General features: G+C 70.0%; 54 protein-coding genes, 1 tRNA gene and 2 pseudogenes (1 of these 57 only partly in view). 35 read left to right on the forward strand and 22 right to left on the reverse strand.

The features are described from left to right. The 4 genes and pseudogenes from Q8W71_RS16070 to Q8W71_RS16085 form a co-directional block, all read right to left on the reverse strand. Positions 1–138, reverse strand: the 5' end (the start) of a protein-coding gene (locus Q8W71_RS16070) for a sigma-70 family RNA polymerase sigma factor (RefSeq protein WP_305526396.1). 480 nt of this gene lie to the left of the window's left edge; 138 of the gene's 618 nt are visible here — the first part of the coding sequence; it begins with the start codon at positions 136–138; its stop codon lies beyond the left edge, outside the window. Beyond that, positions 135–365: a NepR family anti-sigma factor gene (locus Q8W71_RS16075; RefSeq protein ID WP_305526397.1), complete on the reverse strand. Its 231-nt coding sequence runs from the start codon at positions 363–365 to the stop codon at positions 135–137. Before Q8W71_RS16075 ends, Q8W71_RS16070 begins: the two co-directional genes overlap by 4 nt. Before the next feature lie 395 nt (positions 366–760). Then, positions 761–937 (reverse strand): annotated as a pseudogene (locus Q8W71_RS16080) (SOS response-associated peptidase); the annotation flags it as partial. Between the two features lie 4 nt (positions 938–941). After that, on the reverse strand, positions 942–1,187 hold the full coding sequence (locus Q8W71_RS16085) for a hypothetical protein (protein ID WP_305526398.1): 246 nt from the start codon (positions 1,185–1,187) through the stop codon (positions 942–944). Between the two features lie 103 nt (positions 1,188–1,290). On the opposite strand from Q8W71_RS16085, the gene Q8W71_RS16090 reads away from it, so the two are divergent. After that, the gene (locus tag Q8W71_RS16090) at positions 1,291–1,644 is read left to right on the forward strand and encodes a BRO-N domain-containing protein (protein ID WP_305526399.1); all 354 of its coding nucleotides are present in this window, start codon (positions 1,291–1,293) and stop codon (positions 1,642–1,644) included. 487 nt (positions 1,645–2,131) lie between these two features. Further along, entirely contained in the window at positions 2,132–2,839 is a 708-nt protein-coding gene (locus tag Q8W71_RS16095; RefSeq protein WP_305526400.1) for a hypothetical protein, read from the forward strand. Between the two features lie 292 nt (positions 2,840–3,131). Here the strand turns inward: Q8W71_RS16095 and Q8W71_RS16100 are convergent, their stop codons facing one another. Further along, the gene (locus Q8W71_RS16100) at positions 3,132–3,698 is read right to left on the reverse strand and encodes a hypothetical protein (RefSeq protein WP_305526401.1); all 567 of its coding nucleotides are present in this window, start codon (positions 3,696–3,698) and stop codon (positions 3,132–3,134) included. Positions 3,699–3,843: 145 nt separating this feature from the next. Between Q8W71_RS16100 and Q8W71_RS16105 the strand changes: the two genes are divergently transcribed. After that, positions 3,844–4,485 carry a recombinase family protein gene (locus Q8W71_RS16105; protein ID WP_305526402.1) on the forward strand — a complete coding sequence of 214 codons (642 nt, stop codon included), beginning with the start codon at positions 3,844–3,846 and terminating at the stop codon, positions 4,483–4,485. 24 nt (positions 4,486–4,509) lie between these two features. Here Q8W71_RS16105 and Q8W71_RS16110 read toward each other — a convergent pair whose 3' ends face one another. Further along, the gene (locus Q8W71_RS16110; RefSeq protein ID WP_305526403.1) at positions 4,510–5,121 is read right to left on the reverse strand and encodes a plasmid pRiA4b ORF-3 family protein; all 612 of its coding nucleotides are present in this window, start codon (positions 5,119–5,121) and stop codon (positions 4,510–4,512) included. Between the two features lie 230 nt (positions 5,122–5,351). Here Q8W71_RS16110 and Q8W71_RS16115 point away from each other — a divergent pair, with 230 nt between their 5' ends. The 4 genes from Q8W71_RS16115 (at position 5,352) to Q8W71_RS16130 (ending at position 9,957) form a co-directional block, all read left to right on the forward strand. After that, positions 5,352–6,692, forward strand: coding sequence for a hypothetical protein (locus Q8W71_RS16115; RefSeq protein ID WP_305526404.1), 1,341 nt, complete (start codon positions 5,352–5,354; stop codon positions 6,690–6,692). A 437-nt stretch (positions 6,693–7,129) separates the two neighbouring features. Continuing rightward, positions 7,130–7,336, forward strand: a complete 207-nt coding sequence (locus Q8W71_RS16120) for a hypothetical protein (protein WP_305526405.1) — start codon at positions 7,130–7,132, stop codon at positions 7,334–7,336. 198 nt (positions 7,337–7,534) lie between these two features. Further along, positions 7,535–8,878 carry a hypothetical protein gene (locus Q8W71_RS16125; RefSeq protein ID WP_305526406.1) on the forward strand — a complete coding sequence of 448 codons (1,344 nt, stop codon included), beginning with the start codon at positions 7,535–7,537 and terminating at the stop codon, positions 8,876–8,878. Positions 8,879–9,084: 206 nt separating this feature from the next. Next, complete coding sequence (locus Q8W71_RS16130) at positions 9,085–9,957, forward strand: IS1 family transposase (RefSeq protein WP_305526407.1); 873 nt, start codon at positions 9,085–9,087, stop codon at positions 9,955–9,957. A 4-nt stretch (positions 9,958–9,961) separates the two neighbouring features. On the opposite strand, the gene Q8W71_RS16135 is transcribed toward Q8W71_RS16130, so the two are convergent. The 5 genes from Q8W71_RS16135 to Q8W71_RS16155 all read right to left on the reverse strand — a co-directional run bounded on the left by Q8W71_RS16135 (position 9,962) and on the right by Q8W71_RS16155 (position 14,758). Beyond that, positions 9,962–10,894 (reverse strand): FRG domain-containing protein, encoded by a 933-nt coding sequence (locus tag Q8W71_RS16135; protein ID WP_305526408.1) that lies wholly within the window; start codon positions 10,892–10,894, stop codon positions 9,962–9,964. Between the two features lie 261 nt (positions 10,895–11,155). After that, on the reverse strand, positions 11,156–12,100 hold the full coding sequence (tcmP, locus tag Q8W71_RS16140) for a three-Cys-motif partner protein TcmP (protein ID WP_305526409.1): 945 nt from the start codon (positions 12,098–12,100) through the stop codon (positions 11,156–11,158). Continuing rightward, the gene (locus Q8W71_RS16145) at positions 12,097–12,849 is read right to left on the reverse strand and encodes a DUF5131 family protein (protein WP_305526410.1); all 753 of its coding nucleotides are present in this window, start codon (positions 12,847–12,849) and stop codon (positions 12,097–12,099) included. The genes tcmP and Q8W71_RS16145 overlap by 4 nt, the downstream gene beginning before the upstream one ends. 113 nt (positions 12,850–12,962) lie before the next feature. Next, positions 12,963–14,606 (reverse strand): site-specific integrase, encoded by a 1,644-nt coding sequence (locus Q8W71_RS16150; protein WP_305526411.1) that lies wholly within the window; start codon positions 14,604–14,606, stop codon positions 12,963–12,965. A 77-nt stretch (positions 14,607–14,683) separates the two neighbouring features. After that, positions 14,684–14,758, reverse strand: a tRNA-Thr gene (locus tag Q8W71_RS16155). Positions 14,759–15,001: 243 nt separating this feature from the next. Between Q8W71_RS16155 and Q8W71_RS16160 the strand changes: the two genes are divergently transcribed. From Q8W71_RS16160 to Q8W71_RS16205, 10 genes are all read left to right on the forward strand, one after another. Beyond that, positions 15,002–15,694 (forward strand): GntR family transcriptional regulator, encoded by a 693-nt coding sequence (locus Q8W71_RS16160; RefSeq protein WP_305526412.1) that lies wholly within the window; start codon positions 15,002–15,004, stop codon positions 15,692–15,694. A gap of 85 nt (positions 15,695–15,779) precedes the next feature. Beyond that, positions 15,780–16,532: an ABC transporter ATP-binding protein gene (locus Q8W71_RS16165; protein WP_305526413.1), complete on the forward strand. Its 753-nt coding sequence runs from the start codon at positions 15,780–15,782 to the stop codon at positions 16,530–16,532. Continuing rightward, positions 16,525–17,280 (forward strand): ABC transporter ATP-binding protein, encoded by a 756-nt coding sequence (locus Q8W71_RS16170; protein ID WP_305526414.1) that lies wholly within the window; start codon positions 16,525–16,527, stop codon positions 17,278–17,280. Before Q8W71_RS16165 ends, Q8W71_RS16170 begins: the two co-directional genes overlap by 8 nt. Before the next feature lie 93 nt (positions 17,281–17,373). Then, positions 17,374–18,594 (forward strand): ABC transporter substrate-binding protein, encoded by a 1,221-nt coding sequence (locus Q8W71_RS16175; protein WP_305526415.1) that lies wholly within the window; start codon positions 17,374–17,376, stop codon positions 18,592–18,594. Between the two features lie 198 nt (positions 18,595–18,792). Next, entirely contained in the window at positions 18,793–19,695 is a 903-nt protein-coding gene (locus Q8W71_RS16180; protein ID WP_305526416.1) for a branched-chain amino acid ABC transporter permease, read from the forward strand. A gap of 9 nt (positions 19,696–19,704) precedes the next feature. Then, positions 19,705–20,706, forward strand: a complete 1,002-nt coding sequence (locus Q8W71_RS16185) for a branched-chain amino acid ABC transporter permease (protein ID WP_305526417.1) — start codon at positions 19,705–19,707, stop codon at positions 20,704–20,706. Positions 20,707–20,840: 134 nt separating this feature from the next. Next, a complete protein-coding gene (locus tag Q8W71_RS16190) occupies positions 20,841–21,737 on the forward strand; it encodes a dihydrodipicolinate synthase family protein (protein ID WP_305526418.1) in 897 nt (298 codons plus the stop codon). A 786-nt stretch (positions 21,738–22,523) separates the two neighbouring features. Next, positions 22,524–22,700, forward strand: a complete 177-nt coding sequence (locus Q8W71_RS16195) for a hypothetical protein (protein WP_305526419.1) — start codon at positions 22,524–22,526, stop codon at positions 22,698–22,700. Beyond that, positions 22,697–23,653, forward strand: a complete 957-nt coding sequence (locus Q8W71_RS16200; RefSeq protein WP_305526420.1) for an antibiotic biosynthesis monooxygenase — start codon at positions 22,697–22,699, stop codon at positions 23,651–23,653. The genes Q8W71_RS16195 and Q8W71_RS16200 overlap by 4 nt, the downstream gene beginning before the upstream one ends. Before the next feature lie 128 nt (positions 23,654–23,781). After that, complete coding sequence (locus tag Q8W71_RS16205) at positions 23,782–24,930, forward strand: hypothetical protein (protein ID WP_305526421.1); 1,149 nt, start codon at positions 23,782–23,784, stop codon at positions 24,928–24,930. Between the two features lie 121 nt (positions 24,931–25,051). On the opposite strand, the gene Q8W71_RS16210 is transcribed toward Q8W71_RS16205, so the two are convergent. Together Q8W71_RS16210 and Q8W71_RS16215 are read right to left on the reverse strand one after the other, a co-directional pair. Continuing rightward, positions 25,052–26,008, reverse strand: coding sequence for a helix-turn-helix domain-containing protein (locus Q8W71_RS16210; RefSeq protein ID WP_305526422.1), 957 nt, complete (start codon positions 26,006–26,008; stop codon positions 25,052–25,054). Between the two features lie 214 nt (positions 26,009–26,222). Next, positions 26,223–27,668 carry an MFS transporter gene (locus Q8W71_RS16215; RefSeq protein WP_305526423.1) on the reverse strand — a complete coding sequence of 482 codons (1,446 nt, stop codon included), beginning with the start codon at positions 27,666–27,668 and terminating at the stop codon, positions 26,223–26,225. A 444-nt stretch (positions 27,669–28,112) separates the two neighbouring features. Between Q8W71_RS16215 and Q8W71_RS16220 the strand changes: the two genes are divergently transcribed. Both Q8W71_RS16220 and Q8W71_RS16225 read left to right on the forward strand, forming a co-directional pair. Further along, positions 28,113–29,330 (forward strand): ABC transporter substrate-binding protein, encoded by a 1,218-nt coding sequence (locus Q8W71_RS16220; protein ID WP_305526424.1) that lies wholly within the window; start codon positions 28,113–28,115, stop codon positions 29,328–29,330. Positions 29,331–29,483: 153 nt separating this feature from the next. Next, positions 29,484–30,998 (forward strand): serine hydrolase, encoded by a 1,515-nt coding sequence (locus Q8W71_RS16225; RefSeq protein WP_305526425.1) that lies wholly within the window; start codon positions 29,484–29,486, stop codon positions 30,996–30,998. Between the two features lie 39 nt (positions 30,999–31,037). Here Q8W71_RS16225 and Q8W71_RS16230 read toward each other — a convergent pair whose 3' ends face one another. Both Q8W71_RS16230 and Q8W71_RS16235 read right to left on the reverse strand, forming a co-directional pair. Next, positions 31,038–31,913, reverse strand: coding sequence for an SDR family oxidoreductase (locus Q8W71_RS16230; RefSeq protein WP_305526426.1), 876 nt, complete (start codon positions 31,911–31,913; stop codon positions 31,038–31,040). 71 nt (positions 31,914–31,984) lie between these two features. Beyond that, positions 31,985–32,794, reverse strand: a complete 810-nt coding sequence (locus tag Q8W71_RS16235; protein WP_305526427.1) for a glutathione S-transferase family protein — start codon at positions 32,792–32,794, stop codon at positions 31,985–31,987. Between the two features lie 146 nt (positions 32,795–32,940). Here Q8W71_RS16235 and Q8W71_RS16240 point away from each other — a divergent pair, with 146 nt between their 5' ends. Further along, complete coding sequence (locus Q8W71_RS16240) at positions 32,941–34,077, forward strand: epoxide hydrolase family protein (protein WP_305526428.1); 1,137 nt, start codon at positions 32,941–32,943, stop codon at positions 34,075–34,077. 12 nt (positions 34,078–34,089) lie between these two features. Here Q8W71_RS16240 and Q8W71_RS16245 read toward each other — a convergent pair whose 3' ends face one another. Beyond that, the gene (locus Q8W71_RS16245; protein ID WP_305526429.1) at positions 34,090–34,344 is read right to left on the reverse strand and encodes a hypothetical protein; all 255 of its coding nucleotides are present in this window, start codon (positions 34,342–34,344) and stop codon (positions 34,090–34,092) included. 179 nt (positions 34,345–34,523) lie between these two features. Then, positions 34,524–34,958 carry a GlcG/HbpS family heme-binding protein gene (locus Q8W71_RS16250; RefSeq protein WP_305526430.1) on the reverse strand — a complete coding sequence of 145 codons (435 nt, stop codon included), beginning with the start codon at positions 34,956–34,958 and terminating at the stop codon, positions 34,524–34,526. A gap of 224 nt (positions 34,959–35,182) precedes the next feature. Here Q8W71_RS16250 and Q8W71_RS16255 point away from each other — a divergent pair, with 224 nt between their 5' ends. After that, positions 35,183–35,359, forward strand: coding sequence for a hypothetical protein (locus tag Q8W71_RS16255; protein WP_305526431.1), 177 nt, complete (start codon positions 35,183–35,185; stop codon positions 35,357–35,359). 28 nt (positions 35,360–35,387) lie between these two features. Continuing rightward, a complete protein-coding gene (locus Q8W71_RS16260; protein ID WP_305526432.1) occupies positions 35,388–36,143 on the forward strand; it encodes a sulfite exporter TauE/SafE family protein in 756 nt (251 codons plus the stop codon). A gap of 25 nt (positions 36,144–36,168) precedes the next feature. Here Q8W71_RS16260 and Q8W71_RS16265 read toward each other — a convergent pair whose 3' ends face one another. Continuing rightward, complete coding sequence (locus Q8W71_RS16265; protein WP_305526433.1) at positions 36,169–36,663, reverse strand: PRC-barrel domain-containing protein; 495 nt, start codon at positions 36,661–36,663, stop codon at positions 36,169–36,171. Between the two features lie 171 nt (positions 36,664–36,834). Between Q8W71_RS16265 and Q8W71_RS16270 the strand changes: the two genes are divergently transcribed. The 7 genes from Q8W71_RS16270 to Q8W71_RS16300 are packed head-to-tail and all read left to right on the forward strand — an operon-like array spanning position 36,835 to position 41,064. Then, entirely contained in the window at positions 36,835–37,326 is a 492-nt protein-coding gene (locus Q8W71_RS16270) for a hypothetical protein (protein ID WP_305526434.1), read from the forward strand. Continuing rightward, positions 37,323–37,574, forward strand: coding sequence for a monovalent cation/H+ antiporter complex subunit F (locus tag Q8W71_RS16275; RefSeq protein WP_305526435.1), 252 nt, complete (start codon positions 37,323–37,325; stop codon positions 37,572–37,574). Before Q8W71_RS16270 ends, Q8W71_RS16275 begins: the two co-directional genes overlap by 4 nt. Beyond that, on the forward strand, positions 37,571–37,867 hold the full coding sequence (locus Q8W71_RS16280) for a monovalent cation/H(+) antiporter subunit G (protein WP_305526436.1): 297 nt from the start codon (positions 37,571–37,573) through the stop codon (positions 37,865–37,867). Before Q8W71_RS16275 ends, Q8W71_RS16280 begins: the two co-directional genes overlap by 4 nt. After that, positions 37,864–38,130: a Na(+)/H(+) antiporter subunit B gene (locus Q8W71_RS16285; protein WP_305526437.1), complete on the forward strand. Its 267-nt coding sequence runs from the start codon at positions 37,864–37,866 to the stop codon at positions 38,128–38,130. The genes Q8W71_RS16280 and Q8W71_RS16285 overlap by 4 nt, the downstream gene beginning before the upstream one ends. Next, positions 38,127–38,903 carry an MnhB domain-containing protein gene (locus tag Q8W71_RS16290; protein ID WP_305526438.1) on the forward strand — a complete coding sequence of 259 codons (777 nt, stop codon included), beginning with the start codon at positions 38,127–38,129 and terminating at the stop codon, positions 38,901–38,903. Before Q8W71_RS16285 ends, Q8W71_RS16290 begins: the two co-directional genes overlap by 4 nt. Beyond that, on the forward strand, positions 38,900–39,304 hold the full coding sequence (locus Q8W71_RS16295) for a sodium:proton antiporter (protein ID WP_305526439.1): 405 nt from the start codon (positions 38,900–38,902) through the stop codon (positions 39,302–39,304). Before Q8W71_RS16290 ends, Q8W71_RS16295 begins: the two co-directional genes overlap by 4 nt. Continuing rightward, entirely contained in the window at positions 39,301–41,064 is a 1,764-nt protein-coding gene (locus tag Q8W71_RS16300) for a complex I subunit 5 family protein (protein ID WP_305526440.1), read from the forward strand. Before Q8W71_RS16295 ends, Q8W71_RS16300 begins: the two co-directional genes overlap by 4 nt. A 7-nt stretch (positions 41,065–41,071) precedes the next feature. Here Q8W71_RS16300 and Q8W71_RS16305 read toward each other — a convergent pair whose 3' ends face one another. Then, a complete protein-coding gene (locus tag Q8W71_RS16305; RefSeq protein WP_305526441.1) occupies positions 41,072–41,566 on the reverse strand; it encodes a DUF2721 domain-containing protein in 495 nt (164 codons plus the stop codon). 261 nt (positions 41,567–41,827) lie between these two features. On the opposite strand from Q8W71_RS16305, the gene Q8W71_RS16310 reads away from it, so the two are divergent. After that, entirely contained in the window at positions 41,828–42,004 is a 177-nt protein-coding gene (locus Q8W71_RS16310) for a hypothetical protein (RefSeq protein ID WP_305526442.1), read from the forward strand. Positions 42,005–42,166: 162 nt separating this feature from the next. On the opposite strand, the gene Q8W71_RS16315 is transcribed toward Q8W71_RS16310, so the two are convergent. Further along, positions 42,167–42,346, reverse strand: a complete 180-nt coding sequence (locus Q8W71_RS16315) for a hypothetical protein (protein WP_305526443.1) — start codon at positions 42,344–42,346, stop codon at positions 42,167–42,169. A gap of 221 nt (positions 42,347–42,567) precedes the next feature. Between Q8W71_RS16315 and Q8W71_RS16320 the strand changes: the two genes are divergently transcribed. From Q8W71_RS16320 to Q8W71_RS16335, 5 genes and pseudogenes are all read left to right on the forward strand, one after another. Beyond that, positions 42,568–44,820 (forward strand): xanthine dehydrogenase family protein molybdopterin-binding subunit, encoded by a 2,253-nt coding sequence (locus Q8W71_RS16320; protein WP_305526444.1) that lies wholly within the window; start codon positions 42,568–42,570, stop codon positions 44,818–44,820. Between the two features lie 166 nt (positions 44,821–44,986). Further along, a pseudogene (locus Q8W71_RS33065) lies at positions 44,987–46,177 on the forward strand (PAS domain-containing protein); the annotation flags it as partial. 9 nt (positions 46,178–46,186) lie between these two features. Beyond that, on the forward strand, positions 46,187–48,139 hold the full coding sequence (locus tag Q8W71_RS33070) for a PAS domain-containing protein (protein ID WP_458351517.1): 1,953 nt from the start codon (positions 46,187–46,189) through the stop codon (positions 48,137–48,139). Between the two features lie 40 nt (positions 48,140–48,179). After that, entirely contained in the window at positions 48,180–50,312 is a 2,133-nt protein-coding gene (locus Q8W71_RS16330) for an FUSC family protein (RefSeq protein WP_305526446.1), read from the forward strand. Between the two features lie 83 nt (positions 50,313–50,395). Next, positions 50,396–50,662, forward strand: coding sequence for a DUF6894 family protein (locus tag Q8W71_RS16335; RefSeq protein ID WP_305526447.1), 267 nt, complete (start codon positions 50,396–50,398; stop codon positions 50,660–50,662). 34 nt (positions 50,663–50,696) lie between these two features. On the opposite strand, the gene Q8W71_RS16340 is transcribed toward Q8W71_RS16335, so the two are convergent. Then, positions 50,697–51,053 carry a hypothetical protein gene (locus Q8W71_RS16340; RefSeq protein WP_305526448.1) on the reverse strand — a complete coding sequence of 119 codons (357 nt, stop codon included), beginning with the start codon at positions 51,051–51,053 and terminating at the stop codon, positions 50,697–50,699. Between the two features lie 382 nt (positions 51,054–51,435). After that, positions 51,436–52,368, reverse strand: a complete 933-nt coding sequence (locus Q8W71_RS16345) for a transposase (protein ID WP_305526449.1) — start codon at positions 52,366–52,368, stop codon at positions 51,436–51,438. Between the last annotated feature and the right edge of the window lie 151 nt (positions 52,369–52,519).

A 52,519-nucleotide genomic window follows, 5' to 3' on the forward strand; every position in this document is an offset into this window, starting at 1 on the left:
GAAGGCGAAGGCCCGCAGCGCCGGGATCGCCCCGAGCAGGAGGTCGCGCATCTCGGCGTCGGCGCCGGGGGGCGTGCCCGCGGGCGGTTCGGCGGGCGCGCCCGGGGGGGCGTCGGCGGGGGCGGCGTGCATCATCATCGCGGGGCCTCCCTGTCGGTCGTCGCGGCGAGATCGTCGAGGAGGGCCTTCAGATGGTCCGGGACCGGCAGGGCGAGGACCGACGCGTAGTGCAGCCGCAGGCCGCGGCCGATGCGGGCGCGGGCGGCGGCATCGAGCGGGCGCCGCGCCGGTCCGGCCGGGGCCGCGACGGCGGCGTCCTGGCCGGCGCGATCCTGCTCCTCCGCTGCGTCGGGATTCTTCGCCATGCTCCCCACCGTGAGACGGACGGTGCGGCCGGGCCGGGATCGGGATGATCGGACCGGCCGCGCGTCCTTGAGGCGGCGCTGGTAGGAGCCGGGCGTTTAATCCGTTCTGAATTCCGTATTCATCGAATTTTAATCCGCGCGCGGACGCGGTACTACGGCCAAGATTGTCCCAGTCGGCCCGGCCCTGCCGGCGAAAGCTTGGCCTTATCTTGCGCGGGCGGGCGCTGGTGCGGGTGCGGCCAATCGAGCGGTCGGCGTTTCGCGGTCGGCTGTCGTGGTGCCGGTGGAGAGGATCGAACTCTCTAACCGCTCAAGCTAAGTTGCTGATCTAAATTGGATTTGCGGCGGATTGAACGGGCCGATGTGTAGCAGTTCCGTGGGGCAGCCTCAAGGTGTCAGATCCCATCCTTCCGCTCCCCTCGAGCGACTTCCTTCCTCTCCTCGTCCGGAAGCGGCCGTTGCAATTTCAGGGCCTCTGCGGTGGGCGCCTTCAACCACGTCGCCCACTCCTCCGGCTTGGTCAGCAGCACCGGCATGGCCTTCGGGTGGATCGGACCCACGATGCCTCTTGCCCTGTCACCGGGCCGGTGCCGGGGACCGCTGTTCGGTCGGTGCGGCCTGCGGGTCAGGGTTCTGCGGCACGGGGGTGCCCGTCCCGGGTTGGCCTGAGGCCGGCGGGTTCTGCCCCTCGGAAAGAGTCTGGTTGACTTGGGTCTGGAGCTTGTCCGCGGTCTCCTGGCCTATCAGCCCGTAGGACACGGCAGCCGCCAGCGCCACGGTGACGACGGCCCCGATGAGCGCGCGCTTGAGCTTGATCGGCATCGTCTCGGTCCCCGCCCGCGCACACGGCGCGACAGCTTCAGAACAGCGGCCCACCCGGACGGGTTCACGCGGCCGGGCCCATCACGAACCGAGAGGATCACCCATGCACCACGATGCGCACGCCCCCGCAGCTCTGCGGACGCTCAATTTCCGCCCCGGCATCAGCGGCTTGCCGCGGGCGTTCAGGGTCCGCGCGATGCAGTGGCGGGGCGTTCTGTGGCTGGTGGCGAAGGATGCGGGCGCGGCCATCGGCTGGCACCCGGACACGTTCAGGCACCGCCGCGGGGTGACCCTGACGGGGGACGCCTGGAGCTATGCCACGGTGCCGACTGCCCGAGGGGCACACATGATGGCGGTGGTGTCCCTGCCGACCCTGGGGGTGATGCTGAAGGGCACTGAGGCGCAGCAGGCTAGAGCGTTTGGCCGGTGGCTATCGGAGCCTAGGGGCGTGGTTTGATGCGTTGTCAGGGGTGAGATGTCCCTCACCATCGAGCATCTTTGCACCCGTGGATAGTTATTTGAGCATGACACCACACCTTGATGCTTGGATCAATGCCCCGTTCAGGCGGCTTTTGGCTGCATAGACTATCTATAAACCTTAGTCGATAAGCGCGGCCGTTCACAACGACGGCGGGAAACGCCAAAGGGAATGACCATGCTCTTCAAGTTGCTTGGGGCCGAGGTAGAGACCGCACACGAGACGCTCTTCGTGGCCCTGCCGGGGATCGGGGAACTATGGATCGAGACCTGCGGCCGTGTCCGGGGGCGGCGTTGGGCCGACTACATGGCTGAGGGCGGGAGCCTGATCCTGTACCTCGGCAGGACGCACATCGTGTTCAGCCCCGCGCGTTCGGCGCCTCTTATGAGCGTGGCTTAACCCACTGTCATAAGTGGCATTTTGCTTCTTCGGACCACTAGGACAACCCGGCTGAAAGGCAGCTCCCATGACTCATGTCACGATCACTCCCGAACTTCATTCCGAATTGTTGGTTCAGGTGGATCGCATAGAAAAACATGTCAGCAACGACCGCATGAAATTGCGCGGTCTGAGAAAAGGAACAGAGGGTCATACTCAGCTTCAGAACGAAATACGCCGCATGGCTCGCCAGACCAACATATTTCGGAAACAGATCGCTCATCTTGCCAGCGGAAGCGCCACGAAAGAGGAAGAAGAGGCGTTCACGCGAATAGTTTGCGAATTCATTCGTGACAATCAGCAGCGGCATCGAGAGAGTATGAGCCGATGGTGCAAGAAAATGATTGGTGAGGAGATGGTAGTTCCCTTGCCAGACGGTGGGAGGGCGCCAGCTTGGGAGCTGTGGTTGGCCCAAATCCTATCTACACAGCCTGACGCCAATTATCTTACAGACGAATCCGTGAGAATATCACAGATCTACCAAGATTATGCGCCGAACGTACCTCACACCGAACGTTTTCAGCGAGCCTTTCGGACCGCGCTTAGGGGTATCGATCTCGCCGTTGAGGGCGATCAATTCGATGCAGACGATATGACCGTGCTTATGATTTTGAACGGTCTTTGCACAGAAGATTTTACGATAAATGAGGTGGAATATGGTCCGTTGGTGCTCCTGAATGCTGACACGATCCGCAGGTTAGGCGCTAAACCGGGCAGCAGCACATTGGTGCACTGACACCATTGGCTAAATCATTACCTGTCCAGTGTCACCGTCCCGCCTCCCCGTCGATACCTCTGGCCGATCCACGTCAGCGAGTTCGCTGCCTTGGTCGTCAAGGTGTCCCTGATGGAGGAGGCGGGACGGCGGAACTTGGTGCAGGACGCGGCCCCACGCGGGTTCACTCACCGTGCAAGGCTCACGGGAGAACGGCTCCGGGGGGAGAATAGTCGCAAAAAAAATCTGAGCCGGCATCGACATAACTCGCGGGCACAGTGTCCCCCTTGGCCCCCTCCCGAGCCCTGTGACATCATGGCTGCTTATTATTCTCTCGCATGTACTCTTTCTGTCTTGCCTCGATGCTCTCCAATTTTGCGGCATAATCCCAGATCGGGCGTGCGGCCTTGGCTCTGTGCTTGGTGCGTAGATCCGATGCTAAGCGCCAAGCCTCTAGCCCACGTTCCATTGCTTCAGTTTCGACCGAGGCGCCAAGTGCACCTTCGTTGAGCCACGCTGTATCGGAGATCACGCTCTGACTTTTAGAAACTCTGTTGCGGAAAGCTAAGGCGCGCTCCGCTAGATCTCTATCGAGGGCCAGCCAACCTTCTTGGTCCGGTGGAAACTCAGCAAGGGCTGGTAGCTTCGTCGTCCATCTCGGGTAAGCATGGTCAGGCGAGCACGGGGCGTTCTCATTGACCGCGATCAAATCGCAGGATGCCGATGCGAAAGCCTCTAGCGTCACGGCCAAACGAAGCGCGAGGTAGCTCGCTTGCGCTGATTGCTTCCGCCAGTCTCGAAACGCCGGAATGACAGCTTGGATGATGGCTGACCCGATGCCAGCGCCGATGATCGTCTGGAATGTAGCCGATAGGTCCACTGTCGGTCACCTTTCCCGATAATTGTCCGCATGGGTATGCCGTAGCGGACAGCGGCCCGAGTGACTGGAGCGCTGTCCGTAAGGGTTGACATCGACATACGGACACGTTTCTATACGAACATCATCCTTTCGGACAGGTGTCGCCGTGCCTCAGACCGTCCTCTACGCCCGCGTCTCCACCACCGAACAAACCCTCGCGCACCAGCGCAAGCAGGCGGAGGCGGCAGGCTTCGCCATCGACGAGGTGGTGGCGGACGAGGGTGTGTCCGGGCTCACCACGGTCCTCCGAGAACGCCCGCAGGGGCGTCGTCTGTTCGACATGCTCCGGCGCGGGGACGTGCTTGTGGTGCGATGGGTGGACCGCCTTGGACGGAACTACACGGACGTGTGCGACACCATCCGCGAATTGATGCGCCGGGGTGTCATCGTCCGCACCGTCATCAACGGTCTCACCTTCGATGGGGCGACCACCGACCCGATGCAGCAGGCCGTGCGGGACGCGCTCATCGGCTTCATGGCCGCGACAGCACAGGCCCAGGCCGAGGCCACGAAGGAAGCCCAGCGGGCCGGCATCGACCACGCCAGGGCCCGTGAGGACGCCTACAGGGGCCGCAAGCCCAGCTTCACCCGCGTGCAATTCGACGCCGTTCGGGATGCGCTGGGGCAGGGGACAGGGGTCAGCGAGATCGCGACGGCCACCGGCTTGAGCCGGCAGACGGTCTACCGCATCCGGGACAACGCGGTCGAGGCGGAGGCCGCTCTCGCACGCTGGGGTGCCGCGGCCTGACAGGTCGGGTGAGCGCGAAGCCGTCTATTGCTCCAGCCCCCGGCTCCTGGCGAAGGCCGCCTTGCCGAGGGTCCGGCGTCTGGCCAGCTTGGCCATTTTCTCGGTGATGATCTCGACCGGAACTAACTCGGGGTCGAACGGGCCGCCGTACCACGCCAGCATCGCCTTATGCTCACGATGGCGGGGCTTGGTGACCGCCTTCTCGAACTCCTCGAAACCCAACGTGCCGCCCACGTCTTCCGGTGGGGCGCGTCTGGCACCGTAGAGGAACCGGGGATACTCGACGGCCGGGTCAGCCGGGCCGATGGCCTCGACCCTCACGGTGTGTTGCCAGTTGTCTCCGAAGTCGTAGACGTAGGCGAACGTCTCGGCTCCGTCCTCCAGCACCGTGCCGAGCTTGGTGGTCTTGGCGTTACGGGTGTTCGGGTCGGGCCATTCGAGGTCGGGCAGCGCGTACCGGTGATCCCCGGAGCGGAAGGCGAACAGATGGTAGTCCTCGAACGGCATGGCCGCCTGGATCACCTCGTGCAGCCCTTTCAGGGTCATCGTCAGCGGCACCTCGACGGTGCGCCAGACGGCCGGCATGCTGTCGTCCAAGGTGATGCGCAGCCGGGCGATGCGGTCCACGTAGCTCATGGCGGCACGATAGGCGGTCCGCGGGGCCTGTCGAGCGAGACCGCTGACGGTGCCCTGGGTGATTTCCCGGACCACTAGGAGAAAGGACCGGCTGCGTGTGGGGCGATAAGGGCCACCGCTAGGAGAAACACGCCCGCGTTCGCGACCGGGTGTATCAGTCTATTTCGGCATCTCCCCGTGCCCCTTCGCGCCCGCCTGCCGGGCACCTTCACCTTCCCAGGATCATTACCATGCCCGCACCGTCAGAGCGTGCACCCGAGAGGTGCGCGCCGAACAACCATGCCCGCTACCCGTGGCTCGACGAGTGGATGGGGGCTGCTACGCCGCGCCTCTGTCGTCTGGTCGAGGAGGCCACCGCCTTCGTCGCCCAGCATGAGCGCGAGACCGATCCCCGGCAGAGGCAACGCCGCCCCGCCGACCACGCCAAGCACCTGACCGCGATCGAAGTCACCACCGCGAACCTCGTGCACACCGTTTTGAGCCCCCAGGAGGGCCGCAGGGCTGTCCTCACCGGTAACCCCGAGGGTGGCCGCACCCGCTACGACAACCCGGCGATGGGCAAGCCCTACAGGCGCCTTCTCGGTGCTCTTGAGGACATCGGCTGGTTGGATCGGCAGGTGGGGTCCCGTGGTCGGGAGGGGCGCTTCGCATCCTCCATCGCGCCGACCCCGGCCTTCCGGGCGAAGGTGATCGAAGCCGGCATCACCCTGACGGACCTCGGCCGGATCGAGGGGGAGGAGGTCATCCTCGCCAAGCGGAAGGAGACCACCGGGGGCGGTGACCTGATCCGGGTGGGCTTGGTGAACTACCCGGAGAGCGAGCAGGCACGGGGACTGCGCGAGACCATGCGGGCGGTGAACGCCTTCGTGGCCGGGGCGGACATCACCTTCCTCGACGATGGCCTCGGGCCGGTGGACACCACCGACCGGGTGCAGCGGCGGCACTTCCTTTGCGCGGCCGGCGACGACCACCTGGGCTTCGACCTCGGCGGGCGCCTCTACGGCGGCGCTTGGCAGAACCTCCCCAAGACCCGGCGCGGGAACCTCAGGATCGAGGGCGAGCCCATCGCGGTCCTCGACTACGCCTCGATGGCACCCCGGCTGGCCTACGCGAGCCTGGGGCTGGAGCCCCCTGAGGGGGACATCTACGCCCTGCCAGGCCTGGACACCCGAGAGGTGCGGCCTGCTGTGAAGGCTAGCTTTAACACCCTGCTTTGCGACCCCTTCACCCGGACGCGGGGTTGGCCCACCGCCGATGAGGGTGACCCGGTGCTACCACGGGGCTGGAGCGTCCCTCGGTTCAGGGATGCCCTCCTGTCCCGCCACCCTCTCCTGGCACCCTGCCTGGGCACCGGGATGGCCCCTCAGCTCCAGAACACGGAGAGCGTGATCCTGATGGAAGTGCTGGTGGAGATGAAGGCCAGGGGCATCCCCGTCCTCAGCCTCCATGACGGCCTGTTCTGTCCGGTCTCCCGGTCAACGGAGGTGGGGAAGGTGATGGGGGTAGCAGCCTCCGATGTCGCTCACGTCACCATCCCGGTGGACGTGAAGGTCCCCCGTGCTGCTGTCTAAGGAACACCCAAACTACCATCTACAAGACCCGTAACTTCTGATGATCTGACAGCCACTTAGCGGACGGCCCGTCAAAGCCGCTCCGGACGCCGCAGGAACCCCGTGACCGCAGCCGGCAGTGGCTTGTCCTCGACACCGTCGAAGCCCGTCAGCGAGCCCCTGAGGCGATCCCAGGGGCATCACAGAACCACCCCACCGCACACGTCCGATCTCCCCCTCAGCGGCTTCCTCCGGGGCGCCGTTCCCGTCCTCATGCGCGAGAGCAACACCATGACCATCATCGAAGAAGACGCCCTGATACGGCACGTCCTCACCAGCACCATGCAGGACGGCTCCCGGTAGTGGGTCAGTTTGAAATCCCACTTGCTTGACCCGCCCTTGGTGACGGCGGGAGCGCGTGGCATGGTCGGGGGATGATAAGGTTCACACTCGCCGTCATGGCAGATGGGCAGGCCGAGCCCCTGCAACGCATCCCCGTTGAGGCGACCGATCTGACTACCGCGATGTTCCGCGCCGGTCAGGCTTTTGATGGCGTCCGCGAGCTGCATCCGACAGCAACGTACATCACGCTCACGGTTGACCCCGATCAGGCGTGGCGGCGCATTGCCGAAGAAGGCCACGACGATCAGTGGCAGGACGCGTGATGACCGCCCCCAAGCGCCCCCGCGACCCCAACCAACTCGCCAAGTTCATCGTGGATGCAGCGACGGGTGTAACTGACCCCGATAGACAGTCTCAAGTTGATCGGCCAAGCTCGCCCGCAACTGAGTTCGCGAGAAGCGGCGGCTTGAAGGGAGGACGGGCGCGGGCCGACAAGCTGTCGGCCGAGGAGCGTTCCGCAATTGCCCGTACAGCCGCCGCCGCACGGTGGCGGAAAGATGACGGCTGAGATTGCAATTCTGAACAAATCTGCCGTCGCTTTGGCTGCAGATAGCGCCGTTAGTATAGGTCAACCACCAAATCTCAAGATATATAATACAGTCAATAAGATATTCGAGCTGAGTTGCTATCATCCAGTTGGCGTTATGATCTATGGCAGACTCGACTATATGGGCTTGCCCTTCGAGTCTATAATAAAGGAATACCGTAATCAGCTTAAGAGAAAATCATTTGATCAGATACAGGGCTACAGAGACGATTTTCTAAATTACATTTCAACAATCGTCCCGTACACAACCGTCGACGAAGAAGATAATGCCTACATGGTCCTGCTTGATCTATTCAGCAGAGCTGAGGCAGAAATCCAACAACTCGTTATTCAAGACGTGATTGCTCGGAACTCTTACCAGAAAAGCAAAGTGAACGGCATAGCGCAAGGCTATATCAATGATCAGATTGCCAAACTCAAGCCGTTGAAATTCGTCAAAGGATCAACGAGCAATAAACTAGCGACAAAATACGATACTATATTTGATGAGTTGACGGCAAAAGTGATGGGGAGCCTTGTCCCGACTGAGACAACTCGCAAAACGCTGCGAGCGTATGCTGGTATGTTCCTAGCAAAAACCGAATTTTCGTCGTATCGGACTGGACTAGTTTTCGCCGGCTTCGGAGACAAAGAACGCTGCCCATCCTTAGAAGCTATCGAAACAGACGGCATCATTAATGGCAGATTAAAGTACGTCGGCAAAGAGAGTATTGATATTGGCAGAAGACCGCCGCAAGCTGATATACTCGGCTTTGCTCAAGACGACATGATGAAGAGCTTTCTTGACGGCGCCGACCCATCGGTGAAAAAATACTTTGACGACTTGATTGGCGACATTATTACCGAGACATCGCGAGAGGTGCTAAACGCAATGCTCAACAACAAAACAAAAGTCGATCAAACCCTTGTGTCTATGGCACCGGTCATATCGAAGATGCAAGGAGACTACATAAAGAAGACAGATGACTACATTAAAAAGTATTCCTCAGCACCAATTAAGGACATGATACGCCTGATGCCGAGGCAAGAGATGTCGACGCTGGCGTCATCTTTGATCGAGATCACATCCCTCAAGCGAAAAGTCACTCGTCAACAGGAAACTGTTGGCGGCGAGGTCGACGTTGCGATAATATCTAAATCGGAGGGATTCGTTTGGGTCAAGCGTAAGCATTATTTCCCAGCGGAGTTGAACCAGAGGTTTTTCGCACGACATTACAACTCTGGAACGGAGGACCGCGATGCGCCAGAAGGAAAGTGATCGCCCTTTCCCGAAAATTAGCGAGCGCGATGAACGCGTTATGCCGTCATCGTTCGTTCAGCCACCGGCTCTCACTCCTACCGAGGCCGCTCGTCTGGCGTCCCGGGAGGTCACGGCCAAGTACCGGGACGAGCTTCGAGATGCCATAGCCAAAGCGACCCATGATGCTTGACTGACAAGCACAAGGGTCATATTGTCGGAGGGCTATGAACAGGCTCTCCGCCACTGACCGTGCGCGCATTCTGCACCTCCTGTGCGAGGGTAGTTCGATCCGCGCCGTGGTCCGCCTCACCGGGGCCAGCAAGAACACCGTCGCCAAGCTGCTCGTGGACGCCGGGAAGGCGTGCGCGGCCTATCACGATGAGCACGTCCGCAATGTCCGGGCGAAGCGCGTCCAAGTCGATGAGATCTGGAGCTTCACCTACGCCAAGCAGAAGAACGTGGCGGGCGCCAAGGCGGCCCCGGACGGCGCTGGCGACACATGGACGTGGGCGGCGATCGACGCCGACACGAAGCTCGTGCTGTCCTACTTCATCGGTGCCCGGGACGGCGAGTGCGCCTCGTGGTTCATCACCGACCTCAAGGAACGGCTCGCCAAGAAGGTGCAGCTCACCTCAGACGGCCATAAGGCGTACCTTGAGGCGGTCGAGGATGCGTTCGGCGCGGACGTGGACTACGCGCAGCTCGTGAAGATCTACGGTAGCCCGCCCGGCGCCGAGGAGGGCCGCTACAGCCCCGTGGAGTGTACCGGGGCGGTCAAGCACAAGATCGAGGGCGCGCCCGATCCTGCGCACGTCTCCACGTCCTACGTGGAGCGTCAGAACCTCACCATGCGGATGCACATGCGCCGGTTCACCCGGATCACGAACGCGTTCTCGAAGAAGGTCGAGCATCACGCCTACGCGGTGGCGCTGCACTTCCTGTACTACAACTTCGTTCGGCTGCACGGGAAGCTGCGGGTCAGCCCGGCGATGGCGGCGGGCGTGACCGATCGGCTGTGGGAGATCGGCGATATCGTCGCGCTAGTAGAGGTGGTTGATGCGAAGCCTAGCAAACGCGGATCTTATAAAAAAACTTGAATGTCTAATCCTCGAAGTTGTCAGACAGAGGCGTTATTTTCCTCATTATATACTTTGCAGATGATTCGATCTCCGGAAACAACGAACTTTCATTTATATTAATTACATCTAATTCATCTAATAGAGATTTTTTTGACGCGGCAGGTATAGCTATTCTAGTAATTTGAATATCTGACTCGTTATTGTCTAATAAACCAGTTTCTAAACCGAAGGCAAGAAATGCCCCTTGTTGCGCAATGATTCTCTTATTGTTTTGCTTGGGTTTTACAACATGAGTTCGAAAAAGATCCTCAGGCTCAATTTCTGGCAAAAAGTGGGGTTTTTCTCCGCGAATAAATTGCAACAATCTGCGCCCGGCAGTACAATTTACGATTAGATTAGTACTGTTTGCTGCTCTCAATTCATTACGTTCGCTGCCGCTAAGATTCGAAAGATTTGCGACGCAACTAATGGCGTCGCTATCGTAATACTTGATTAATCTTTTGTCGATGCTGAATCGAACAACGTGTCCATCTTCATTTTTGCTGCTCTTGCAGCAGAAATACAAGCCAACCAATGGATTGTAGCTTACATCCATAAGGCGCGTCGGAAGTGAGAAGTGCTGCATACGGACTAGTTGATCGAATACGCTGCGATCTTCAAGAAACTCTCCAGGATGCAGGGCAATCAGTTCCCGGCGAATGCTTTTTTCATCCCTGCGATGGTTTTTATCGCGGAACAAACTAGGAAGTATTTTGTAAGAGTTCTTGGAATGACCCCGATATAGATGAGTCTTATTTGTTGAGGCGTTAAATTGTTTAATCTCATCGATGTACTGCGACAGTTTTGCGATAGGAGCAATTTTAGGCTGCCCGACTAATGGCCTTTTCACCGTGGCAGCGGGCTTTGCCGAACCAGTTTGCGCCTTTTTGGTAACTATTATCTTCGCCACGGTCATGCCCCGCCTACGGGGGCAGATCGTAAGCGCGGCGGCTCATTGAGCGCAAGAGATTTCAAACTGACCCACTGCCCGGCTCCCCTATCAGCAGCGGGGTCAAAGCCGATGTGATCCTGTCCCGCTACGTGGTCGGTGAGGTGCCGCCTGGGCTGCGCCGGCTCGTCACCATCGGCATCAGCAAGAGCGCCCGAGACGTGCGCCTAAAGGAAGGGCGGTCCATGCTTGAGATGCCGTTGTCCGCACTCGCCTGTCCCGTAGCAGCTACAAGAGGACCGGCTTCTGCCTCGATGTGCCCTTGGGCTTCATGGTCAGGATGTAGTCGGCGCCCTTCAGCCCTTCCGCACGAGGTCCAGCCCAGATGAGGTAGTATAGGCGCCCACCCCTCGTGTTGGTGATGAGCTGGGCGCGAGAGACGAAGCCGAACGCGGCTTCAAGGCGGCCCCTATACCAGTCGAGAAGCCGCGTCTCGCTGTCCGCGAACTTGACGGTGCGCGTGCCGCCCAGGTCTGTGACTTCCTCGTAGGCGTAATCTCGCCAGTCCGGCGTCCCGAAGAAGGCGTCGAGCGAGATGCTCCAGCCCGAGGGGATCTCCCCGGTCTTCGGCATCATGCGCCGGATGGCCATGCCCATCGGGAAGTTGATCATCACCTCGATGGCCTTCGTGGCAGCCAGGGCCTCGATGGTCTTCCAGGGCACCTGGATGCCGAAAGGGTCCAGGAAGATGTAGGCGCGATGGGTCCTCTTGCTAAACCCGGAGCCGAGGAGAGCAAGGAGCGCGCTGTTCGCGTCACCGGGCACGATCTCGATGTTCCGCGACCCGTTGTACTCGGTCTGGAGCGCTTGGAGATCAGCAAGGCGCCCCGGGTCCTTCTCGATGAAGATGTAGCGGTGGAAGGGGTTCGGGAGGTCGAGCGCGATGCGCGGCGAACCCTTCAAGTACCGGGCCTCCTCCGCGATGGGATCAGCCACCGGAGGCAGCTCGTCCGCGAAGAGGTCTGGAAGGCCGCTCGGTTCAACCGGCTTGCTGTCCTTCGGCCTCTGGCGCACTTCCGAGAGACCTGGCCCAGCGAAGGCGTCCACGTAGACCTTCTGCCAATAGGGCATGTTCTTGAGGTAAGTCGTCCAGTAGTCGAGGCCCCGGTGGAGGCTGTCGAGCTTCTGTTCTGCCCAAGGGCCGACCTTCTTGTCCTTGGGGCGCTTGGTCATGCTGCGTTAACCGGGGTCCGATCTAGGGCGATCTCCGGGAACTCTGACCACTCCCGGCCATCCAGAAGGCGCCCTCCCGCCTTCGGGCGATGTCCCCCCCACTGCTTGAAGAAGAACGCCACTCCCGCAGCGCGGCACTGGTCTCGGACATCTCGGACCCACTCGGGGGCCATCGGCCGTGCCCGGGGGCCGCTCTCTCCCCCGACGATGACCCAGTCGATCCCGAGAAGGTCCATGCGGCCGATGGGCCCGATCAAGGGCTCAACGGACAGGAACCTGATGCCGGCTGGTGCTTCCCGCAGATGGCGCACACGCGATAGTTTGGTGCCGTCCTCAACTGAGACGCCGCACCAGATGTGCGCTGGCCCCCTGCCGCTCCCGTAGCGCCGCCGGAGGTAGGCACGCATCAGCGATGACCGCTTGGTGAGGACCTGGAAGGTGTGCCAGTCCGCGCGCTCCATCGTGTCGAAGACCCCGTCGATGAACGAGACCGGCAACTCCTTGTGAAAGAGGTCGCTCATCGAGTTCACGAAGATCATCTTCGGCTGCCGCCAGAGCAGCGGCTGGTGGAGGCGAGCGGGGCGGAGCGTCAGGTCGAAGCCGGTCTCGAACGGGTGGCCAGGAACGCCCCTGAACCGCTCCGAGAACCGTTCCGCGTAGCAATGGTCACAGCCCGCGCTGATCTTTGTGCAGCCCGTAACCGGGTTCCACGTCGCGTCCGTCCACTCGATGGTACTCGTCTCGGCCATTGCCTCTTCAGCCCTAACCAGAACAGATCTTAGCCGCTTCAGAAGGAAGCGCTAGGCGTGCTGACGAGACGATTATGCACCCGGGAGCTGATTCATCCCCTGCACAAAGCCTGCTACGCCACGTTGCCTTCCACCTTCATGGGATCGAGCCGCAATAACTCCCTCGCGAGCACCGCGATAGGGAACTCCCCATACTCCCGGTTCTGGCTCCCAGGGGCATGGCCGGCGATGGCCTCAACGTACTGCTCCTCGATCCCGGCGTGCCGGCAGCAAGTCATGAACCTGTGCCGGATCGCGTGCAGCACCTTCCCGAGATCGGGAGCGGCCACGATCTTGCCCGCCCACTCAGCCAGCTCACGAGCCACAAGGTCGCCCTGGGAGATTCGGGCGTCGGCTCTGCGGCGCTGGGAGGGGTTATAGAACAGGGGGCCGACAGGTGCCGCCTCCACGAAGGTCAGGAAGCCCAGCTCGATCAAGCGGGGGTGAACGGGGACCACGCGGGCGTCGCCCTTGATCCCCTCCCCTGCGTCAGGCGTGAACTGGATTGTCGCCCCGTCTGGGCGAACCGACACGTCCTCGCTGCGGAGCTGCGCCACGGCGCCGATACGGGAGCCGGTGTAGAAGCACACGAGGGTGGCCCATCGACGTGCCGCGGGGAGGGTCCGAGGCTGCGCCTCGACCACGTGAACAGCCAGGGCAGCCTCAACAAGACGGTGTGCCTCTATGTCCGTCAGCCCCTTTGGCCGCGTGGCGCGGGCCTTCACCACCTTGATACCCACCCCCGCCGCAGGGTTGGCCTTGATCCCGGTTAGGGTCGCCTTGGTGGTCGCCCAGCCGTAGACGGAGCTAAGGGCGGCCTTGTGCACGTCACGGGCTGCGCGTGGCGAGAGCGGGCTGTCAGCGGCCTCCATCCGAGCCTCGACGTACCGCTGGAGGTCGCCTGACGAGACCTCACGGGCATCAGGGTTACCCAGGAAGTCGCTCACCGCGCTGAAGACGCCCTTGTAGCGACGCTTGGTGTCCGGGGAGGTGTTCTGCTGCTCCGGGTGCTTCTCCCACCGCTCGAACAAGGCCGCCATCGTCAGCTTGGACCTGCCGCGCGGTGTGGGCGCACTGAACGCCGGGACTTCAGGGAAGCGGTCGGCCTGGGGATCAGGCGTGTAGTCCCCAGCAGCGCGGCCCATCAGCACGACGTTCCCTTGGCGAACTGCTCCCGAGACCTGCTCCAGCAGACGAGCGCGGCTGTCCGCGTCCACCCACAATCCCTTACCCTGGAGGATGGCGGTCACCCTGGTGCCGAACAGGCTCTCCCGGTCGCGGAGCTGGCGTTCCGCGTCCGTCTCGATCTTGAGTGAGGCTGGCCCGAGTTGGCCCAGTTCGGCTTTGAGGTTCTCAACCTCGGCCTTCAGCCACCGCTCAACCTCGCCGGGATCGTCCTCATGCTCTGCGATGAGCGCCCGGTAGACCTCGCCGGAGAGCGCCACAGCCTCCTTATGCGACAGGTGCCGCGGGCCAGTCCTCAAGGCCGCGAAGGTGGTCTCTACATCGGCCGAGATGCGGGCGTGGGCGGCCTTCGCTTGTGTGCTGTTGGCGGTGCCCAGAGTGAGCGTGATGCCCTCCTTGCCCCATCCTGACGGTCTCACGAACGAAGCCCCGAGCTTGTCGAGGATGCGCCGAATGTCCGCCGGGTATCGGCGCCGGAACTGGTGGTTGAGTGTGCCGAGACGGGCGGACGGACGGGCCATCTGGAGGACCATGTGTAGCAGCCGTGTGTAGCAGTTGGCCGCTGAATCCTCAACTAAACCGGTAACTTGCTGAGATCGTTCGATGATCGTGGTGCCGGTGGAGAGGATCGAACTCCCGACCTTCGGTTTACAAAACCGCTGCACTACCGCTGTGCTACACCGGCGCGCGCTCGGAAACCGTTGACGGGTCTGACGGTTTCGGGGCGTCGAGACCCTTTCACTACGTCCGGAGGTGGTTCGTCAAGGCGCTGGAACCGCCGCGTCGCGCCGCCGCGGCCATCCCTGGAATCCGCGGGACCGGAAGGACGGGCGGGACGGCTCGGTGCCGTAGCGTGATCGCCGTGCGCGGGTCCGGTTGCATCCCCGGACAGCAAGCGGATAAAATATACACTGCGATGCGAGGCCCGATGTCCCCTGCGACCCGCCCCAGGTCCGGTCCCGACCGGCTGCGCCACAAGACCGTCTCCGCAGCCGTCGCCGACGCGCTCCGGCAGCGTATCCTCAACGGGGACCTCGCGCCGGGCGTCCAGCTCCGGCAGGACGCGCTCGCGGAGGCGTTCGGCATCAGCCGGATCCCGATCCGGGAGGCCCTGCTCCAGCTCGAAGCGGCCGGCCTCGTGCGGATCGTGCCGCATCGCGGGGCGGTGGTCGCCGGCCTGACGGTGGAGGAGGTCGAGGACATCTTCCAGCTCCGCGTGCAGCTCGAACCGCAGCTCCTGCTGCTCTCCGCACCCCGCTTCTCGGAGGCCGATGTCCGCGCGCTCCACGACCTGACGGCGGAGTACGGCGCGGCGCTCCAGGCCGGGGAGGTCGACCGCTGGGGGGAGCTGAACCGGCGCTTCCACCTCGACCTGCTCCGCCACGCCGACCGGCCGCGCTCGCTCAGCATCGTCTCCGGTCTGCTGCAGGATTGCGACCGCCCGACCCGCCTCCAGCTCTCCGTCTCGGGCGACGTGGCCCGCGCCGATGCCGAGCACACCCGCATCGTCGCGCTCTGCGAGGCCGGGCAGATCGCGCAGGCCGCCGACCTGCTGCGCGCGCACATCGCCAACGCCGCCACCTCGCTGGTGGCGATCTATCGGCGCGCGCACGCCGCGTGAACGGGACGGACGCGCTCCGAATGCGGGTGCTTGACCGTCCGCAGATTTTATACAATCTACAACTCGGAGATTCGGCGAGGCCCTCGTGTCGGATTGCGCGCTGGAGACGGTGGGACTGACCAAGGCCTTCGGCGGCTTCACGGCCGTGCGGAACGTCGCCCTGAAGGTCCGCCGCCACGCGATCCACGCGCTGATCGGCCCGAACGGCGCCGGCAAGACCACCGTCTTCAACCTGCTGACCAAGGTGCACGCCCCGACCGGTGGACGGATCCTGTACGAGGGGGCGGACATCACGGGCGAGAACGCGGCGGCCATCGCCCGGCGCGGCATCGTGCGCTCGTTCCAGATCTCGGCGACCTTCCCGCACATGAGCGTGCGCGACAACGTCCGGGTCGCGCTCCAGCGGCGGCTCGGCACGCAGTACCAGTTCTGGCGCTCGGTCCGCTCGCTCGCGGTGCTCGACGCGCGGGCGATGGCGCTGCTCGGCGATGTCGGGCTCGCCGATTACGCCGAGGCCAACGCCGCCGACCTGTCCTACGGGCGCAAGCGCACCCTGGAGATCGCCACCACACTCGCCCTCGACCCGCCGCTGCTCCTCCTCGACGAGCCGACCCAGGGCATGGCCCTCGACGACGTCGACCGGATCAAGCGGCTGATCCGCCGGATCGCTCAAGGCCGCACCATCCTCATGGTCGAGCACAACATGTCGGTGGTGGCCGACCTGTGCGACACGATCACCGTGCTGCAGCGCGGCGAGATCCTGGCGCAGGGCAGCTACGCCGAGGTCTCCGCCGACCCGGCGGTGAAGGCCGCCTATCTCGGGGGCGGGCATGGCTGAGACGATCCAGCCCAAGGCGATCCCACCCGAAGCGATCCTGCCCGAGGCGGCGCCCGTCCTGGAGATCCGCGGCCTGGAGGCGTGGTACGGCGAGAGCCACGTCCTGCACGGCATCGACCTCACCGTCCGCGAGGGCGAGTGCGTGACCCTGCTCGGCCGCAACGGGGCCGGGCGCAGCACCACGCTCAAGGCGATCCTCGGCCTGACCGACCGCCGGGCGGGCTCGGTGCGGGTGCGCGGGCAGGAGACGATCCGGCTCAGCACCCACAGAATCGCCCGGCTCGGCCTCGGCTACTGCCCGGAGGAGCGCGGCATCTACCGCACGCTCACCACGCAGGAGAACCTGACCCTGCTGCCGCAGCTCGGGCCGGACGGGATGAGCGTCGCCGAGGTGCTGGCGATGTTCCCCAACCTCGCCGAGCGGGCCGACAGCTACGGCGGCCGCCTGTCCGGCGGCGAGCAGCAGATGCTGGCGCTCGGCCGCATCCTGACCACGGGGGCCCGGATCCTTCTGCTCGACGAGATCACCGAGGGGCTCGCCCCGGTCATCGTCGAGGCGCTCGGCCGGGCCGTGGCGCTGCTGAAGGATCGCGGCTTCACGGTCGTGCTGGTCGAGCAGAACTTCCACTTCGCCCGGCACCTCGCCGACCGCCACTACGTGATCGAGCACGGCCGCGTGGCCGCCGAGATCGCGGCGGGCGACGTCGCGGCGCGCGAGGCGGAGGTCGGGCGCCTGCTCGGCGTCTGACGCCGGATCCCGGGGCCCCTCTCCCCGGGATCCGGCACGCGGTTCACGAGAGGCCCAGATGGGCGGACACGGGGCGGACGGGAGGCACGGGACATGCGGTCGCGGTTCATCGGTTCACTGCTCGGCGCGTCGCTCGCGTCGCTCACGCTCCCGGCGCTCGCCGCCGACGCGGTCAGCGACGGCGTCGTCAAGGTCGGCATCCTGAACGACCTGTCGGGCATCTACTCCGACTTCACCGGCCGCGGCTCGGCGGCGGCGGCGCAGATCGCCATCGACGAGATGGGCGGCAAGGTGCTGGGTGCCCCGGTCGAGCTGATCGCCGCCGACCACCAGAACAAGCCCGACATCGCCGCCAACCTCGCCCGCGAGTGGTTCGACCAGGGCAAGGTCGACATGATTGCCGACTTCCCGACCTCCTCCACCGCGCTCGCCGTGATGGAGATCGCCAAGCAGAAGAACCGGGTGACGATGCTCTCGGCCGCCGTCGCCATGGCGGCGATCACCGACAAGTGCTCGCCGCTGAACGCGCAGTGGATGACCGACACCTACGCGCTCGCCGCCGGCACCGCCAAGGCGCTGCTGAAGACCGGCCGCAAGACCTGGTACTTCGTCACCGCCGACTACACCTTCGGCCATTCCCTGGAGAAGGACGCCGCCTCCGTCGTCGAGGCGGAGGGCGGCAAGGTGCTCGGCGTCTCCCGCCACCCCTTCCCGGGCGGCGACTTCTCGTCCTTCATGCTCAAGGCCCAGGCCAGCGGCGCGCAGGTCATCGCGCTCGCCAACGCCGGCAGCGACACCATCAACGCCGTCAAGCAGGCGGCCGAGTACGGTATCGGCCGCACCGACAAGCAGGTCATCGCGCCGCTGCTCATGTACATCACCGACGTGAAGAGCTTAGGCTTGGCCAAGGCCCAGGACATGTACCTGACGGAAGCGTTCTACTGGGATTACGACGACCGCTCGCGGGCGTTCGCCGAGAAGTTCTTCGCCAAGATGAAGCGCATGCCGAGCGCCTCGCAGGCGGCGGTGTACTCGGCGACCCTGAACTATCTCAAGGCGATCCAGGCGGCCGGCACCGACGAGGCCGGGGCGGTGATGGCCAAGCTGCGCTCCATGACCATCGACGACGCGGTGATCCGCAACGGGCACCTGCGCGCCGACGGCGCCCTCGTCCACGACATGCTGCTCCTCCAGGTGAAGAAACCCTCCGAGTCGAAGCGCGACTGGGACTTCTACAACGTCCGCGCCGTGCTGAAGGGCGAGGACGTGTTCCCGAAGCCCTCCGACGCCTGCCCTCTCAACGCAAAGGGCTAGGAGGAATCCCTCCCCCTCTGCGGGGGAGGGTGCCGAGCGGAGCGAGGCGGGAGAGGGGCGGCGCGACGGTCCAGGATACGGGCCCCGCCGCGACCTCTCCGGACGCGGCGCTCCCCTCACCCGACCCCCTGCGGGGGCCACCCTCCCCCGCATTGGGGGGAGGGCGATCCGCCAACTCAACCCGCCGGTGACCCCACGATGGACATCACCTTCCAGGGCTTCATGGCCCAGCTCACGATCGGCCTCATCGGCGGCTGCTTCTACGCCATGCTCAGCATGGGGCTCGCCATCATCTTCGGGCTCCTGAACATCATCAACTTCACCCACGGGGCGCAGTTCATGATGGCGGCGTTCCTGGCCTGGATCGGCCTGACGCAGCTCGGCCCCTGGCTCGGCTATCCGGACTTCCAGATCAACTTCTGGGTCGCGCTGGTGCTGGCGCCGCTCTGCGTGGCCCTGTTCGGCATGGCGATCGAGCGCAGCCTGCTGCGCCGCCTCTACCACCTCGACCACCTCTACGGGCTGCTCCTGACCTTCGGCGTGGCGCTGGTGATGGAGGGCGGCTTCCGCTACGCCTTCGGCGTCTCCGGACAGGGCTACGAGCCGCCGGAGATCCTCCAGGGCCCGGTCGATGTCGGGTTCATGCTGCTGCCGAAGTACCGCGTCTTCGTGGTCTTCGCCTCGCTGCTGATCTGCTTCGCCACGTGGTACCTGTTCGAGCGCACCAAGCTCGGCGCCTACCTGCGGGCCGGCACCGAGAACCCGCGCCTGCTCCAGGCCTTCGGCATCAACGTGCCGGTGATGATCACCCTGACCTACGGCTTCGGGGTGGCGCTCGCCGGGATCGCGGGCGTGCTCGCCGCGCCGATCATGCAGGTGACGCCGCTGATGGGCGGCAGCCTGCTCAACATCGTCTTCGCCGTGGTGGTGATCGGTGGCCTCGGCTCGATCCTCGGCTCGATGATGACCGGCCTCGCCCTCGGGCTGATCGAGGGCCTGACCAAGGTCGTCTACCCGGAGGCCTCGACCGTGGTGGTGTTCGTGATCATGGCGCTCGCCCTGCTCGTGCGCCCGGCCGGCCTGTTCGGCCGCGAAGTCTGAGGGGCGCCGATGTCGACCACCTTCAAGATCTTTCTCGCGCTCTGCGCCGCCGCCCTCGTCGTGCCGTTCGTGCCGGGCCTGATCTACCCGGTCTTCGTGATGAAGGTGATGTGTTACGGGCTGTTCGCCTGCGCCTTCAACCTGCTGCTCGGATTCACCGGGCTCGTCTCCTTCGCGCACGCCGCCTTCCTCGGCAGCGCCGGCTACGTCACCGGCGCCCTGATGATCCGCTTCGGCGCCCACCCGCTCGGCATGCCCGCGGCGCTCGCGGCGGGCGTCGCGGCCGCCGCCCTGGTCGGCTTCGCCATCGGCGGCCTCGCGATCCGACGCCGGGGCATTTACTTCGCGATGATCACCCTGGCGCTGTCGCAGATCGTCTACTTCCTGGCGGTGCAGTTCCGCTGGACCGGCGGCGAGGACGGGCTCCAGGGCATCCCCCGCGGCAGCCTCCTCGGCCTCGACCTCTCCTCCGATACGACGATGTACTACGTGACCCTGGCGCTGTTCGCGGCGGGCTTCCTGTTCGTCGACCGGGTGGTGCACTCGCCCTTCGGCCAGATTCTCCAGGCGGTGCGGGACAACGAGGCGCGGGCGACCTCGCTCGGCTACGACACCGGCCGCTTCAAGCTGATCGCCTTCGTGCTCTCGGCGGGGGTGGCGGGCTACGCCGGGGCGCTCAAGGCGCTCGTGTTCCAACTCGTCTCGCTCAACGACGTCTCGCTCCACACCTCCACCGAGGTGGTGCTGATGACGCTGCTCGGCGGCGTCGGCACCATCTTCGGGCCGCTCGTCGGCGCCGCCCTGGTGGTCGGGCTCCAGAACTACCTCGCCACGATCGGCGACCTCGTCACGGTGGTGATCGGCCTGATCTTCATCGTCTGCGTCTCGTTCTTCCGGCGCGGCTTCGTCGGCGAGTTCCTGCACCTGCGCCGACGGCGCGCCGAGCGCGCGACACGCCGCCCGGCGCTGCGGCCGGAGCCCGAGACCGCGCCCGCCGCCGAGCCCGCCTGACCGGCGCCTCACCGTCCCGCGCGGACGAACCACGAGATCCGCCGCCACGCCCGGTCGACGCGTGCGCGGAACAGGGCGTCCTGCGCCCGGAGTCGGCCCCAACGCGTCACGCACACGATCAAGGACCAACAGCCATGTGGACCGGTGTCATCCCCGCCGTCACGACCAAGTTCAACGCCGACGGCAGCCTCGACCACGCCGAGATGGAGCGCTGCTTCGGCCTCCAGATGCAGGCCGGCTGCGACGGCCTCATCGTCTGCGGCTCGCTCGGCGAGGGCCCGATGCTGTCGCAGGACGAGCGCGTCGAGGTCCTGAAGCGCGCGCAAGCGGCGGCGCAGGGCAAGCCGGTGCTGATGACCGTCTCGGAGGCCGGCACCCGCGAGGCCTGCGCGCTGGCCGCCAAGGCGGCCAAGGCCGGGGCTTCCGGCCTGATGGTGGTGCCGAGCCCGATTTACCACACCGACCCGGCCGAGACGGTCGCGACCCTGCGCGCGGTGGCGGCCGCCGGCGACCTGCCGGTGATGATCTACTCCAACCGCGTCGCCTACCGGGTCGACGTGACGCCGGAGATCATGGAGGACTTGGCCGCCGACGCTCGCTTCGTGGCGATCAAGGAATCCTCCGACGACATCCGCCGCACCACCGAGATCATCAACCGCCTCGGCGACCGCTACGCCGTGCTCACCGGCGTCGACAACCTCGCCTTCGAGGCGCTGGCGGTCGGCGCCTGCGGCTGGGTCGCGGGCCTCGTCTGCGCCTTCCCGGAGGAGACGGTGGCGATCTACCGGCTGATGAAGGCCGGCCGCTACGACGAGGCGCTGGCGATCTACCGCTGGTTCCGGCCGCTGCTCGACCTCGACGTGTCGACATACCTCGTCCAGAACATCAAGCTCGCCGAGGCCATCGCGATCGGCTCCACCGAGCACGTGCGGGCGCCGCGCCGGCCGCTGGCGGGCCCGCGCCGGGCCGAGGTCGAGGCGGTCGTGCGCGCCGCGATCGAGGCCCGCGCGACCCCGGCCGCCGCGGCCTGAGACCGGGCGGCGCCGATCCCGACCGATCGTCGGAATTGGCGCGTCCGGCGGACGCCCGCCGCCCCGCCGTCGCGGGGGGCGCAGGAACGGCATCGGCCGGCGGTGGTGACGGATCGCGCCGCCGGTGGAGGCACTGGGGCCGGCCGCTGTGAGGATGGCGGGCGTCGGAACGAGATCCGGGCCCGCCCGTCGACGCCCGCCCCGCATCCTCGGACCGGGCCCCGGACGGCATCGTCGCCGCGGGGCACGCAGCCCGCCTCCCGGCGCACCCTCTCGCCGATCCGGCACGCTCACGGACGGAGCGCACCCCTGCCGCGCGGCCGCGCGGCGCCGGATCCCCAGCGTTTTTTCTTGTCGATCCGTTTCACGGCCGTGTGTGCAGCGCCCTGAACGCGCGCCTCAGCCGGGTGAAACGATTGCAAACGACCGCCGGTGATCCGGCGCGACGCACGCAACACGCGGAAATGCGCGGTTATAGTGCTGGTTCGCCGTATACAATACAGTGCCCTTCGCGACCTGTCCGGATCTTGACCGCGCCCGTATGTTGCCGTCTACTTGGTCGATGGCAATTAATGATTTGTCAATAATTGTCAAACCCCGGGGAAGATCGATCCGTTCGATCCCGACGACTGACATCGCGCGGAGCGCCGACCGGACCGGGCGGCCTCCGCGCGCGACCGGGACGGCGCGCGGTCATCGGGGATGCGCGTCACGAGGTCCTTCATCCGGCGAGGCGACGGGTTCGACGATGATCATGGCGAGTTCCGCGAGGTTCGACGGCGCGCGATGAGCCTTTCGACGGTCACCGACGTCAGACGGCCGGCCTCGCTGGAAGAGACCGGCGACGGGCATCCCGGCTGCGCCTGGCCGGCGGGGGGCACGCGACCGTTCTTCGGGCCGCAGACGGGGGCCGATGCGCCGTTCGCCCCCGACCGCCTGTTCGAGACGCGCGCCGCCCCATGAGCGCGCCCGCGGCCAGCGTCAGCATCGTGACGCAGACTTCCGTCCGGCCGGAGAGCGCCGACGCGTTCGCCCAGTGGCAGGGCGGGACCGGCGCGGTGATCGCCGGCTTCCCGGGCTTCATCGAGCAGCGGCTGATGCCGCCGCAGCCGCCGCTCCAGGTCGACTGGGTGATCCTTCAGCGCTTCCTCAGCCTGGAAGATGCGCAGCGCTGGCTGAGTTCTCCCGAGCGGCAGGCCCGCATCGAGGGCGCGGCCGCGATGCTGGTCGGGCGCGACGACGTCCACATCGTCAACGACGCCGCCAGCGCCGCCCGGACCGCCCCGGTCTCCGCGGTGATCAGCACCCGGGTGAAGCCGGGGATGGAGGCGGCGTACCTGAAGTGGGAGCAGAAGGCGGCGGCCGCCCAGTCGCGGGCCCCCGGGCTGCAAGGCTACCGCTTCGAGCCGGCCGTCCCGGGGGTCCAGGAGGACTTCGTCGCGATCCTGCGCTTCGACAGCGAGACCAACCTGCGCGCGTGGCTCGACGCGCCGGAGCGGCAGGCGCTGATCGAGGAGGCGGCGCCGCTCACGGCGGAGTTCCACACCCGGACGGTGCAGAGCGGCTTCGAGCAGTGGTTCCGGGACGCCACGCCGGCGGGGGCCCCCGCGCCCGCGGCGTGGAAGATGAACATGATCGTCATCCTGACGCTCTACCCGACCGTGTTCCTGTGGGGGCTGCTCATCGGAGCGCCGATCCTGTCGGGCGTGCTGAAGCTGGATTTCCCGGTGGCGCTGTTCATCGGCAACGTCTTCAGCGTGTTCCTCACCGCGCACCTCGTGCCCTGGACCGCCAGCCGGCTCGGCTGGTGGCTGGCGCCGGCCCCGGGCGGACGGGTCCGCGCCGATCTGCTGGGCGCGGGTCTGATGGTCGCGGCCTACGCGGCGATGATCCTCGCGTTCTGGAAGCTGTTCTGACGGGCGGATCCGGCGGCGCGCCGGGCTCGCGGGCCGCGCGCCGGCCTCGCGTCGGGCGGCCGTCATCCGGAACATCGCGGTGCCGGGCGTCCGGGCGGCGCGGAAGGGGTCGGCGGGATGATCGCGCGATGCGCATAGCGGTGCTCCGTATCGGCCTGCTCGTGGCGGCGGCCCTGACGGTCGGGGCCTGCCCGGGAGCCGGGCTGGTCGGGGCCGCCCGGGCGGCGGCGCTGCCGTATCCCGCGGCGGCGACGCCGCCTCTGCCCGGCAAGGTCCACGGCCGGCGCCCGCACGCCGCGCGGCCGCAGCCGGCCGGGGCCGCCGCGCGGGAGACCGAGGTCGCCGTGGCGGCCGCGACCGTCGCGGCGGCGCCCCCGCCCTCGGTCTTCAGCTTCACCGACACGGTCGTCAGCTACCGGTTCCAGGGGCCCTCGGCGGAGCCCGGTCTGTTCGTGAGGCGGTCCGACGGCACGGCGACCGGCGGCTTCGCGCCCCGCGCGGTGCCGAAGAACGTCGTCAACCTGTTCCACGCCAACACCTGGGCCTACGGCACGAACCTCCTCTCCCTCGACATCCTCCGGTCCGGATCCCAGGACCCGGCCGGCGACAAGCTGCGCCCGTTCAAGGATTACGGCGCCACCGAGCTCTACCTGATCTACCGGGGCGTCCTGAGCCTGAACCGGATCTTCGACACCGCGGCGCTGGCGATCCCCGGCTTCGTGAGGGATGTCGGCCTGTCGTTCGGGGCCGACGTCAACACCAAGAACACCGCCTTCGATTCCGAGAAGCGCGCCGGCACCTTCGGCCTCAGCTTCGCCTTCGACGTGCCGGTCGGGTTCGTGAACCTGAAGGTCCAGGCTTACAAGGAGTTCTCGCGCAACGGCTTCGCCGGGAACGGCTCGATCTACGGCCGGGTCCCGGGCTTCGACTACGCGCACTTCCGCAGCGTCGAGTACAAGATGACCCCGGAATTCGAGATCACCTACAGCATACCGCTGGCCTTCACCGGCCTGCCGCTGTCCCTGGCCGGGTTCAACACCATCATCCTGCCCAAGGGCCGCTACGGCGGCATCAACGAGAACGACACGCAACTCGAATTCGTCTCGCAGACCAACCTCGTCCTCGATCTCGGGGCGCTGGTCGCCGACACGCCCAACCGGGTCGAGGTGTTCGCCGGGTTCCAGTACTGGCACAACAAGTTCGGCGGCGACCCGCGCCGCACCATCAACACCGAGGAGAAGGCTTTGGTCGCGGGCATCGCCTACCACCTGAAATAGGGCATCGTCCCGAAAGGTGGTCACCGGCTTTCGGAAAAGATGATGCAAAAACAGAGGCCTAGCGCATCGTCCTGGATCCGATATCCAGGACGATGCGCTAGGCCGGGCGAGGAGGCGGCAGTCAGGCGCGACCCGCCCGCAGGTCGCGCGGCGAGAGGCCGAAGCGCTTGCGGAACCCGCGGTTGAACGTCGGCACGTCGGTGAAGCCGCACCCGTAGGCGATCGTCGCGATCCTCAGCCGGTCGTCCTTCGGCGCCTCCAGCCGGCGGCGCGCGAGGTCGAGGCGCGCGTCGCGGATCGCCGCCGCGATCCCGCCGCTCTCCGCGAAGGCCCGGTACAGGCGGGCCCGCGACACGCCGAGGGCGACGTGGATGTCGCCCGGGTTGAGGTCCGGATCGTGCATCCGGCGGGCGATGTGCGCGCGGGCGAGCGAGGCGACCGCCGCTTGCGAGAGGTCCGCGTCCGGCCGCCCGGCCGCGTCGCCGACGAGGCGGCCCAGCAGGTGCAGCGCGCCGTCCACCGCGGCCTGCGCCTCGCTCTCCGACATCCAGGCGACCGACGCGGCGACCGTCCTCAGGCAGGCCGCGAACGCCGCGCTCGCGGGCTGCGCGCCGATGCTGCGGCCCGCGAGGGCGTCGACGCCGCCGACCCGCGCCTGGAAGGTCTCCCGCGGGACGGCGAGCCGGATCTCCGCGTAGTCGCTCTGGGTGCCCGCGAGGAACGGCCGGCCCCGCAACAGGAAGCTGATGTCGCCGGCGCCGAGCTGCGCGCCGTGTCCCTGCTGCTCCTGATACCCGACCCCGTCGAGCCCCAGGCCGATCACCACCATCTCGGGCGCGTTCCGGTCGACGTGGCGGGCCCGGAACGCCAGCTCGACCGGGCTGCTGACCGTGTGCGTCAGCAGCCAGTCGGCCGTCGCGACGGTGAGGCGCTTGGCCGAGAACGGCTCGCGCGGGCGCCGGGGCCCGACGTCGCCGAACCGGGCCAGCGCCGTGCAGCGCCAGAACTCGAAGGCGCGCCCCGGCTCGATGTGGCGCGTCGTCTCGATCAGGCTCGGAACGATCACCGGGCTGGTCACGCGTCGGCCTCCCGTCCTGCCCGGCGGGTCCTGCCGGGCCCGCGGGTCCGGTCGCTGCATCGCGGTCCAGATCGACGGGATGGCATCATCGGATCGATGGTCTCACGATCGGGGGGCGGGCCTCAAGCCGTCCGGGCGCGCCCAGGTTCGGGATGCCGAAGTTCGGTGGGCCCGGGTTCGGGGCGCGGTGGGACGCGCCGTCGCGCGCCGCGCCCTACGCCACCGCCTTGCCGGACAGGCCGCGCGGCCCGCCGAGCAGGAGGGCGCCGCTGGCCGCCAGGACGGCGGTGATCACCGCGAACATGGCGTGCGGCCCGTAGGCGGCCAGGACGGGCAGCAGGACGACCGGCGCCAGGGCCGCGGCGACCCGGCCGCCGGCCCAGGCGCAGGTCAGGGCCGAGGCGCGCAGGGGCGTGGGCATGACCTCCGTCGCGTAGATGCCGAGGATGCTGCCGTAGGCCGCGGCCGCCGTGTTGAACGCGGTGCCGACGAGGATCAGGGTGACGTAGCCGCCGCTCGCGGCGAAGGCCATGCCCAGGGCCGCCATCGTCCCGGCGAGGACCGTGAGGCAGGCGCGCCGTTCCAGCCGGTCGACCACGAGGGCGGTGAGCAGGGTACCGAGCGGCGGGCCGAGCATCGACAGGGCGGCGAACAGCAGGGATTGGTCGACCCTGAACCCCTTCTCGACCATCACGACCGCGCTGAGCAGCGGGAAGCCGATCGTGGCCCAGGGGGCGAGCGTGTGGAGGGCGACGAACAGCGCGGTCCTGCGCACTTGAAGCGGCTCGGCGAGGAGCGCCCGGAAGCCCGCCCGCGCCGGCAGCCCCGGCGCGGCGGCCGGCGCGGTCATGGCCGCCCCTGTCTTGGCCGCCGCTGTCTTGGCCGCCCCTGTCTTGGCCGCCGCTGTCTTGGCCGCCGTCTCGAACCGGCGACAGGCGCGGTCGGCCTCGACGGGGCGCCCGGCCGCGGCGAGCCACCGGGGCGATTCCGGCAACCGGGCGAACAGCGCGGCGCCCAGGCCGGCCAGGGCCGTCCCGAGGAGGAGGGCCCAGCGCCAGGGCTCGATCCCGAGGGGGCCCGCGGGGGCGAGCGCCCGGACCAGCAGGAGCACGGCCGAGCCGCCGAGGAAGCCGGTCCCGGCACAGACCAGCAGCAGGGCGCCCCGCCGCCGCGGCGGCATCACCTCGGCGAGATAGGTCGCCATCAGCGGCGGGAATCCGCCGATCGCGAAGCCGGAGACGGCGCGCGCCGCCGTCAGGGACGCGAGGCCGGGGCTCAGGGCGGCGGCGAGCGACCCGGCCGCCATCAGCAGGAGGGCGGCCTGGAGGGCGTACCGGCGCCCGAACCGGTCGCCCAGCATGCCGAAGACCGGCGCGCCCACCGCCCCGCCGGCGAAGACCGAGGCCAGGAGCAGGGACAGGTCGCCCCGGGGCACGCTGTGGGGCGGCGCCACGAAGATCGCCGCCAGCGCGTTGCTGAGGGCGACCTCGGCGATATCCGTGAACAGGCCGAGGGTGCAGACCGCCAGGATCGCCGCGTGGAGCCGCGTGACCCGCAGGCCGTCGAGCCGCCGCGCGATCGCGGCGACGGAATCGTCCGCGCCTGCATCCCCCGCCGCAGCCGCGCCGGCCGTCGCGCCGTCCTCACGAGTCTCGAGCAACGGCGTCGTCCTCTCGGCAGGGGCGCGGCGGCACATCCGATGGCCGCGCGCCGTTTGCTTCGGAGCACGGCATCGGATAGAGATTAACCGGCATCAAAGTCAGAATCGGTCCGGTGCTGGTCAGTGCGCGCGGAAGCAACTCAGAGTATTGTATGTGAATTAATTGGTTGTGGTCCGGCCACGCCCGCCTGAGGAGCGCGTCGGGACCATTCCGCTCTCTTTCCGATGGAGCCTCTCGGCGGACCGGGTCGAGGGCGTCACGCATCGTGACGGATCCGGTCATCGCCCTGCGCCCCTCCGGCCGCCGATCTCGATAGCATCCCTGTCACGGCACCAGGAAGGTCCGGGCAGGGTGGGGGCGACACCTGTCCTCGACCGTCGCCGGGGCAGGCGCGCGGGCCGGGCGCCGCCCGAACGACGGGGACGGGAACGGGGTAGGATGCGATGCGGAAGCGGGCATGGCTGCGGGCCGCGGTGGCGGTCGTCGGCCTCTGTCAGATCGCGCCGGCATGGGCGCAACTGTCGGGCGACAAGCTCAAGGTCGGCGTCCTGACCGACCAGAGTTCGATCTACTCCGACATCGCCGGCAAGGGCTCGGCGGTGGCCGCCAAGCTGGCCATCGAGGATTTCGGAAAGACGGTCCTCGGCCGCCCGATCGAGCTCGTCGTCGCCGACCACCAGGCCAAGGTGGATGTCGGGGCGAGCGTCGCGCGCGAGATGTTCGGGCGCGACGGCGTCGACGCGATCATCGATATCACGCACTCGGCCGTGAGCCTCGCCGTGCAGGAGGTCGCGCGGGACGCGAACAGGATCGTCCTGCATGTCGGCTCCGCCCACGCCGACCTGTACGGCTCGGCCTGTTCGCCCAACGGCGCGCTGTGGTTGTACGACACCTACACGCTGGCCAACGGCATGTCCCGCGCCCTGGTCGGAGAGGGCGCCGACACGTGGTTCTTCGTGACGGCCGACTACGCGTTCGGCCACTCGATGCAGGCCCAGATGACGCGCATCGTCGGCGAGCTCGGCGGCAAGGTCCTCGGCTCCGTCCGCCATCCGATCAGCTCGAGCGACTTCTCCTCCTACCTGTTGCAGGCGCAGGCCTCGGGCGCGAAGGTGATCGGGCTCGCCAACGCCGCCGGCGATACCGCCAACGCGATCAAGCAGGCGGGCGAGTTCGGGATCACGCAGGGCGGGCAGAAGCTGGCGGCACTGATCTTCTACATCCAGACCGCGAAGGCGATCGGTCCGGAGCGCGGCCAGGGCCTCCAGTTCCTGACCGGCTATTACTGGGACAGGGACGCGGCGAGCCGGAACTTCGCCAAGCGCTTCCAGGCCGAGATGGGCGGGGCGATGCCCTCGCAGATCCAGGCGGGCACCTACAGCGCCACCCTGCACTACTTGCGCAGCGTGGCGGCGGCGGGCACCGACGACGCGGGCGCGGTGATGAAGGCGATGCGCGCGTCGCCGGTGAACGACTTCTTCGCGGAGGGCGCGATGCTGCGCGCGGACGGGCGGCTGATGAAGGATCTGTTCCTGGCCGAGATGAAGAAGCCGTCCGAGGTGAAGGGCCCCTGGGACCTGCTGACGATCGTGCGGCGCCTGCCGGCCGCCGAGATCATCCGCCCGATCGACCAGGGCGGCTGCAAGCTGGTGCAGAAGTGACCCCGTCCGGCTTGCCGCCGGGTTCGGAACTGGTAGCCTCCCGCGCATCGGCGGCGCCGGCCATTCCCGGGCCGGGCCGATGGGGGTGAGGGGCGCATGCGGCGATGGCGGTCGGGCCGGCGGCCCGGGCAGGCGTGTGCGCTGGCCGGTTTCATGCTGCTCGGTCTGGCGATGATCGGACCGGACGTCGCGACGGCCCAGGCGCTCACGCGCGAACGGGTCGCGGCGGCGCTGCCCGCCCTCGACGCGCTGGCGCAGCGGGCGATCGAGGCCGGGGCGGTGCCGGGCCTCGCGGTCGCGGTGGTGTTCGAGGACGAGGTCATGCTGCTCAAGGGCTACGGCCTGAGGGCGGTCGGCAAGCCCGAGCGCGTCGGGGCGGAGACCGTGTTCCAGATCGCCTCCCTGTCGAAGGCGGTGACCTCGACCGTCGTGGCCGCCCTCGTCGGCGACGGGATCCTCGGCTTCGATTCCCGGATCGCGGATCTCGACCCGCCCTTCCAGCTTCACGACGCCTACCCGACGGCGCAGGTCACCGTGCGGGACCTCCTCAACCACCGCAGCGGCCTGCCGGGCAACGCCGGCAACGACCTCGAAGCCATCGGTTACGGCCGCGCGGCGATCCTGCGCAGGTTGCGGCTGGTCCCGCCGGCCTCCAGCTTCCGGGCGGGCTATTCCTACAGCAATTTCGGCTTCACGGAGGGCGCGCTCGCGGCCGCGCGGCCGACCGGCAAGTCCTGGGAGGCCATCGCCCGGGACAAGCTGTTCGATCCGCTGGGGATGACCGCCACGAGCACGACCTACGCCGACTTCCTGACCCGCGCGGACCGCGCGGCGCTGCACGTCAGGGCCGGCGGCGCGTGGGCGGCCAAGCTCGAGCGGGATCCCGACGCGCAGGCGCCGGCCGGCGGCGTCAGCGCGAACGTCAGCGATCTCGCCCGGTGGGTGCGGCTCGAACTCGGGAACGGGACGTTCGAGGGGCGCCGCGTCGTCGGGGCTTCGGCGCTGGCCGAGACGCACGTGCCGCTGATGGCGCGCGGCAGCAATCCCGTGACCGGGGCCGCCGCCTTCTACGGGCTCGGCTGGAACGTCGAGTACGGCCGCCACGGCCTCGTCTGGGGCCATGCCGGCGCGTTCAGCGTCGGCGCGCAGACGCTCGTGTCGCTCCACCCGGCGTCCAGGCTCGGCATCGTCGTGTTGACCAACGCCTTCCCGTCGGGGGTGCCGGAAGGCCTCGCCGACAGCCTCGCGGATCTCGCCTTCGACGGACGGGTCGGCCGGGACTGGGTGACGGCGTGGGGCACCGCCTACGAAGCCCTGTTCGCGCCGGCCATCGCCGCGAGCAAGGCCGCCTACGCGGCTCCTCCGGCCGACGCGACGCCGCCGCTCCCCCTCGCGGCCTATGCGGGCCAGTACGCCAACGCCTATGTCGGGCCGGCCGCGGTGCGCGCGGCGAACGGGGTCCTGACCGTGTCGCTGGGCCCCGACGGCGCGCGGACCTACCCGCTGCGCCACTTCGACCGCGATCTCTTCGTCTACTTCCCCGATGCGGAGGTCCCCGACACGCCCTCCGCCATCCGCTTCGCCGTCGGCCACGACGGCAGGGCCCGGACGATGACGGTCGAGCCCCTGGACGCCGACGGCCTCGGCACCCTCGAACGCGTGCCCTGAGGGGCGCGGCCGGGAGGGGTCCCGCCCGCGCCCGACCCGTCAGAGGACGGGCATCGCGCCGGCCACCGTGATCAGGGCCCCGGAGGTGTAGCTGCTCTCGTCGGAGGCCAGCATCACGTAGGACGAGGCCAGCTCCGCCGGCTGGCCGGGGCGCCCGAACGGCACTTGGCTGCCGAACGACGTCACCGCGTCCTGGCTCATCCCGGCGGGGATGAACGGCGTCCAGATCGGGCCCGGCAGCACGCCGTTCACGCGCACGCCCTTCTCGGCGAGCAACTGGGCGAGGCTCAGCACGAGGTTGCTCAGCGCGCCCTTGGTGGCGCTGTAGGCGAGCAGCGTCGGCATCGGGTGCTTGGAGTTCACCGAGGAGGTGAAGATCACCGAGCCGCCGGGCTTCAGGTGCGCCAGCGCCGCCTTGGTCACGTAGAACGCGCCGAACACGTTGACCCGGAAGTGGTCCTCGAACACCGCGTCCTCGATGTCCGCCAGGTCCCGGTTGGGCTGCTGGAAGGCGCCGTTGTTGACCACCACGTCGAGCCGCCCGAAGGTGGCGGCGGTGCGCGCCACCGCGCCGCGGGCGTGGGCGGAATCCTTGAGGTCGCCCGGCAGGAGCAGGGCGCGCCGGCCGGCCTTCTCGATCCAGCCGCCCACCGCCTCGGCATCCGCCTGCTCCTCGGGCAGGTAGGCGATGGCCACGTCGGCGCCCTCGCGGGCGTAGGCGATGGCGACCGCGCGGCCGATGCCGGAATCGCCGCCGGTGATCAGCGCCGCCTTGCCGGTCAGCTTGCCGGAGCCCTTGTAGCTCGCCTCGCCGTGGTCCGGTTCCGGCTTCATCCGCGGGGTCTTGCCGGGGAAGCTCTGCGGCTGCGCCTCGAAGGGCGGGCGCGGGTATTTGTGCAGCGGGTCGCTGGTCATGCGGCGCGGTCCATCGTCGGGGGAGATGCCCGGTCAACCGGGCGCCCCCGCCGGTGTTCCGGTCCGCGGCCTCACGCCCCGCCGGGCCACGGGAAGCGGATGTTGCCGTCGCGCAGGCCGGCGAGCACGACCTCGACGCCGCCGGACTTGATCATCCATTCGAGCCGATGGTCGCGGTATTCCCGGCGCCGGCCGCCGCTGGTGTAGTGGTCGGAGGCCGCCGCCATCCGCGCGGCGGCGGCCTCGAACTCGGCGAAGGTGGCCGCCACCGACGGACGCTCGCGCACCCGCGCGTGCCACGCGGCCAGCGCGCTGCCGGCCGCGGGCCCCAGCCCGTAATGCACCGAGCGGTTGACCAGCGGCGCGGCGGCGGCGTCCGCCCAGCCGAAGCGCGCGCCGCCGAACCAGTCCGCGTCCCCGAGCCGGTGCGCCAGCCAGTCCTGCAACACCCGGGTCTGCGCGGCCGCCTGCGCCCGCATCCGGTCGGCGAGTTCGCCGGTGGCGCGGCGGAACCACAGGATCTCGCCGAAGCCCCAGTTCACCGCCTCGTACTGGGTGTCGCACACCTCCTCCGTCACCCGGGCGAAGGCGCGGGCGGCGGGGTCGCGCGGCAGCAGCGGCGGCTCGGGCCAGCGCTCCTCGATGTATTCGAGGATGATCGTCGACTCGAAGATCGTCGCGTCGCCGTCGATCAGCACCGGCACCTCGGCGCGCGGGTTGGCGGCGGCGAACGGCCCGTCGCTCCGGCCGGTGCCGAAGCTCTCGGGCAGTTCGGCGGTGAACGGCACGCCCTTCTCGCGCAGGGCGATCCGGATCTTCTGCGCGTAGGACGAGAGCGGGTGGTCGTAGAGCAGCATGGCGGTCCCCTCGGCTCCGCCCATGATTAGGGCGCGCGTCTCCGATGGGGATGGCGGTCCCGCGAGAGAGGGCCCGTCCCGGCAACCCGTCTGGCGCGAGCCCTCCGTCGCCCGTCGGGCGGGAGCCCTCCGCCGTTGGCCGGCGTTGCCGCGGGGCGGAGGGTTCGGGCATGCGGCCGTTCAGCGTGGCGTGGGATCCGGAGCGGTTGGCGCGGGTGCGGGAGGCGGTGCGGGCCTACCGGCCGCCGCGCCTGCCCGAGGGGGCCGGCTGGCGCTACGGCTGCGACCCGGATGTCCTGGCCGAGCTGTGCGCCTACTGGTGCGAGGATTTCGACGAGGCCGCCGCGGCGGCCGAGCTCAACCGCTACCCGCAGGGCCTCGCCCGGGTCGAGGATCTCGACCTGCACGTGGTCCACGTGGTCGGCGAGGCGGAGGGACGGCGGCCGCTGCTCCTCAGCCACGGCTGGCCGGGTTCGGTCTACGAGTTCTGGGGGGTGATCGAGCCGCTGGCCTTCCCCTCCCGCCACGGCGGCCGGGCGGAGGACGCCTTCGACCTCGTGATCCCGGCGCTCCCGGGCTTCGGCTTCTCGGGCAAGCCCCGGACGCCGATCGGCCCGCGCACCACCGCGCGGCTGTTCGACCGGCTGATGCGCGAGACCCTGGGCTACGGGCGCTACCGGGCGCAGGGCGGCGACTGGGGCGCGGGCGTGGCGGCGTGGCTCGGCCTCGACCACCCCGCCTCCCTCCAGGCGATCCACCTGAACCTCCTGCTGGTGCAGCCCGACGCCGAGCCCGAGACGGAGGCCGAGCGCGCGTGGCGGCGCGCGTCGGAGGACACGCAGCGCCGGCTCGGCGCCTACGCGCAGCTCCAGGGCTCGAAGCCGCTGTCGCTCGGCTACGCCATGGCCGACGCGCCGGTGGCGCAACTCGCGTGGCTGGTCGAGCGCTTCCACGACTGGGCGGATCTGCGCGAGCGGCCCTTCGCGAAGGTCTTCTCCCGGGACCGGCTGCTGACCAACGCGCTCCTCTACATCCTGACCGACACCTTCGCGACCGCCACGTGGTACTACGCCGGGGCGCAGGCCGAGGGGGTGCGGCGGATGCCGCCGGGCGCCCGCGTCACCGTGCCGACCGCGTTCTCCGCCTACCCGGACCCGCGCTCGCCGAGTCCGCCGCGGGAATGGGTGGCGCGCGGCTACGCGCTCACGCGCTGGCGCGACATGCCCCGCGGCGGCCACTTCGCGGCGATGGAGGCGCCGGACCTGTTCGTGGAGGATCTGCGCGCCTGGGGACGCGAGACCGACTGAGGACCGCCCCGGTCAGGTCCGCGCGAAGGGGCCGTCCGCGGGGCCGACCGCGCTGCGGTCGCCGAGGACGTGGCGCCCGGAGGCGATCACCTGGATCGCGGCGCGGCTGTCGCACTCGCGCCGCGCCACCGCCTCCAGATCGCGCAGGTAGGCGATGATCGGCGCGCGGGCCTGCCCGCCCTGCCGCAGCACCGGCTTGACCTTCGCGGTCACGTGCTCGGCCACGCCCTCCCAGAAGTCGGGCGATCTCACGGCGATGTCCGGCATGCGCACACTCCCTCTTCGGAATCGCGGGACGTCCCCACCGGCCGGACGCGAGATCGGGCGGTCCCGTCGCCAAGCCGGCCGGTGCGCGTCCGGCCCACGCAGGGTGCGCGGCCTAGCCGCCCGTCGAAATCACATGGATCAGACGGAACGGCCCGTCGGACGATCGGTCCGGGGCCGGATCAGGTCCGCCAGGGATGCGCCGGCAACTCGGTCTGGCCGATCGCCCGGGCGCCGGCCTCGGCCACCGTGTGGTCGTTCTCGACCGTGGAGCCGCTGACGCCGATCGCCCCCGACATCACCCCGTCCGCGTCGACGATCGGGATGCCGCCGGGAAAGGTGATCAGCCCCCCGTTCGAGTGCTCGATCCCGTAGAGCGGCCCGCCGGGCTGGGAGAGCTGGCCGATCTGGCCGGTCTTCATCCCGAAGAACACCGCCGTCTTGGCCTTCTTCTCCGCGATGTCGATCGAGCCCACCCAGGCGTCATCCATGCGGTGGAACGCCTTGAGGTTGCCGCCCGAATCGACGATCGCGATGCACATCTGCGTGCCGATCTCGGTGGCCTTCTCCCGCGCGGCCCGGATTGCGGCCTCGGCCTGCTCGATCGTGACGTGCATCGCTCATCCTCCTCGCGCCCAACTGGCACCGGCTGAGCTTAGAGCCGTTCCCGATCGCGTTGCAATCGTGCACGGCTCTAAGCCTTTGTTTTGACGCGCGCTCTCGCGCCGAGCCGGCGTCCACCTCGGCTGAGCGCGCTCTGGGCGTGCGGATGCATCGATCAAGGGCGCGCGAACCGCGGCGCCCCCCGGCGGTTGCCCCTGTCGCGACGCGAGGAGAGACGATGCCCGACGAGCCGAAGGACACGCAGGCGCAGCGGGAGCGCGACGAAGGATCCGCGGGCGAGGGGCTCGCCCGCTCCCCGCAGGACACCCGGACCGGCGCGGTACGGCCGCGGGCGGAGGGACCGATGGAGCGGCCCGGCACCGAGGCCGAGGAGGCGGCGCGGCGGAAGGCTTGAGCCGCATCGATCGGGGGGATACGGGCGGATGCCGGAGCCGAGCTTCGCGATCTTCGTCGCCCTGGGCTTCGCGGCGCAGCTCGTCGACGGTGCCCTCGGCATGGCCTACGGGCTGATCTGCACCTCCGCGCTGCTGGCCGCCGGGGTCCCGCCGGCGGCTGCGAGCGCCAGCGTCCACGCCGCGGAGGTGGTCACCACCGGGCTCGCCGCGGGGTCGCACCTGTGGCACCGCAACGTCGACTGGCGCCTCGTGCGCCGGCTGGCGGGGGCGGGCGTCGTCGGCGGGGTGCTGGGCGCCTACGTGCTGACCGGCCTGCCCGGGGAGGCCGTGCGCCCCTTCGTCAGCCTCTACCTGCTGGCGATCACCGGGGTGATCGCGTGGCGCCTGTTCACCGGATCCACCGCCGAGGGCCTGCGCAGGCTCGGCGTGGCGCCGGTGGGCGCCGCGGGCGGCTTCCTCGACGCGATCGGCGGCGGCGGCTGGGGGCCGGTCGTCACCTCGACCCTCGTCGCGCAGGGGGAGCGGGCGCGCCACGCGATCGGCTCGGGCAGCGTCAGCGAGTTCCTGGTGACGGCCGCGATCTCGGCGACCTTCCTGGCGACCCTGGATCTCGCCGCCTACGGGCGCATCGTCCTCGGCCTGATCGTCGGCGGCGCGCTCGCGGCCCCCTTCGCCGGCTGGTTCAGCCGGATCCTGCCGCAGCGCGTGCTGATGGCGGCGGTCGCCGTGGTGGTCGGCGGGCTCGGGGTCTACGGTCTCGTCGCCCTGCTCGGGGGGGCCTGACGGCCGTCCCCCGGCACGGAGCCGCCTACGGGGTCTTGAGCACCTGGTCCGGCTTGAAGGTGGCCGCCGCCGCGATCGTGTCCTTGCCCATGTTGAGCACGGCCGCGAAGCGGTCGCCGCCCGGCCTCAGCACCAGCGCCGACGGCTCGACCGCGATCTGCCGGGAGCCGACGCCGAGGAAGCCGCCGACATCGATCACCACCGCCTTCAGCACGTTGCCGTCGCCGATCAGCAGGTCTTCGATCTTGCCGACGCTGTCGCCGGCCGGGTTGCGCACCTCGACGCCGATCATCTTCGAGGCGAGGAACGTCACGGGCTTCAGTCCCTGGCGCCTGGCCGCGTCCTCGGCGCTCGGCGCCCACATCAGTCCGCCGCCGCCCGTCCCGTCCGGCGACGTGCCCGGTCCGGTGCCCGGCACGATCGTGTTCTGGCCGGTGACCGTCTTGTCCTGAGCCAGGGCCGGCGTGGCGAGGAGCCCGACGAGGACGAGCGTCGGGAGCGCGGAAAATCGGAAGGGCACGGGCGGGATCTCGCGGTTTCACCGCCGACGGCGGTCGCCTGGGCAAAATGGGCGGTTCGGCCGTCGGTTCCAGGTTTTTTTTCTGATGTCGGGGATTCGCTCTTCGCAGCCGTTGAACCCGCGCGCGATACCGCTACGTTCGCCCGATCGCTCCCGCCGGGATCGCCGCCGATGGATCAGAGCACGGGAAGCCGAATCCTGCACCGCGCCGCGGTCTGGATCGTGCTCGCCGCCGTCTACCTCCTGTTCGCCGGCTCCGTCAGCCTGAACGAGGCGCTGGCCGGCGCCGTCTGCGCGAGCCTCGGCACCCTGTGGTGGGACCGCGCGGCCCGGCGCGGCGGCCTGAGCTTCCGCGTCGCGCTGCCGGCCCTGCGCCCGCTGGCGGAGGCCGCCCTCGGACTGCCGCGCCGGACGCTGCGGGTCGGCGCCCGCCTCGCCCGCGCCCTGGTCGACGGACGCGATCTCGGGACGGTCGAGCGCCGGACCGCCGCCGGGATCCCCTGGACGCGGGCCGAGGGGCCCGAGGCGCCGGCGGTGCGCGCCTTCGGCCTGCTCGGCGCCTCCCTCGCCCCCGACAGCTACGTGATGCATCTCGACACGGAGCACGGGCAGGTGATGTGCCACGTCCTGACCGGGGACAACCTCGCCGGAGAAGCGGCGTGAGCGTCTGGACGGCCGCGATGCTCGCCCTGCTGCCGCCGCTGGCGCTGGCCACCGCGCTCGCGTGGCGGGGGCGGCCGGGCCAGCGCTTCGCCGCCTTCCAGGTGGCCACCACCGTGACGGTGGCGATCCTGACGCTGTTCACCTTCGCCAGCGATCAGGCCTCGCTGATCGACCTCGCCCTGACCCTGGTCCTGCTCAACCTGCCGGGCACGCTGCTGCTCGCGGTCTTCCTGGAGCGCTGGATATGAGCGCGCTCGCCGGCCCGCTGCTGTGGCTCGTGCTCGGCCTCGCGGTCGCCGCCGCGTGGCTCGCCTCGCTGGCGCTGCTGCGGCTGCCTCGCGCCCTCGACCGGCTGCACGCGGCGGCCTTCCTCAACGTCGCCGTGGCCGCCCCGGTCGCCGTCGCCGCCTTCGTCGCCGACGGGATCTCGGTGCGCTCCCTCAAGATCCTGCTGATCGCCCTCCTGCTCGTCGCCTGGGGCGCGGTGCTGTCGCACGCCGCGGGCCGGGCGGTGCTGATGCGCGAGGGCCGCGAGGCGTGAGCGCGCTGCTCGCCGTCCTGTTCCTGCTCACCGCCGCCTCGGGCACGGCGGTGGTGCTGGTGCGCGATCCCGGGCGGCAGATCTTCGCCATCGCGGCCAACGGCCTCGTGCTGACCCTGCTGTTCACCGCGCTCCAGGCCCCGGACGTCGCCCTGTCGGAACTCGCGGTCGGCGTCGCCGCGGTGCCGCTGCTGTTCCTCGTGGCGCTGATGGCGGTCCGCGCCGGCCGGCCGGAAGCGGGTTCCGGCGGGGACGAGGCGTGAGCCCCCGCGCCCGCCTCGCCCTGCTGGCGGCCGCCGGCCTCGCCCTCCTGCCCGGGGCGGCCGCGACGCTCGGTGGCCTGCCGGCCTTCGGGTCGCGGATCGCCGAGTACGGCGCGCGGATCAACGCCCTGGTGCCGGGGGAGCGCCACGTCGCCAACATGGTCAGCGCCATCAACTTCGACCTGCGCGGCCTCGACACGCTGGGCGAGGAGTTCATGCTGCTCGCCGCCATCACCGGCACCGTCGTGCTGCTGCGCGGGCGCCGCGGCGAGGGCATGACCGACCGGGCGATGCGGCGGCCCGGCCGCGCGGTGCGGCCCCAGACCGAGGCGGTGGTGCTGGCCTGCCGCGTCGCCGGCGTGCTCACCGCCCTGTTCGGGCTCTACGTGGTGCTGCACGCCACCGTCACCCCCGGCGGAGGCTTCCAGGGCGGGGTGATCCTCGCCTCCGCCACCCTGCTGGTCTACCTCGGCGAGGGCTATGTCGGCTGGCGCGACGCGGTGCGCAGCCACTGGCTCGACGCGATGGAGGGCGGGGGCGCCCTGCTCTTCGCCCTGTGCGGGCTGGTGCCGATGCTCGTGGGCGCCGCCTTCCTGCAGAACGTGCTGCCGCTCGGGACCTTCCGCGACCTGTTCTCCGGCGGCCTGATGCTGGTGGAGAATCTCGGCGTCGCGCTCGCGGTGACGGGCGGCTTCACGCAGCTCTTCCTCGAATTCATGGAGGAGACCCGCGCGGCCGACGGGCCCGAGGAGCCGGGGGAGGATTCCGCGTGAGCCACGCCATGGACGTCCTGCCCTACGCGGTCGCCGCGTGGCTGTTCGCGGTCGGCCTCTACGGCATCGCGTCGAGCCGCAACCTCATCCACCTCGTCGGCTGCCTGTCGGTGTGCCAGTCGGCGACCTACGCGCTGCTGCTCGGGCTCGGCTACCGCTGGGGTTCGGTCGCGCCGATCTTCTACGACCACCCGCCCGGCACCCCCGCCGTCGATCCCGTGGTGCAGGCGCTGGTGCTCACCGACATCGTCGTCGGCGCGACGCTGACCGCCCTGCTCCTCGTCCTCACCGTGCAGGTCTACAAGCGCGGCGGCAGCCTCGACCCCGAGACGCTGCGGCCGATGCGCGGGGGCAGGACGCCGGACTCCGCACCGACTTCCGGATCGAAGGCCGCGCCGTGACCCTCGTCTCCCTCGTCGGGCCCGCGCTGCTGCCGCTGCCCGTGGCGATCCCGCTCGCCGTCTGCGCGGCGATGCTGGCCACCGCCCACCTGCTGCCGGGGCGGGTCCCCGACATCCTCGCGGGCCTCACCGCGCTGTGCGTCTCGGGGCTGTGCGCGCTCATCGCCGCCCGCGCCGCCGACGGGCCGCTGGTCTACTGGTTCGGCGGCTGGGAGCCGCGCGACGGGGTCCATCTCGGCATCGGCTTCGCGGTCGATGCCGCGAGCGGCTGGATCGCCGCCTTCGTCGGGCTGCTCTACGCGCTCGTCTTCGTCTTCGCCTGGGGCTTCTTCGGCCGCACCCACGGGCACTTCCAGATCCTGATGCTGCTGTTCCTCGCGGCGATGGTCGGGTTCTGCTTCACCCGCGATATGTTCAACCTGTTCGTGTGGTTCGAGGTGATGAGCGTCGCGGCCTTCGCGCTCACCGCCTACCACCTCGGGGAATCCGCGATCATCGGCGCGATCAACTTCACGGTGGTCAACAGCCTCGCCGGGTTCCTGATGCTCGGCGGCATCGGCCTGCTCTACGCCCGCGCCGGGACGCTCGACTTCGAGGGCATCGCCGCCGCCTTGGCCGGGGCCGGGCGCGATCCGGTGGTGGCCGGCGGGTTCTGCCTCGTGGCGGCGGCGCTGATGATCAAGGCGGCGATCGTGCCGTTCCAGTTCTGGCTCGCCGACGCCCACGCCGTGGCGCCGAGCCCGGTCTCGGTGATCTTCTCGGGGGCGATGGTCTCGCTCGGGCTGTTCGGCCTCGCCAAGCTGACGCCGGTCGTGTTCGGCGGATCGGAGCAGGTGCAGGGCGCGGTGCCGCTGCTGGGGATCGGGCTGGGCTCCGCCACGGCGCTGCTCGGCGGCTGGATGGCGCTGCTCCAGCGCCATCTCAAGCGGATGCTGGCCTTCTCCACCATCTCGCATGCCGGGATCATGCTCACGGGCATCGGCGCCCTGTCGCTGGGCGGCACCGGCGGCCTGCTCGTCTACGTCGTCGGCCACGGCCTCGTGAAGGGCGCGCTGTTCATGATCGCGGGCATCCTGCTCGCCACCCGCGCGGGCATCGACGAGATCGCCCTGCGCGGTCTCGGGCGCGGGATCGGTCCGGCGGGGATCGCGATGGGGATCGCCGGGCTGCTGCTCTGCGGCCTGCCGGTCGGCCTGCTCGATCAGGGCACCCGCCTCGTCCAGGGGGCGCTGGCGGAGGCCGGCTACACGGCAGCGCTCGCCGCGACCGCGATCGGCGCCGCCCTCACCGGGGCCGCGGTGCTCCGCGCCGCCGGCCGGATTTTTTTGGGATTGGGCGAGGATCCGGGCGACGAGGCCGGGGCGCCGAGCGAGGCGGAGCGCGAGAAGGCCAACCGCCCGCTCTGGCTGATGCTCGCCCCGTGCTGCGTCCTTCTGGCGCTCGACATGATCGCGCCGCCGGGGCTGGTCTCGGAGCACGCGGGCGCCGCCGCGGCGGCCTTCATGCACCGACCCCAGGGCGGCCCCCTGGCCGAGGGGCCGGCGTGGCTGCCCTTGGCCTCCGTCGCCGCGGCGCTCCTGATCGCCGGCTACGCCCTGTTCCGCCAGCGCCTGCCGGGTCTGGTCGTCCGGCCGGTCCAGGCGACGCAAACCGCGCCGACGCGGGCGCTGGAGGCCCTGCACAGCGGCCTGATCGGCGACTACGCCGCGTGGCTCGCGGTCGGCCTCGCACTGCTCGCCGGGGCGCTGGCCTTCGGCTGAGGCCGCCTCACGCCCGCGCGGCGCCCGCCGCCTGATCCTGCTGCCGGTCGACCTCGACGCGCACGCCGCGCCCGGCCATCAGGATCTCGCACAGGAAGGCGCTGATCGCGCCGACGGTCAGCAGGAGCGCCGTGCCGAAGCAGCCGAACAGCACCGTCGCGGCGGCCGCGTCGCGCAGCGCCCCCACGAACAGGGTCAGGATCGCGCTGAGCGTGAGCACGGCGCCGAGGCTCGCCAGCACCACCGCGATATCCAGGAGGAACGAGCGGCGGCGCAGGTAGGACAGGCGCCGGGCGAGGTGGCGGGTCTCGGCCGCGTCCGCCCGGGCGAGGTCGCGGGCCGTGGCGTTCACCTTGTCGGCGATGCGGGCGAGCCGCGTCGAGAACACGTTGAGCAGCGTCGCCAGCGCGGTGAGCAGGAAGGCCGGCGCCAGCGAGACCTGGATGATGTGGGCGACGTCGTCGGGCGAGGTGCCGCCGAGGGAGAGGCCGAACGGGGACACGGGTCTAGCGCGCGTCCCGCCGCCGCGCCGCCCGATCACCGCTCCCCGACACAGCCATTCCCGCGCCATCCCCGCCGCCCACGACGGAGGGTTACGGGACGAGCCGCACCAGGGCAAGGCGGCCCGCGCCGGGGGGCGCGCGCCGATGGCGCGGGGGGCGGCCAAGAAAAATCGGCAACCGGAGGCCTCAGCCGCAGTTTTCACGGAGCGGGATGGATCTCTCTACCGTCCTCGACGGCCCATCCGGCAGGAGGAAAATCGATGAGTGACGGAATTCCACTCCTGATACTTGCCCTGGGCACCCTCGGTGGGGTCTGGTTCCTGGCCGCGGCGGCCCGCAAGCAGGTGGCCGAGCTGAAGGGCGATCCGAAGCGGTCGAGCATCATCCATGACCACGGCGGTCCGCCGCGGCCGAACATGCCGGGGACCGAGCACTGAGCGGGGCGGATCCGAACGCGCGCACCGCGCGTTCGGGGCGTCCGCCACGACACGGGCGCCGCCGCGGCGCGGCGTGTTCCGGACGATGTCGCGTGCGGGCACGGATGGAGAGCGGATCGGAACCAGCCCGCGCCGTCGCGACCGCGGGTGCCGCGGACAGGTCTAGCCGCGCAGACGCAGCGCGTCGTGCAGCCGCCGCGTTCGGGCGAGGCGGGCCGACGCCCGCATGAAGGTCGAGAAGTTCTCAGCCTCTTCGAGGCTCAGGCCGCTGGCGAGCGGTTCGTGGCCCTGGACCACCGAGTGGGTGCCGTCGGTCGCGGATTTCACGCAGATCTTGGACATGTGCCGCCTCCTCGCAGAGGGTCGCGACGGCGCTCTGTGAGGCATGGCGCCTTACCTCTTCAACGACGCCACCGGCGATTGGTTTCGCGCACGCGCGCCCGCAGGCCGGGTAAAACGGGCGGGCGCAGCGATCTGTCGCCCCGCCGGGGGTGGAGCCCGTCGCCGCGCGCGGCGGTTTCCCGGGGCCGCGTCGCGGGGTCGAGGCGGCGCGGGAGACGGCGATGGCGGAGATCCTGGGACGGCCCCATCCGCGGGTCGAGGGGCGGGCGAAGGTCACCGGCGCCGCGCGCTACGCTTCCGACGCGCGCGAGCCGGCCGGGATCGCCCACGCCGCCTTGGTGACCAGCCCGATCGCCCGCGGGCGGATCACCGGCTTCGATCTCGCCGCGGCCGAGGCCGTCCCCGGACTGCTCGGGGTGTTCACCCACCGCGACGTCGCCGGCGCGGTCGCGCACGTGCCGCACCTGATGGCCGGCGGCTACGTCAACAGCTCCCATCGGCCGCTTCACTCGGACGCGATCGTCTATGCCGGGCAGATCGTGGCGCTGGTGGTGGCTCGGACGCCGGAAGCGGCGACCGCCGCCGCCGCGGCGGTGCGGGTGGATTATGAGCAGGATTCCGCCGCCGGCGGCTTCGACGCTCCGGGCGCCGAGACCGTGCGCCTCGCCGACCTGAAGCCCGGCCACGCCGACATCCGCCGCGGCGACCCCGACGCCGCCCTCGCCGCGTCCCCGGTCCGGATCGAGGCGCGCTGCGAGACGCCGGTCCAGCACCACAACCCGATCGAGCTGTTCACCACCCGCGCGACGTGGGACGGGGACCGCCTCACCGTCCACGAGCCCACCCGCTATGTCGGCGCCGTGCAGCACGGCCTCGCCGCGCAGCTCGGGCTCGCTCCAAGCGATGTCCGGGTGGTGGCGGGCCTGCTCGGGGGCCATTTCGGCTCGAAGTTCGCCCTCTCGCAGCACACGGCGCTGGTGGCGCTCGCCGCCCGGCGCCTCGGCCGGCCGGTCTCGCTGGTGCCGAGCCGGCGGCAATGCTTCACCATCGCCAATTACCGCCCGGAATCGCGCCACACCGTGCGCCTCGCCGCCGGCGCGGACGGGCGGCTCTCCGCCCTCGTCCACGAGGCGGAGGTCGTCACCTCCCGCTTCGATCCCTTCGCCATGGAGGGATGCGACGTGACCGCGAGCCTCTACGCCTGCCCGGCCATCCGCACGCAGGAGCGGGCGGTGCGGGTCGACCGCAACACGCCGGGGCCGATGCGGGCGCCGCCGGAGGTGCCCTACCTGTTCGCCCTCGAAACCGCGATGGACGAACTGGCCGGCGAACTCGGCATGGACCCGATCGCGCTGCGCCGCCGCAACGACACCGCCACCGACCCGGTGACGGACAAGCCGTTCACGAGCCGGCCGCTGATGGCCTGCTTCGACGCGGGCGCCGCGGCCTTCGGCTGGGCACGACGGGCGCCCCGGCCGGGCGTCACCCGCGACGGGCCCTGGCGGGTCGGACTCGGCTGCGCGGCGAGCGTGCGCCCGGTGAAGATCGCCGCCGCGACGATGCGGGTGCGGCTCTGCGCCGACGGCTCCGCCGAGGTCGCCACCGCCGGCCACGAGATCGGCAACGGCATCACCACCCTGCTGGCCATGGGCGCGGCCGAGCGGCTCGGCGTGGCCGTGGAGCGCGTCCGCGTCCGGCTCGGCGATTCCGCGCTGCCCCCGTCCGGGATCTCGGGCGGGTCGAGCACCACGACGAGCCTGATGAACGCCCTGGCGCTGGGCTGCGAGCAGGTGCGCGGCCGGCTGGCGCGGGCGGCCGCCGCGCCGGGGGGGCCGCTCGCGGGCCGGGACCCGGATGCCCTGGCCCTCGCGGACGGCGTCCTCGCGGCTCCGGACGGCGCGGCGCTGCCGCTGCAAGCGGCGGTCGGCCTCCTCGATCCCGCATCCGTCGAGACGCTGGCCGAGTTCGTGCCCCGCGGCGGCAAGCCGGAGGCGCTCGACGCCCTGCGCGCCGGCCATATCGGGCTGACGCTCCCCGACGACGCCCTCGCCTGGGCCTTCGGCGCACAGTTCGCGGAGGTCCGCGTCCACGCCGAGACCGGCGAGATCCGGGTGCCGCGGCTCACCGGCGCCTTCGCCGCGGGCCGGGTGCTGAACCCGCTCACCGCCCGGAGCCAGCTCGTCGGCGGGATGATCTGGGGCCTGGGTTCGGCGCTCCTCGAAGAGACGGTGGTCGACGGCGCCGCCTACCGCAACCCGGACCTCGCCGAGTACCTCGTCCCCACCGCCGCCGACGTGGGCGCGGTGGAGGCGCTGCTGGTGCCGGACCCCGACTCCCAAGCGAACCCGCTCGGGGTGAAGGGGCTCGGCGAGCTCGGCATCATCGGCGTCAACGCAGCGATCGCCAACGCCGTCCATCACGCCACCGGCCGCCGGATCCGCAGCCTGCCGATCCGGATCGAGGACGTGGCCTGAGACGGCGCTGCGCCCCGGGCCGCCGGGCAGACAGGCCGGTGCGACCCTGCTAAGGGGGGCGCCTCATGCCCCGCCCAGCCGTCCGGAATTTCGCCCGCGCCCCCGCACGCGCCGTCCCCGCGGCGGCCGAGGCCGGGCGGCCAGGACGGCAATCATGACGGCGGCCATGACGCCGGCCGAGATCGAGGCGCTCCAGGCCCGCAACCGCGCCCTCGAAGCGGAGCTGGCGCGGCAGCACACCATCGTCGCGAGCGTGGTCGACTTCGCCATCGTCGTCCTCGACCGCGAGGGCCGCGTCACCGACTGGAACGCGGGCGCCGAGCGCGTCCTGGGCTGGGCCGCATCCGCGGTGCTCGGCCGGACCGCCACGTTCTTCTTCACCCCGGAGGACCGCGCCGCCGGGCGCCTCGAGACCGAGATGCGGACTGCGCTCGCCCGCGGCCGTGCCGACGACGACCGCTGGCACCTGCGCGAGGACGGCGCCCGGATCCGGGCCGCGGGGGAGATGATGCCCCTGCGCGAGCCGGACGGCACCCATACCGGCTTCGTGAAGGTGCTGCGCGACCGCACGGCGCATCACAGGACCGGCGAGGCCCTGCGCGCCACGGAAGCCGAACTCGCCCGGCACGAGGCGCGCTACCGCACCCTGTTCGACGCGATCGACGAGGGCTTCTGCATCATCGAGTTCGTGGACGGGCCGCACGGGCCCCTCAGCGACTACGTCCACGTCGAGGCCAACCCCGCCTACGAGCGCAACACCGGCATCCCGGACATCGTCGGCCGGCGCGTGCGCGACCTCGCGCCCGCGGAGGCCGACGGCTGGGTCGAACTCTACGGCGGCGTGCTGCGCACCGGGGAGCCGATCCGCTTCGAGCGCGCATTCGTGCTCGTCGGGCGCATCATCGAGGTCGCCGCCTTCCGGATCGAGCCGGCGGAGCGGCGGCAGGTCGCGGTGCTGTTCCGGGACGTCACCGAGCGGGTGCGGACCCGCGAGCGCCTGCGGCTCGCCATCGAGGCCACGGGCGTCGGCATCTACGACTACAATCTCGTCACCGGCGCCCTGGGCTGGGACGCCCGCGTCCGCGCCCTGTTCGGCGTCGCGGCCGACGCAGCCGTGACCTACGAGGGGACCTTCCTGCCCGGACTGCACCCGGACGACCGGAACCGGGCGCACGCGGCGGTCCAGGCCGCCCTCGATCCGGACGGGCCCGGCAGGTTCCACATCGCCTACCGCGTCCGCGCGGCCGATACCGGCGCCGAGCGCTGGCTCGCCGCCCGCGGGCAGGCCGTCGTCGCGGCCGGCCGCACCGAGCGGTTCGTCGGCACCGTCCGCGACGTCACGGCGGAGAAGGCGGCCGAGGCCGCCCTGCGGGCCACCGAGGAGCGCTACCGCATCGCCACCCGCGCCACCAACGACGCGATCTGGGACTGGGACCTCGCTCGCAACCACGTCCTCTGGAACGAGGCGCTCACCGACGCCTACGGGCACGCCCCCGAGACGGTGGAGCCCACCGGTGCATGGTGGCTCGGCCACATCCACCCCGACGACCGGGCGCGGATCGACGCCTCGATCCACGCCGTCATCGACGGCACGGGCAACGCGTGGCTCGACAGCTACCGGTTCCTGCGCGCCGACGGCAGCTACGCCGACGTGGTCGACCGCGGCTACGTCATCCGCGGTGCCGACGGCCGGGCGACGCGCATGATCGGCGCGATGCTCGACCTCACCGAGCAGAAGCGGGTCGAGGCGGCCCTGCGGCGGCTCAACGAGACCCTGGAGGCGCAGGTCCGCGAGCGCACGCGGGACCGCAACGCCCTCTGGCAGCTCTCCACCGACATCATGCTCCGCAGCACCTTCGCGGGGGTGATCGCCGCGGTGAACCCGGCCTGGACCGAGGTGCTCGGCTGGCACGAGGACGAGTTGATCGGCGCCAGCCTGTTCGACCTCGTCCATCCCGACGATCTCGCCCGCACGCGCGAGACCGCGCAGCAGGTGTCCGAGGGCATCACCCACGCCCGGTTCGACAACCGCTACCGCCACAAGGCCGGGGGCTACCGCTGGATCTCCTGGGCGGCGCGGCCGGGCGACGGGCTGATCAACGCGGTCGGGCGCGACTTCACCGTCGAGCGGGAGCGGGAGGAGGCCCTGCGGCAGGCCGAGGAGGCCCTGCGCCAGTCGCAGAAGATGGAGGCGGTCGGCCAGCTCACCGGGGGCGTCGCCCACGACTTCAACAACTTGCTGACGATCATCCGCTCGTCGGTGGACTTCCTGCGCCGGCCGGAACTGCCGGAGGCGCGCAAGACCCGCTACCTCGACGCGGTGTCCGACACGGTCGACCGGGCGGCCAAGCTCACCGGCCAGCTCCTCGCCTTCGCAAGGCGGCAGGCGCTCAAGCCCGAGGTGTTCGAGGTCGGTGCCCGGCTCAGGGGCGTGGCCGACCTGATCGACACGGTGACGGGCGCGCGCATCCAGGTGGCGACTGACCTGCCGGACGTCCTCTGCCACGTGCGCTGCGACGTCAGCCAGTTCGAGACGGCGCTCGTCAACATGGCGGTCAACGCCCGCGACGCGATGGAAGGGCAGGGGGTTCTCACCCTGCGTCTCGTGTGCGGAAGCCCGATGCCGGCGATCCGGGGCCACGCCGGCTCGCGCAGCGCCTTCGCGGCGGTGTCGATCTCCGACACCGGCACGGGCATCCCGCCGGACCTGCTCGGGCGGATCTTCGAGCCGTTCTTCACCACCAAGGAGGTCGGCAAGGGCACCGGCCTCGGGCTCAGCCAAGTGTTCGGCTTCGCCAAGCAGTCGGGCGGCGACGTGGATGTCCAGAGCACCCTCGGCGCGGGCACGCGCTTCACCCTCTACCTGCCGGAGGTGGCGGGCCGCGCCGGGCCGGAAGAGGCCGAGCCCGATCCGCTCGGTGCGCCGGTGGGTTCGGGCCAGCGCGTGCTCGTGGTGGAGGACAACGTCGAGGTCGGCCGGTTCTCGACGCAGATCCTCCAGGATCTCGGCTACGAGACCACCTGGGCCGCCAATGCCGAGGAGGCGCTGGACCGGATCGGGGCCGACGGGGGCGGGTTCGACGTGGTGTTCTCCGACGTGGTGATGCCGGGCATGGGCGGGATCGCGCTGGCCGAGGAACTGCGCCGCCGCCTGCCGGACCTGCCCGTGGTGCTCGCCTCCGGCTACAGCCACGTGCTGGCCGAGCAGAGCGAGCACGGCTTCGAGCTGCTGCACAAGCCCTACGCCGCCGAGCAGCTCTCCCGGGTGCTGCGCCGCGTCACCGCCCGCGCCGGGCGTCGGCGGCGCCCGGACGGCTGAACCCGGCCCCCCGTTCCCGCCCCGCGACAGGAGCCCGATCTTGACCGCCCCCGTCCCGCCCGCCTCGCGGCCCGACCGGCCGCCGCGCCGGCGGCGGTCCGGCGGCCGCGGCAGCCTCGGCTGGCCGGGCGCGGACCTCGCGCGGCTGCCGGTCGGCCTCGACCTGACGGCCCTGCGGCTCGCCGAGGGCGTGCGCGCCGGCTTCGCCTTCGGCGTCGTCTTCCTGATCGACGCGTGGCTGCAATGGCCGCCGCTGCTGATCATGGCCTTCGCGGCCAACCTCGCCTGCTTCTGCGACACCGGCGGCCCGACCCGGGTGCGGCTGCGGGTGCTCACCGCCTTCTCGCTCGCCGGCGCGGTGCTCTGGGCCGGGCTCGGCCTGCTGCGGCCGCTGGGGATCCCCGTCGCGGTGCCAGTGGCCTGCGCCGTGATCTTCGCCTGCACCTACATCCGGGTGTGGAGCGTGCAGGCGCAGGCCGCCGGCAACGTGCTGATCGTGGTGCTCTGCATCGCCCTGGAGCGGCCGCTCACCCCGGAGCAGGCCGCGGTCACGGCGCTGATGTTCACGGCCGGCGGGCTGTGGGCCACATTCCTCGCCCTCGTGGTCTGGCGGCTGCACCCCTACCGTCCGGCGCAGCGCACGGTGGCCGAGGTCTGGCGCGGGCTGACCCGCCTCGTCGGCGACCTCGAACGCCTCGCGGCCCTGTCCGAGCCCGGAGCGGAGGCCTTCGACGGCCACGCCCGCGCCCACCGCCGCGGCGTGCGCACCGGCATCGAGACCGCCCGGGCGATGATCCTCGACCTCGTCCGCTCGCGCGAGCGCGTCTCCCAGCGCGCGGCGCAGGCGCTGCTGCGCCTGGAGAGCGCCGAGCAGATCTTCTCCGCGCTCATCGCGGTGACCGAGCTGATCGACAGCCGCCCCACCCCCGAGCGGCGGGCGCTGGCGCGGGCGTTCCTGCGGCGGCTGCGGCCGCTGCTCGCGGTGATCGCCCGGGCGATCCGCGACGACGCGCCCGTCGACCGCGACCGGCTGGAGCGCGCGATCGTCCGGGCGGGGGAGGGCCTCGGCGCCGACCCGACGCTCGCCCGCCTCGGCGAGGCGATCCTCGGCCGGGTGCGGATCGGCGCCAAGCTCTCGACGCCGGAGGGCTACCGGGCCGGCGGCACCGTCACCGACGGGCACCGCCTCGACCGGCGCAGCCGCTATCTCGAACCGCTCGCGCAGAACTTCACGCTCGCCTCGCCGAACCTGCGGCACGCCCTGCGCGCCAGCGTCGTCTCCGCGCCGGCGCTGGCCGCGACGCTGTGGTTCGGCGGCGCCTTCACCCACTGGCTGGTCATCACCCTGGTGCTGACGATGCAGCCCTTCTACGCCGCCACGTGGCAGCGGGCGCTGGAGCGGATCGGCGGCACGGTGCTCGGCGGCGTGGTCGGCGCGGTGCTCGCCTACTACGCCGCCACGCCGCTCTCCGAGGCGGCGATGATCCTTGTCCTGAGCGTCGTCGGCTTCGCCGCCCGGCAAGTCTCCTACGGCTTCTTCGTCGCCTGCCTGACGCCGCTGATCGTGCTGCTGGTCGAGGTGCTGGAGCCCGGCCACAGCTCCTGGGAGATCGTCGGCCTGCGCGCCGCCTTCACCGTGCTCGGCGGGCTGATCGCGGTGGCGAGCTGCCTCGTGCTCTGGCCGATCTGGGAGCCGGACGAGGTCCGCCGGGAGCTGCGCCGGACGCTGGCCGCCCACGCCGACTTCGCCGAGGCGGTGCTGCTGGGTGGCGCCGGCGAGGGCCGGGAGACCCTGATCGCCGCCCGGACCCGCGCCGCCGGCCTCGCCCTCAACGACCTGGAGGCGGCGCTCTCGCGCGCGCTCCAGCAGCCCCGGGCCGGCCACCATCCCGCGGTCGAGGCGGCGATGGTCGCCGACGCCACCCTGCGCCGGCTGAGTGCCCGGCTGACGGTGCTGCGCCACGCCCCCGAGGCGGCCGCCCGCGAGGCAGCGGCGTGGCGCGCCTGGGTGGTCGAGACCCTGCGGGCCCTCGCCGAGGACCGGCCGGAGCTGCCGGAGAAACCCGAGGCCGCGCGCGGCCAGTCGCTCACCCGCCTCGTCGGCCAGGCCGACCTGCTCACCGGCACCCTGCGCCCCGGCCAAGCCCGCGCGGCGGCCCTGGCGGCGGGTTGAGCGCGGCGGGGCGAAACCGTCCCGGCCGCCCGCGGTTCTCCGCAGACCCGGTGCACGTCGTGGGGCGTCCCGGGGGCGTGAGGATGAGGCAGACAGTGCCCGTGTTCTTCTTCGACACCAGCGACGGGGATCGCCACGACCGCGACGAGGAGGGGCAGGACTTGCCGGACGCGCAGGCCGCACGGCGGCTCGCGCTGGAAACACTCCCGGCGATGGCGGATGACCGGCTCCCGGACGGCGACAACCGCGTCTTCACGGTCTCCGTGCGCGACGCGCGGGGCACGCCGATCTACGCCGTTGAGCTGGCCCTGAAGGGCGGCTGGGTGGCCGCCCCGTCCGGGGGCGGATAGGGCGGCCCCGCAATCACGGTGGACGGGCCCGCGCCTACCCGGTCTCGGACGCCTTCCGGTCGGCCCGGGGGCGCCGGGGCCGCGGCGGCCGGGCCGGTGCCGCGGCGGCGTCGCGCTCCCGCCCGGCGCCATCGTCCCCGGCGGGTGCGGGCCGCTGGTCCGCCCCCTGCTCCGCCCCCTGCTCCGCCCCCTGCTCCGCCCCCTGCTCCGCCCCCTGCGCCCGAGCCTGCTCCACGAGCCACTCGCCGAGCCGGAGGGCGGAATCCGGCGTCATGTCGACGGAGACGCCGGCGCCGTGCGCCCGGGTGCGCAGTCCGATGCCGGTCGAGGTCGAGACGGCGCGAACGGAACTCCCGACGCGGCCGGCGATCTCCAGGATGCTGTCAGCCATGCCGGGAGGCTAGCGGAGCCGTTCCGGCGCGTCCATGACCCTGAGGGCGGACCACCCCCGCCCGGCGCTGCCCGGGCACGGCTCCAAACCTTTGCTTCGACACGCGCTCTCGCGCCGAACGCAGCAGGTTTCGCCGAAGTGGTTGCCGGCTCGGCGTCGAAAACCTGCGATCCACCAAGGATCTAAGCGGGTGAAGCGTTGACGCGCCCAGAGTACACGACAGTACGGGGTGCAGCCCTGCGGGTCCCATCAGACCCCCTCATCCTGAGGCGCCCCTTGCCGTGGCAAGGGGCCTCGAAGGAGCCCTCCAGAGGGCGCCGCGATCCCTGGAGCCCTCCTTCGAGGCCCGCTCTCGCGGGCACCTCAGCGACTGTGTTGGCTGTCAAGCGGGTTGCCATGGTTTCTGGTCCCGGATCATGGCGTTGAGGATGGAGAGGAGCTTGTGGGCGACGGCGACGACGGCGACGATCTTGGGCTTGCCGGCGGCCACGAGCCGGTCGCGGAACCGCTTGAGCACGGGGTTGTGCCGGCAGGCGGTGAGGGCTGCCAGGAACAGGGCCGTGCGCACGCTCTTGCGCCCGCCCGACACCATGGCGCGGCCCTTCCCCTTGCCGGACTCGCGCACGAACGGGGCGAGGCCGGCCAGCGCGGCGATCTGCTTGGTCTTGAGCCGGCCGAGTTCGGGCAGCTCGGCCAGGAGCGTGCGCGCCGTGACCGGCCCGACCCCCGGCACCGAGGCGAGCAGGTCCTCGGTGGCGCGCCAGGCCGGCGAGCCGCGCACGCCCGTGTCGATCTCGGCGTCGATCGCGGCGAGTTCCTTCTCCAGCGCCTTGATCAGCCGGGCGATGCTCCTGGCGATCCGCGCCGCCTCGGTGCGCGGGGCCCGGTTCTTCTCGGACGCCAGCATCTCGACGATCTGACGGCGCCGGGCGACCAGATCCGCCAGCATCCGCGTGGCCGCATCCGGCAGCGGCCGCACCGCCGGCTGCGTGGCGGCCGCGAACCGGGCGATCACGGCCGCGTCGATCGGATCCGACTTGGCCCGCTGGCCCAACGCCTTGGCGAAGTGCCGGACCTGGGCCGGATTGACCACCACCAGCGGCAGACCCGCGCCCGCCAGGGCTGCCGCCGCCACCTGCTCGAAGCCGCCGGTCGCCTCGATCGCCACCAGATCCGGCCCCAGCGCCTGCAGGCGCGTCACCAGATCGTTCAGGCCCGTGCCGTCGCGGGCAACCGCGAAGGCCTGACCCTGCGGCAGGACATGCACGTCCAGCCGCGCCTTGCACACGTCGATGCCGACACACACCAGCGCCATTCCGCCCCACCCTTGCGCAACCGGGCTCTTGCGGCCCGAGCGACTGTCCGGGGTCGTGGAATGGGCGGGCAGGCTCCCAAGCTGAGGTGCGGGCTTCAATGCCCCAGGATGAGCCGGGGTCCTGCCCGCCGCCGCAGATCCGACCTTACCA

Origin of the sequence: Methylobacterium amylolyticum (genome assembly GCF_030700245.1) — a bacterium.
GTDB lineage: Bacteria > Pseudomonadota > Alphaproteobacteria > Rhizobiales > Beijerinckiaceae > Methylobacterium.

What these genes read in the sequence shown, in the direction of transcription:
- Q8W71_RS16260 (WP_305526432.1), top strand. Translation starts at nt 35,388, where the DNA reads ATGCCGGAGCCGAGCTTCGCGATCTTCGTCGCCCTGGGCTTCGCGGCG.
- Q8W71_RS16250 (WP_305526430.1), bottom strand. Translation starts at nt 34,958, where the DNA reads ATGCACGTCACGATCGAGCAGGCCGAGGCCGCAATCCGGGCCGCGCGG.
- Q8W71_RS16095 (WP_305526400.1), top strand. Translation starts at nt 2,132, where the DNA reads ATGACTCATGTCACGATCACTCCCGAACTTCATTCCGAATTGTTGGTT.
- Q8W71_RS16280 (WP_305526436.1), top strand. Translation starts at nt 37,571, where the DNA reads ATGAGCGCGCTCGCCGGCCCGCTGCTGTGGCTCGTGCTCGGCCTCGCG.
- Q8W71_RS16255 (WP_305526431.1), top strand. Translation starts at nt 35,183, where the DNA reads ATGCCCGACGAGCCGAAGGACACGCAGGCGCAGCGGGAGCGCGACGAA.
- Q8W71_RS16145 (WP_305526410.1), bottom strand. Translation starts at nt 12,849, where the DNA reads ATGGCCGAGACGAGTACCATCGAGTGGACGGACGCGACGTGGAACCCG.
- Q8W71_RS16120 (WP_305526405.1), top strand. Translation starts at nt 7,130, where the DNA reads ATGGCAGATGGGCAGGCCGAGCCCCTGCAACGCATCCCCGTTGAGGCG.
- Q8W71_RS16235 (WP_305526427.1), bottom strand. Translation starts at nt 32,794, where the DNA reads ATGGGCGGAGCCGAGGGGACCGCCATGCTGCTCTACGACCACCCGCTC.
- Q8W71_RS16110 (WP_305526403.1), bottom strand. Translation starts at nt 5,121, where the DNA reads ATGAGCTACGTGGACCGCATCGCCCGGCTGCGCATCACCTTGGACGAC.
- Q8W71_RS16150 (WP_305526411.1), bottom strand. Translation starts at nt 14,606, where the DNA reads ATGGTCCTCCAGATGGCCCGTCCGTCCGCCCGTCTCGGCACACTCAAC.
- Q8W71_RS16320 (WP_305526444.1), top strand. Translation starts at nt 42,568, where the DNA reads ATGGCGGAGATCCTGGGACGGCCCCATCCGCGGGTCGAGGGGCGGGCG.
- Q8W71_RS16195 (WP_305526419.1), top strand. Translation starts at nt 22,524, where the DNA reads ATGAGCCTTTCGACGGTCACCGACGTCAGACGGCCGGCCTCGCTGGAA.
- Q8W71_RS16225 (WP_305526425.1), top strand. Translation starts at nt 29,484, where the DNA reads ATGCTGCTCGGTCTGGCGATGATCGGACCGGACGTCGCGACGGCCCAG.
- Q8W71_RS16180 (WP_305526416.1), top strand. Translation starts at nt 18,793, where the DNA reads ATGGACATCACCTTCCAGGGCTTCATGGCCCAGCTCACGATCGGCCTC.
- Q8W71_RS16240 (WP_305526428.1), top strand. Translation starts at nt 32,941, where the DNA reads ATGCGGCCGTTCAGCGTGGCGTGGGATCCGGAGCGGTTGGCGCGGGTG.
- Q8W71_RS16190 (WP_305526418.1), top strand. Translation starts at nt 20,841, where the DNA reads ATGTGGACCGGTGTCATCCCCGCCGTCACGACCAAGTTCAACGCCGAC.
- Q8W71_RS16315 (WP_305526443.1), bottom strand. Translation starts at nt 42,346, where the DNA reads ATGTCCAAGATCTGCGTGAAATCCGCGACCGACGGCACCCACTCGGTG.
- Q8W71_RS16090 (WP_305526399.1), top strand. Translation starts at nt 1,291, where the DNA reads ATGCACCACGATGCGCACGCCCCCGCAGCTCTGCGGACGCTCAATTTC.
- Q8W71_RS16075 (WP_305526397.1), bottom strand. Translation starts at nt 365, where the DNA reads ATGGCGAAGAATCCCGACGCAGCGGAGGAGCAGGATCGCGCCGGCCAG.
- Q8W71_RS16115 (WP_305526404.1), top strand. Translation starts at nt 5,352, where the DNA reads ATGCCCGCACCGTCAGAGCGTGCACCCGAGAGGTGCGCGCCGAACAAC.
- Q8W71_RS16200 (WP_305526420.1), top strand. Translation starts at nt 22,697, where the DNA reads ATGAGCGCGCCCGCGGCCAGCGTCAGCATCGTGACGCAGACTTCCGTC.
- Q8W71_RS16270 (WP_305526434.1), top strand. Translation starts at nt 36,835, where the DNA reads ATGGATCAGAGCACGGGAAGCCGAATCCTGCACCGCGCCGCGGTCTGG.
- Q8W71_RS16175 (WP_305526415.1), top strand. Translation starts at nt 17,374, where the DNA reads ATGCGGTCGCGGTTCATCGGTTCACTGCTCGGCGCGTCGCTCGCGTCG.
- Q8W71_RS16135 (WP_305526408.1), bottom strand. Translation starts at nt 10,894, where the DNA reads ATGACCGTGGCGAAGATAATAGTTACCAAAAAGGCGCAAACTGGTTCG.
- Q8W71_RS16130 (WP_305526407.1), top strand. Translation starts at nt 9,085, where the DNA reads ATGAACAGGCTCTCCGCCACTGACCGTGCGCGCATTCTGCACCTCCTG.
- Q8W71_RS16245 (WP_305526429.1), bottom strand. Translation starts at nt 34,344, where the DNA reads ATGCCGGACATCGCCGTGAGATCGCCCGACTTCTGGGAGGGCGTGGCC.
- Q8W71_RS16230 (WP_305526426.1), bottom strand. Translation starts at nt 31,913, where the DNA reads ATGACCAGCGACCCGCTGCACAAATACCCGCGCCCGCCCTTCGAGGCG.
- Q8W71_RS16220 (WP_305526424.1), top strand. Translation starts at nt 28,113, where the DNA reads ATGCGGAAGCGGGCATGGCTGCGGGCCGCGGTGGCGGTCGTCGGCCTC.
- Q8W71_RS16340 (WP_305526448.1), bottom strand. Translation starts at nt 51,053, where the DNA reads ATGGCTGACAGCATCCTGGAGATCGCCGGCCGCGTCGGGAGTTCCGTT.
- Q8W71_RS16205 (WP_305526421.1), top strand. Translation starts at nt 23,782, where the DNA reads ATGCGCATAGCGGTGCTCCGTATCGGCCTGCTCGTGGCGGCGGCCCTG.
- Q8W71_RS16345 (WP_305526449.1), bottom strand. Translation starts at nt 52,368, where the DNA reads ATGGCGCTGGTGTGTGTCGGCATCGACGTGTGCAAGGCGCGGCTGGAC.
- Q8W71_RS16185 (WP_305526417.1), top strand. Translation starts at nt 19,705, where the DNA reads ATGTCGACCACCTTCAAGATCTTTCTCGCGCTCTGCGCCGCCGCCCTC.
- tcmP (WP_305526409.1), bottom strand. Translation starts at nt 12,100, where the DNA reads ATGACCAAGCGCCCCAAGGACAAGAAGGTCGGCCCTTGGGCAGAACAG.
- Q8W71_RS16160 (WP_305526412.1), top strand. Translation starts at nt 15,002, where the DNA reads ATGTCCCCTGCGACCCGCCCCAGGTCCGGTCCCGACCGGCTGCGCCAC.
- Q8W71_RS16170 (WP_305526414.1), top strand. Translation starts at nt 16,525, where the DNA reads ATGGCTGAGACGATCCAGCCCAAGGCGATCCCACCCGAAGCGATCCTG.
- Q8W71_RS16335 (WP_305526447.1), top strand. Translation starts at nt 50,396, where the DNA reads ATGAGGCAGACAGTGCCCGTGTTCTTCTTCGACACCAGCGACGGGGAT.
- Q8W71_RS16085 (WP_305526398.1), bottom strand. Translation starts at nt 1,187, where the DNA reads ATGCCGATCAAGCTCAAGCGCGCGCTCATCGGGGCCGTCGTCACCGTG.
- Q8W71_RS16310 (WP_305526442.1), top strand. Translation starts at nt 41,828, where the DNA reads ATGAGTGACGGAATTCCACTCCTGATACTTGCCCTGGGCACCCTCGGT.